The organism is Hallella faecis (genome assembly GCF_018789675.1).
Classification (GTDB): domain Bacteria; phylum Bacteroidota; class Bacteroidia; order Bacteroidales; family Bacteroidaceae; genus Prevotella; species Prevotella faecis.
The window spans coordinates 1-53,808 of the sequence record NZ_JAHKBE010000018.1 but is presented as its reverse complement, the minus strand read 5'-3'; the positions used below and the strand labels follow the sequence as shown (position 1 = coordinate 53,808).

At 53.6% G+C, this 53,808-nt stretch carries 40 protein-coding genes and 1 tRNA gene; 17 read left to right on the top strand and 24 right to left on the bottom strand.

Annotated features, from left to right (window positions below):
* Window positions 1-296 precede the first annotated feature (296 nt).
* The 4 genes from KM934_RS06130 to KM934_RS06115 all read right to left on the bottom strand — a co-directional run bounded on the left by KM934_RS06130 (window position 297) and on the right by KM934_RS06115 (window position 6,126).
* A complete protein-coding gene (locus KM934_RS06130; protein WP_252344916.1) occupies window positions 297-2,597 on the bottom strand; it encodes a GDSL-type esterase/lipase family protein in 2,301 nt (766 codons plus the stop codon).
* Window positions 2,598-2,797: 200 nt separating this feature from the next.
* The gene (locus KM934_RS06125) at window positions 2,798-4,075 is read right to left on the bottom strand and encodes a sialidase family protein (protein ID WP_215759741.1); all 1,278 of its coding nucleotides are present in this window, start codon (window positions 4,073-4,075) and stop codon (window positions 2,798-2,800) included.
* 44 nt (window positions 4,076-4,119) lie between these two features.
* Complete coding sequence (locus tag KM934_RS06120) at window positions 4,120-5,262, bottom strand: cyclically-permuted mutarotase family protein (protein WP_215759740.1); 1,143 nt, start codon at window positions 5,260-5,262, stop codon at window positions 4,120-4,122.
* 54 nt (window positions 5,263-5,316) lie between these two features.
* Complete coding sequence (locus tag KM934_RS06115) at window positions 5,317-6,126, bottom strand: glycosyltransferase family 2 protein (protein ID WP_252344914.1); 810 nt, start codon at window positions 6,124-6,126, stop codon at window positions 5,317-5,319.
* A gap of 174 nt (window positions 6,127-6,300) precedes the next feature.
* Between KM934_RS06115 and KM934_RS06110 the strand changes: the two genes are divergently transcribed.
* Window positions 6,301-6,477 (top strand): hypothetical protein, encoded by a 177-nt coding sequence (locus KM934_RS06110; protein ID WP_215759738.1) that lies wholly within the window; start codon window positions 6,301-6,303, stop codon window positions 6,475-6,477.
* Window positions 6,478-6,543: 66 nt separating this feature from the next.
* Window positions 6,544-7,554 (top strand): galactofuranosyltransferase, encoded by a 1,011-nt coding sequence (locus KM934_RS06105; protein ID WP_215759737.1) that lies wholly within the window; start codon window positions 6,544-6,546, stop codon window positions 7,552-7,554.
* 842 nt (window positions 7,555-8,396) lie between these two features.
* Here the strand turns inward: KM934_RS06105 and ispE are convergent.
* From ispE to KM934_RS06090, 3 genes are all read right to left on the bottom strand, one after another.
* The gene (gene ispE / locus KM934_RS06100) at window positions 8,397-9,236 is read right to left on the bottom strand and encodes a 4-(cytidine 5'-diphospho)-2-C-methyl-D-erythritol kinase (RefSeq protein WP_215759736.1); all 840 of its coding nucleotides are present in this window, start codon (window positions 9,234-9,236) and stop codon (window positions 8,397-8,399) included.
* A gap of 13 nt (window positions 9,237-9,249) precedes the next feature.
* On the bottom strand, window positions 9,250-10,224 hold the full coding sequence (locus tag KM934_RS06095; protein WP_215759735.1) for a DUF362 domain-containing protein: 975 nt from the start codon (window positions 10,222-10,224) through the stop codon (window positions 9,250-9,252).
* A 162-nt stretch (window positions 10,225-10,386) separates the two neighbouring features.
* On the bottom strand, window positions 10,387-14,616 hold the full coding sequence (locus KM934_RS06090) for a LamG-like jellyroll fold domain-containing protein (protein WP_252344913.1): 4,230 nt from the start codon (window positions 14,614-14,616) through the stop codon (window positions 10,387-10,389).
* Window positions 14,617-14,994: 378 nt separating this feature from the next.
* Here KM934_RS06090 and KM934_RS06085 point away from each other — a divergent pair, with 378 nt between their 5' ends.
* A complete protein-coding gene (locus tag KM934_RS06085; protein ID WP_215759734.1) occupies window positions 14,995-17,022 on the top strand; it encodes a M13 family metallopeptidase in 2,028 nt (675 codons plus the stop codon).
* Between the two features lie 164 nt (window positions 17,023-17,186).
* Here KM934_RS06085 and KM934_RS06080 read toward each other — a convergent pair whose 3' ends face one another.
* Entirely contained in the window at window positions 17,187-18,653 is a 1,467-nt protein-coding gene (locus KM934_RS06080) for an SLC13 family permease (protein WP_215759733.1), read from the bottom strand.
* Between the two features lie 271 nt (window positions 18,654-18,924).
* Window positions 18,925-19,314, bottom strand: a complete 390-nt coding sequence (locus tag KM934_RS06075) for a DUF1573 domain-containing protein (protein ID WP_215759732.1) — start codon at window positions 19,312-19,314, stop codon at window positions 18,925-18,927.
* Between the two features lie 300 nt (window positions 19,315-19,614).
* Between KM934_RS06075 and KM934_RS06070 the strand changes: the two genes are divergently transcribed.
* From KM934_RS06070 to KM934_RS06055, 4 genes are read left to right on the top strand one after another with little or no spacing between them, the layout of a single operon-like run.
* Window positions 19,615-20,799, top strand: a complete 1,185-nt coding sequence (locus KM934_RS06070; protein WP_215759731.1) for an FprA family A-type flavoprotein — start codon at window positions 19,615-19,617, stop codon at window positions 20,797-20,799.
* A gap of 23 nt (window positions 20,800-20,822) precedes the next feature.
* Window positions 20,823-21,761, top strand: a complete 939-nt coding sequence (locus KM934_RS06065) for a lysophospholipid acyltransferase family protein (protein ID WP_215759730.1) — start codon at window positions 20,823-20,825, stop codon at window positions 21,759-21,761.
* Window positions 21,758-22,516 (top strand): lipopolysaccharide kinase InaA family protein, encoded by a 759-nt coding sequence (locus KM934_RS06060; RefSeq protein ID WP_215759729.1) that lies wholly within the window; start codon window positions 21,758-21,760, stop codon window positions 22,514-22,516. Before KM934_RS06065 ends, KM934_RS06060 begins: the two co-directional genes overlap by 4 nt.
* Before the next feature lie 12 nt (window positions 22,517-22,528).
* Window positions 22,529-23,419, top strand: coding sequence for a glycosyltransferase (locus tag KM934_RS06055; protein ID WP_215759728.1), 891 nt, complete (start codon window positions 22,529-22,531; stop codon window positions 23,417-23,419).
* Between the two features lie 97 nt (window positions 23,420-23,516).
* Here KM934_RS06055 and KM934_RS06050 read toward each other — a convergent pair whose 3' ends face one another.
* Genes KM934_RS06050 through KM934_RS06040 form a run of 3 tightly spaced genes read right to left on the bottom strand, consistent with a single transcriptional unit; the run spans window position 23,517 to window position 25,206 of the window.
* On the bottom strand, window positions 23,517-24,110 hold the full coding sequence (locus KM934_RS06050) for a Maf-like protein (protein ID WP_215759727.1): 594 nt from the start codon (window positions 24,108-24,110) through the stop codon (window positions 23,517-23,519).
* Between the two features lie 18 nt (window positions 24,111-24,128).
* Window positions 24,129-24,647, bottom strand: coding sequence for a KdsC family phosphatase (locus tag KM934_RS06045; RefSeq protein WP_215759726.1), 519 nt, complete (start codon window positions 24,645-24,647; stop codon window positions 24,129-24,131).
* Between the two features lie 22 nt (window positions 24,648-24,669).
* Window positions 24,670-25,206 carry a nitroreductase family protein gene (locus KM934_RS06040; RefSeq protein ID WP_215759725.1) on the bottom strand — a complete coding sequence of 179 codons (537 nt, stop codon included), beginning with the start codon at window positions 25,204-25,206 and terminating at the stop codon, window positions 24,670-24,672.
* 134 nt (window positions 25,207-25,340) lie between these two features.
* On the opposite strand from KM934_RS06040, the gene KM934_RS06035 reads away from it, so the two are divergent.
* On the top strand, window positions 25,341-26,318 hold the full coding sequence (locus tag KM934_RS06035; protein ID WP_215759724.1) for a GNAT family N-acetyltransferase: 978 nt from the start codon (window positions 25,341-25,343) through the stop codon (window positions 26,316-26,318).
* 116 nt (window positions 26,319-26,434) lie between these two features.
* Here the strand turns inward: KM934_RS06035 and KM934_RS06030 are convergent, their stop codons facing one another.
* The 4 genes from KM934_RS06030 to KM934_RS06015 form a co-directional block, all read right to left on the bottom strand.
* Window positions 26,435-27,040 carry an HAD family hydrolase gene (locus KM934_RS06030; protein ID WP_215759723.1) on the bottom strand — a complete coding sequence of 202 codons (606 nt, stop codon included), beginning with the start codon at window positions 27,038-27,040 and terminating at the stop codon, window positions 26,435-26,437.
* A complete protein-coding gene (locus tag KM934_RS06025) occupies window positions 27,033-27,866 on the bottom strand; it encodes a LicD family protein (protein ID WP_215759722.1) in 834 nt (277 codons plus the stop codon). The genes KM934_RS06030 and KM934_RS06025 overlap by 8 nt, the downstream gene beginning before the upstream one ends.
* Window positions 27,867-28,076: 210 nt before the next feature.
* Window positions 28,077-31,868 (bottom strand): TIM-barrel domain-containing protein, encoded by a 3,792-nt coding sequence (locus KM934_RS06020; protein ID WP_215759721.1) that lies wholly within the window; start codon window positions 31,866-31,868, stop codon window positions 28,077-28,079.
* 121 nt (window positions 31,869-31,989) lie between these two features.
* Window positions 31,990-32,067, bottom strand: a tRNA-Val gene (locus KM934_RS06015).
* A gap of 1,154 nt (window positions 32,068-33,221) precedes the next feature.
* Here KM934_RS06015 and KM934_RS06010 point away from each other — a divergent pair.
* The 5 genes from KM934_RS06010 to KM934_RS05990 all read left to right on the top strand — a co-directional run bounded on the left by KM934_RS06010 (window position 33,222) and on the right by KM934_RS05990 (window position 42,250).
* Window positions 33,222-34,838 carry a CTP synthase gene (locus KM934_RS06010; RefSeq protein ID WP_215759720.1) on the top strand — a complete coding sequence of 539 codons (1,617 nt, stop codon included), beginning with the start codon at window positions 33,222-33,224 and terminating at the stop codon, window positions 34,836-34,838.
* A gap of 38 nt (window positions 34,839-34,876) precedes the next feature.
* A complete protein-coding gene (yidC, locus tag KM934_RS06005) occupies window positions 34,877-36,832 on the top strand; it encodes a membrane protein insertase YidC (RefSeq protein WP_215759719.1) in 1,956 nt (651 codons plus the stop codon).
* Between the two features lie 70 nt (window positions 36,833-36,902).
* Window positions 36,903-39,080: a S9 family peptidase gene (locus tag KM934_RS06000; RefSeq protein WP_215759718.1), complete on the top strand. Its 2,178-nt coding sequence runs from the start codon at window positions 36,903-36,905 to the stop codon at window positions 39,078-39,080.
* A gap of 93 nt (window positions 39,081-39,173) precedes the next feature.
* Complete coding sequence (locus KM934_RS05995; protein ID WP_215759717.1) at window positions 39,174-40,793, top strand: MFS transporter; 1,620 nt, start codon at window positions 39,174-39,176, stop codon at window positions 40,791-40,793.
* 32 nt (window positions 40,794-40,825) lie between these two features.
* Entirely contained in the window at window positions 40,826-42,250 is a 1,425-nt protein-coding gene (locus KM934_RS05990) for an MFS transporter (RefSeq protein WP_252344912.1), read from the top strand.
* Window positions 42,251-42,759: 509 nt separating this feature from the next.
* Here the strand turns inward: KM934_RS05990 and KM934_RS05985 are convergent.
* The 6 genes from KM934_RS05985 to rplU form a co-directional block, all read right to left on the bottom strand.
* The gene (locus KM934_RS05985) at window positions 42,760-43,641 is read right to left on the bottom strand and encodes a DMT family transporter (protein WP_215759716.1); all 882 of its coding nucleotides are present in this window, start codon (window positions 43,639-43,641) and stop codon (window positions 42,760-42,762) included.
* Between the two features lie 119 nt (window positions 43,642-43,760).
* Window positions 43,761-44,126 carry a DMT family protein gene (locus tag KM934_RS05980; RefSeq protein WP_215759715.1) on the bottom strand — a complete coding sequence of 122 codons (366 nt, stop codon included), beginning with the start codon at window positions 44,124-44,126 and terminating at the stop codon, window positions 43,761-43,763.
* Window positions 44,127-44,512: 386 nt separating this feature from the next.
* Window positions 44,513-46,870, bottom strand: a complete 2,358-nt coding sequence (locus tag KM934_RS05975; RefSeq protein ID WP_215759714.1) for a bifunctional dihydroorotate dehydrogenase B NAD binding subunit/NADPH-dependent glutamate synthase — start codon at window positions 46,868-46,870, stop codon at window positions 44,513-44,515.
* A gap of 79 nt (window positions 46,871-46,949) precedes the next feature.
* Window positions 46,950-48,245, bottom strand: coding sequence for a serine--tRNA ligase (gene serS / locus KM934_RS05970; RefSeq protein ID WP_215759713.1), 1,296 nt, complete (start codon window positions 48,243-48,245; stop codon window positions 46,950-46,952).
* Window positions 48,246-48,399: 154 nt separating this feature from the next.
* A complete protein-coding gene (gene rpmA, locus KM934_RS05965; protein WP_215759712.1) occupies window positions 48,400-48,684 on the bottom strand; it encodes a 50S ribosomal protein L27 in 285 nt (94 codons plus the stop codon).
* A gap of 17 nt (window positions 48,685-48,701) precedes the next feature.
* The gene (rplU, locus tag KM934_RS05960) at window positions 48,702-49,019 is read right to left on the bottom strand and encodes a 50S ribosomal protein L21 (RefSeq protein WP_215759711.1); all 318 of its coding nucleotides are present in this window, start codon (window positions 49,017-49,019) and stop codon (window positions 48,702-48,704) included.
* A 411-nt stretch (window positions 49,020-49,430) separates the two neighbouring features.
* Between rplU and KM934_RS05955 the strand changes: the two genes are divergently transcribed.
* The 3 genes from KM934_RS05955 to KM934_RS05945 all read left to right on the top strand — a co-directional run bounded on the left by KM934_RS05955 (window position 49,431) and on the right by KM934_RS05945 (window position 51,352).
* Entirely contained in the window at window positions 49,431-50,063 is a 633-nt protein-coding gene (locus KM934_RS05955; RefSeq protein WP_215759710.1) for an HD domain-containing protein, read from the top strand.
* 123 nt (window positions 50,064-50,186) lie between these two features.
* Entirely contained in the window at window positions 50,187-50,471 is a 285-nt protein-coding gene (locus KM934_RS05950) for an HU family DNA-binding protein (protein ID WP_215759709.1), read from the top strand.
* 95 nt (window positions 50,472-50,566) lie between these two features.
* The gene (locus KM934_RS05945) at window positions 50,567-51,352 is read left to right on the top strand and encodes a hypothetical protein (protein WP_215759708.1); all 786 of its coding nucleotides are present in this window, start codon (window positions 50,567-50,569) and stop codon (window positions 51,350-51,352) included.
* 3 nt (window positions 51,353-51,355) lie between these two features.
* On the opposite strand, the gene KM934_RS05940 is transcribed toward KM934_RS05945, so the two are convergent.
* The gene (locus KM934_RS05940; RefSeq protein ID WP_215759707.1) at window positions 51,356-51,493 is read right to left on the bottom strand and encodes a hypothetical protein; all 138 of its coding nucleotides are present in this window, start codon (window positions 51,491-51,493) and stop codon (window positions 51,356-51,358) included.
* 83 nt (window positions 51,494-51,576) lie between these two features.
* On the opposite strand from KM934_RS05940, the gene KM934_RS05935 reads away from it, so the two are divergent.
* The gene (locus tag KM934_RS05935) at window positions 51,577-52,602 is read left to right on the top strand and encodes a PrsW family glutamic-type intramembrane protease (RefSeq protein ID WP_215759706.1); all 1,026 of its coding nucleotides are present in this window, start codon (window positions 51,577-51,579) and stop codon (window positions 52,600-52,602) included.
* A 794-nt stretch (window positions 52,603-53,396) separates the two neighbouring features.
* Here the strand turns inward: KM934_RS05935 and KM934_RS05930 are convergent.
* Window positions 53,397-53,808, bottom strand: a 412-nt coding sequence (locus tag KM934_RS05930; RefSeq protein ID WP_215759705.1) for a transposase, incomplete at its 5' end; no start/stop codon positions are given.

The following is a 53,808-nucleotide window of genomic DNA, read 5'->3' as shown; positions in this document are numbered from 1 at the left end:
CTTTTGGACAATCATGTATCGTTTGGCAACATAGTTTTTGGGTTAGCATCTGCACAGCACTCCACAGGGTTTGTCGGGTGCGCCCATTAGCCCCGTCTTTTGTTGTCATACTTGCTGAACGTAATTGGCAAATGCCAGAAGGCGCGTTGCCAAACTGCCGAATGGCTGTTTTCATACCGTCGAAAGACCATTGTCAAGCTACCGAAAGACAGTTGTCGAAAGGTAGAAGGCCTTTGGTTGCAAGTTAGGAACGACATGGCATTATGATGCCCACAACGTTGGCTTATGGCATTTATTTAGTTGTGGTGATTACTTCTTGGCTTATGTTTTTGCCCCTTATGCTTGTTGTGCTTCTTAGCTTTGGCCTTGGCACGGAAGGTGGATGCAGGCAGGAGGTCGCTGTTTACGAGATTTGCCCGTGTGAACGGCTGCCATGCGTAGCGCACGTATCGTGGTGCCTTCACGCCCTCAGCGGTGAGCATTACCTTGTTGCCCTCGATGACAGCCTTGGCAGGGCGGAAGATCCCATCGTCGTGAGCGATCTCGAATGAGCGAGGATCCCGTCCGTCGGAGGTGGTGAGCCCATGTCCGTAACGGAAGCTTACCACGATCGTGTCGCCCTTGCTTCTCACCTGATTGACCAACGGACCCGATGGCGTCAGGCCGAAACCATAGTTGCGGGCCAACGCCCAGCGGGCCAAACGCTCGCCCACCGGTTGTTTGTGATGGTAGTGCACATCGAGCGAGTCGCCACAATCGGTGCTCACCACCATGCCCGTGTGCGGCAGGCGCATGAGCTTACGCTGCGAGTCGCGGAACCATGGCCATGACGGCCGGTTGAGACTCGAGAGTTGCACATAGTAGAAAGGCAGTTTCGGTTGATGCCAATACTGTCGCCAACTGCTGACGAGCAGGGGGAAGAGTTGCTCGTGCGCCTCGAAGTTGTGCGCATTGCTCTCGCCCTGATACCACACCACGCCCTTGATGGGATATTGCGCGAGCGGCAGGATTCCGGCCTCATAGCAATACACCGGCATAAAGGGGTGACGACGCAAGCGGCTTCCGTCGGCCCCGACATTTTGCTGGGCGCGTTCGCGAACCCATGGTTGGATGAAGTCGTTCCATCTGAAATTCTGCAAGATAGATGGGAAACGCGTTTCCAGGGTCTGCCGATCGATCCACGACTCAATGGGCGAACCGCCCACGGCGTTGCACACCAGACCTATGGGAACCTGCAAACTGTCGCGTAGCATGCGGCCAAAATAATAAGCCACGGCCGAGAACTGCGCAACGCTTTCGGGCGATGCCGGGGTCCAGGAGGTGGGCTTAAAATATTCCAAACAATCCACCGAGTCGAGCACTTCGATAGGCCATTGCTGGGCGTAGGTGTCCCATCGCCATTGCATGTTGTAGAGACGCAGGTCGTTGTCGGCGGCTTTGGGAATGTCGCTACTGCCCGTATCCGATTGGCGAAGCATGAACCCCATGTTCGACTGGCCAGAGCAGAGCCACACCTCGCCTACGGCCACATGGTTGAAAGTGAGCCTTGAGAGGGGCGCTCCCTTGCGCTTGATGGTCTCGGTGAGTCGCTTGACGACCGTGGGATGCGCCTGGTCGGACCACGAAGCCACGCCTGGCCAATAACGATTGTCGTTTACCTCATCGTGGTTGGTGCGGTTGGTTTTTGTGGCTTTCACGTCTTTACAGTCAACCGAAAGCACATATTTGGCCTTTGTGTCGGTCAGAGGCTTCAGCCTTACGGTCCAGTTGCCCCGGTTGTCGGTTACGCCAGTTGCCGTGCGCAGGGCGGTTGTGCCCTTGGCGTCCTTATCCTTGAGGGTCACGGTGATGATGGATCCCGCGTTGGCTGTGCCGTGGATGTCGAGTGTTTGGTTGCGTTGGAGCACCATGTGATCGGTGTAGAGCGGCGACATGCGTAGGCCGCCGTAGTTACCCGTAATGCCACTGTAGGCCGTCAGGGCCAGCAGACGCGCTCCGGCGGGGTTGGGATGGATTCCCTCCACGCTATAGTCGGGATGATGATAGAGCGGCGCATGGAAATCGATAAGTTCCACTCCTGCCACGCGAGCCACCGTTTCAATGGCCTCTTGTATCTCGTCGTGCCACAGTTTGGTGCCCGATGTGAAGCGATGGTGGTCGTGGCGGATGGGCGTGAGACGCGCTATGAGGATGCGCACCTGTGGGTTCACTTGTCGCAAGGTGTCGATGAGATGCAGATAATCGGTTACAAACTCATCGCGGTAATTGGGCCAGTTGCGTGGGTCGGTGTCGTTGATGCCGAGATGCACCACAGCGATATCGGCTGTGAACGCCTTCGCTGCGTTCCACTCAGCCTGTTGGAAATAAGGCATGTGGCCGTGTGCCAACAGTGTGGCCGACGGCCGCCCGAAGTTTCCCACCTCATAGGCGTCGCCCAGCATACGCTGCAACTGCGACGGATACGCGTCGTTTTCGCGGTCTTTGATGCCTGTTCCGTAGGTGATGCTGTTTCCCACGCACGCCACCTTCAGTTTTTTCTCCACCTTCGGTCGGGCGTCTACAGAAAGTGAGGTGAGCACAAGCGCAAAGGCCATCATGGCCTGCAGGGCGGTGGATATGGGATGGTTCAATAGGTTTTTCATTTTGAATGATAGTTCGATATTGAGGTGAGAAGCCACCCTGTTGCCATCGAACGTGAAAGGAAGGCAACGGGGCGACTGCTGGGTGATGGTTCTAATGGAAGGTTGTAGGCTACAACCCGTTGGGGCGATTGTGCCGAGTGGCATTGCCCCATTCGTTACTTGGCGGGCATCGCCTCATAGACGCCACCTGTGATCTGGCTCACCGAGAGACGCGAGAAGAGAATCTTGTAACCTGTGTTGTTGGCGTCGAGGTCGGCCTCATAGAGGATACCCACGGTGCCATCGTCGAACACCGACATGGTGGAATAGGCCGCCGTTCCCTCGTGGATCATCACACCGCGCTGCCAGTTGTCGGCCAAAACGGGTGCGAGGTCGGCCCCCCGACGTGGTATTTCGCGATAGTAGAAGCCCAGGTGGTCGCGCGTTTTGCTTTGCAGAAGCGACTGAATGGCGAGCCATGTCTTGCGACCGTCGATGGTGCGGCGCACCGGCACCACCACCACATCGCCGTTGCAACGGGTGCAGTTGGCCAGCGCCTTGGCATCCTTGGCCTCCGACCATGCGCCCTCAGCGCGCTTCTTATTCTTATATACGAACACATTGAAGCGACGACCGAGGCTGCTGAACTTGCGGCAACTGAGCAGCACGCTGCCGTCGGGAAGCTCCTCGACCTTCGACTCATCGCCATCGGGACCGGGAATGGTTGCCGCACCGCCGAGCACCTGCCATGTCTTTCCGAAGTCGTCGCTGTAGATGACGAATGTTCCCACGTGCAGCACAGGGTGGGCAATGTAGAGGCGGTAATATTTGTCCTTCTTGATGATGCGGCTTTGGGTAATCTTTCCCGACGTGAGGAAGAAGCCCTTCTCCTGCGTCAGTGGTTGCTCGTCGCGATAGAGGTTGTAGATGCTTGGAGCCACATCGTGCCCCTTGTCCCACGTCTTGCCGCCATCGGTGCTTCGGAAGAACATGGCATGCTGCGGATTCTTGGCCGTGGCGTGCACGTAAGGCACATTGCCGCTCACAGCCTGCATGAGGATGAGCCCTGCGCTGTCGCGGTCGGCCACCACACTGGGGTCGCCGTAGCCAAAGTCCTTGCGGCCCTCCACCACCGTGTTGATGGGGCTCCATGTGCGTCCGCCATCGTCGCTGCGTCGCATGAGGATGTCGAGTCGATAGGTGCCCCCTGAGTTCCAACCGATGTCGGAGAAGTTGTGGCGATAGTCTACCATGGCTATCACGCCGCCGTCGCGTGTGATGGTCATGGCTGGGATGCGAACGGGTATGCCCTGGTAAGGGTCTTCGAACACCGTTACAGGTGTAGGCAGGTTCGCCTTGGAGATGGCTGCGCCCGCCGTTTGTGCCTTTGTGCCAACGATGAACAGGAAGCTTACTAAGAGCATAAAGGCAAATCTAAGGATGGATTTGTTCATTTATCAGTGCGTTAATAATTGGTTATTGTATTAGGTGTGTTGGTTTATTCGAGTTCGATTCGTAGGATTTGCGGAGTCCTGACACCCGGTTTCAGTTCGCCTCCGATATAGAGGAATTGGTTGGCTGCAATGCCAATGAGCAGAGCGCCCGCCCTTGCCAGTCGGGCGTCGGGCGTTGTGGGTTTCAGCCATCGCAGCGTTTTGGCGTTGAAAACGAGCGGCGTGGCATTGAAGCGATACCACGCCACTGGTTGCTTGAGGTAATCGGCCTGGTCCACTAATTGGTATTTTCCACTGATGGCATCGGCGAAAATGGTCTTGTTCACACCTCCCAGGCACAGCAACAGGCCCGCGCCGTTGGTAGCGCCTGTGGCTCCGCTGAGTGTGAGCGACTCGCCCGCCGCATCACGAGGTTCGGCCAATTGTGCCCAACGGTTGCGCTTCACGTCGTAGGCGTAGCCATCTGTGGCCACCTTGCTCTTCGCTCCCTTGGCATAGAATCCGCCCCAGGCGAAAAGGCGTTGCCCATGTGCCACGCATACAGGCTGCACCCTTGGGTTTCCCGGCATGGCCTTCCGCGATTTCCATTGGCTTGTGGGGCGCGAGCAAGATAGGCTCCATAGGGCTTTCGACGGTTTGCCGTTTTGGTTGCCTCCAAACACAAACACATGTCCCTTGGCGTAGGCCGCCGCCCCGTTGTCGACCGTTACGGGCAGAGAGGGCAACCGCATGACGATGGCGTTGCCCCGTGGGTCGAGCTTGACGCTTACCACTTGGCGCAGGCTGTGCTCTTGGTTGTTGCCACCGATCAGCAGCAAACTGTCGCCCATGTCAACCGTTGCGCCGTAGGCCACCGGTTCGGGCAATGTGCCGATGCAGCGCCATTGTAGCGTGTCGGCTTGCCAACAGGCAGCGTAAATGCCCTTGTAATAGTGTTTTACGCCGCTGTTGTCTGGGAAGTTGCACCCTCCAGCCATGATGATGTGGTTGCCGATCGTTCCAGCAAAACAGGCCGACACTCCCATTGCGTAGCCCGCTTCGCTTTGTGGAAATCCACCTATTTCGCTGACACGCAGATGGTTTTGAGCCATTGTGGCATACCATGGCAGCAAACCAACCAGCAGCGCCACGAGCCACATCGGTGCGCTCTTGGGGTGAAGCCATGTGTAAGGATGAAGGTTGTTCATAAGGTAGAGATGCTAAAAGGATAGTAGGTTGTGGGCCCGTGTGGGCCATTGGGGTTAGGGTTGTTGCGTCATGCCGTGCTCGGTGCGTGTCAGCTTCAGCTTCTTTGTGTTTTTGCGGATGGCGTTGTTGAGTTGCCACGCCTCATCGTTGACGTAAGGCCGATTGTGGTCGAGGTGCAACACGATGGCGCTATAGCGAATCTGCTTGCCGCGAATACCCGCATTGGTGAGCCGCTCGCCCAGTTCGCGGTCTTCACCGCCATACTGCATGCGCTCATCGAAGCCGTTGGCCGACAGCAAGTCGGTTCGCCAGCCACTGCTGTTCATGCCGTTCCAGGTGGCGTGGGTGGGGGTGATGTGGTTCATCAGCCAGGCGAACAGTGGGTTGCCTACAAGTTTTGTGCACTTGAACGAGAGCTTCAATCCCTGCTGCATGAGCCATTGTAGGCTGAACGCGCGCCCCGACTGTATGTCCTCGTGCGAGAGCAGCCTGCTGATGCCCATGGGCAACTTGAAATAGCCGCCCGACAGGAACCTACCGCTACAGGCCATGCGCTCGTGGGTGGCAAGGAAGTCGTGGCGCGGCACGCAGTCTTGGTCGGTGAACACGAGGTAGTCGGCTGTTGCCATGGCGAGCGCCTTGTTGAGGATGATGGTCTTGCGGAAGCCGTTGTCCTCGTGCCACACGTGGCGCACGGGCAGCCGTTTTTCGAAACTCCTAATCAGTTCGGCTGTCTCGGGGCGTGAGCCATCGTCGGCGATGATAATCTCGTCGGCCGGTCGCGTCTGCACCGTGTAGCCCCACAAGGTCTTCTCCAACCATTGCGGGTTGTTGTATGTGGAAATGATTACGCCAATAGTCATGGGTTTAGGTTCGGGTTGCAATTTCATTTGCAAATTTACTTTATTTCCTCATGATAGGCAAAAAACTTGGTAAGATTTGACGGTTTGATAGGGCGAAAAAACGCAAAAGCGGATATTTGCAACGATTTTTTCGATAACCATATAATAATAAGGTGGTTGGAGCGTTATGGAAATATGGCAAGACGAAAAACCAATACAGGCATACCCGGACTGTCGTTCTCGTGGAAACGTGCGCTGGGAATCAGTCAGGCGCGGCAGAAGATAGCCCGCGCTACAGGCATCCCAACGACGCGCGCTGGCGTGGAGCGCAAGATAGGACAGCTCATCCTTAAGAAATTGTTTCACCTTTAATCCAATACGCTCCGCCATGGAGGTCCGTTGCCGGAAGGGCCACGGTGGATTCTTACAAATAGCAAAATGAACCATTTTATAGAGGTCATCACGGTCAGCAAGGCCAAGACCGACGTTGACAAGGTATTCAAGCAACTGGGCTACCACAACCTTACGCCCATGCACAAGAGCGTCAATCCCGTGTCGCGCTTCATCATCAAGTTGTGTGGTGTGGCGCGTATCCTGACGTCAGTTCATCGGGGCGACAACCTCTGCTTGCAGTATCCTATGAAGAAGTTTTACCACCTGGCATGCACGTTGGCCCATCTGAAGGGTGCCAAGGTTATCACCATTGTGCACGACCTCGACGCGTTCAGGCGCAAGAAGATTACCGCCGAGCGCGAGCGTTACCTGTTTAACAAGACCGACGCGCTCATCGTGCACAACCCCACGATGCTCGAGTATATGAAGGGCGAGCAGTTCCAAGGCCGCCTTTACAACCTCCAGATCTTCGATTTCATCACCGAGGCAGTGCCCAAGCAGTATGTGGCGCCCCATACGCCGTGGCGTGTGGTTTACACGAGCAACCTGCGTCGCTGGCGCAACGAGTTTATTTATCATCTCGACGAGGTGATGCACAACTGGAACATTGTGCTCTTTGGTCCCGGCTACGAGGACGCAGGGGCGCAGAAGCCGGGCGTGACCTACATGGGCAAGTTGCCCGAGGAGAAGCTCATCTGCAGCGTGGAGGGCGATTTCGGACTGGTTTGGGATGGCGATTCGTTCGACGAGTGTGCGGGCGATTGGGGCGAGTACCTCAAGATCAACAATCCCCACAAGACCTCGCTCTACCTGCGTGCCGGCATTCCCGTCATTGTGTGGAAGAAGGCTGCGCTGGCGCCCTTCATCACCGAGAACCAGTTGGGCATAGCCGTCGACTCCATTCGCGACCTCGACCAAGCGCTGGCCGACCTCACGCCCACGGCCTATGCGGCCATGAAGGCCAACGCCCTTGAGATGAGTGAGAAGTTGGGCGATGGCTTCTTCGAGAAGAAAGCTTTCACCACCGCTACGGCCGACTTGGAGAAAGCGCGCTAACTCGTTGGGAAGGAAACAACAAAACTAATGATTAAATAATGAAACTCGTTGCAAGGCCCCATGGGTTGCGCAACGAGTTTTTGTTGTCATCCAACATTTGGGGTGATTCGAGGGGCATATCACCTCTAATACTTCTGGCCCCGAGCGACCGCGTCTGAGCGAAAATGCTTATGTGCGTCCTACATCACTCCAAATACCGAATGAGCTTTTTGTACCCCTCAAAAAAAATCGCTCCAAATGTAGGATGAAACGATTTCGGTGGGGTTGATTGGTGTAGTAGGGGAGACGCATGGAGCGTTTGCCGCTCGTTATGGCGTGATGTGTGAGGCCTAACCCACAGAAATCGTTGAATGTTTTGGTAGAAAAGTACGTCGCGATTTTCGGACGAAATAGAGAGCGAAACATGCATTTTTGCGCATTTGAAGGTCGCCAAATGCGTTTGGAATTCCATTTTCGGAGCATCGTTGTTGCGAAAGATGCCTAACCGAGCTGCGAGAGACCATGTATCGAGCCACCGTTTGCCGTGTATCGAGCTGCGGTTAGGCATGTTTCGCATTGCGGTTAGGCATGTTTCATGGTGTGGAGTGTTAGACGAGGCGCGCTTAATGAAGTTGAATGATTGTAACGTATTGAACGTAAGGCTGTTATGAAAACGCGCTGAGAATGGCGTATTTGCGGCCAACCGACGGATCGTGGAAAAGAACAGTGTAGATGGATGTGTAGATTGTTGCGATTTATTTTGTGCAAACCAAAGCCCACCCCATGCGGTTATGCGCTGCAAGAGGTGGGCTTTTATGGTGTTTTCGCATCGGCAGGAGGCGAAAAAAAGTTGTCGATGGGGCTTAGAGCACGCTTTGGAACGTGAAGCAGTTGGTAAAGATGGTGGCCAGGTCCTTTGGCTCCTCGCGGAAGATTCCGAAGAGGGCCGATCCCGATCCACTCATGGCGGCATACACGGCGCCCATGTCGTAGAGTTTCTGCTTGATCTCTCCGAGCACTGGGTGCATGCGAAAGACAGGTTCCTCAAAGTCGTTCACCAGCTCGTGGCGCCACGTTTCGATGGGTTGCCTAACAATGTCGCGGCAGCATTTTGCGGGTTTCTTGGAAACGATCTGGCTGTAGGCGTCGCGTGTGGAAACAGCCACGTCGGGCTTCACGATGGCAATGTAATAGCCGTCGAGGTTGCCTTTCGGTCCGTCGGCAGGCTGCAGCACCTCACCGCGCCCCGTGGCAAACGACGGCTCGGCGGTGATGAAGAACGCACAGTCGGATCCCAACTGGGCGGCGTAGCGCTCCATCTCGGCATTGCCCATGTTGAGGCGGAATCGCTCGTCGAGCAGGCGAATCATGAAGGCGCAGTCGGACGAGCCACCGCCAAGACCAGCCTGCGAGGGGATGCGCTTATGCAGGTGGGCGTGGATGGGCGGCAGGGTGAAGTCGGCGGCCAACAGTTCGTAGGCGCGCACCACAAGGTTCTTGCGCTCATCGCAGTCGACCTGTGTGCCCGTCACCTTGAGGTCGCAGGGCGAGTCGTGTGGGAAGAGCGGATCCATCAGTTTTATCTCCAGCGCGTCGGTGAGTGGCACGGGATAGAAAACAGTCTCCAAATCGTGGTAACCATCGGGTCGGTCAGCGGTGATGTTGAGTCCGAGGTTAATCTTTGCACAAGGAAATGTGAGCATGGTAGTATGGTGTTTACTTGTCGATGTTGATTATCTTGTATTTCTTAGAGCCCAGTCCGATTTTCTCAGCCCAGTCGATGGTGTGTGTGCCGTGCTGCTTGTCGATGCGCTTCAGTAGGTCGGTGGGATCGCTCTCGGCCGTCACCTCGAGGTTGTTTACAATGTCAACGCAGGCCTGGTCGAGCGCCACGGGGTCGGCGGAGGCCAAGATGCCATAATCGTTGAGCTTCACCGGCGCCGGATGGTCCACACAGTCGCAGTCGACAGACATGTTGTTCATCACCGAGATATAGATCACGCCGTTCTCCCGTTCGAAGTAGTTGTGAACGGCTTGGGCAGCGGCGGCCATCGACTCGAGGAACCCATCTTGGTCGCCAATAAACTCGCGCGTCCACAATTTGCGCTCGTCGAGTTTGTTCATCTTGCCTGCCGAGTGGATGTAAGCCTTGCCATTCCTGCTGGCGCACCCTATGGAGAGGTTCTTCAGCGCCCCTCCGTAGCCACCCATGGGATGGCCCTTGAAATGGTTAAGGGCAATGAGGAAATCGTAGTTGGCGAGGTGTCCGCCCACGATGTCGTAGTTGAGATGGGTATGGTCGCGCACGGGGATGCGTATTTCGTCGTATTCGTCCATGATGTCGACGGAGAAATACCGGGTGAATCCGTGCCGGTCGATGACGCGCCAATGGTTCTCCGAGTTGTTGCGCACGTCGTTGGGGTCGCCCCCGTAGGCCGTGTTACACTCCACGATGGTGCCATCGACCTCATAGATCAGGTCTTTCACCAGTTCTGGTTTGAGGTAGTTGGGGTTCGAACCCTCGCCCGTCGACATCTTGACGGCCACGCGCCCACGGGCCTTTACCCCCAGCGCCTTATAGATTTTCAGCAGTGCTTCGGGAGTGATCTGGCGCGTGAGGTAGACCTTCGACTGGGCTGAGGCCGTAAGGGTCAGCAATGCGGTAAGAACCATTACAATCAATCGCTTCATGGGCATGGATGGTTTAAAAGATGAGACTATACAATTGCAAAAGTAATGTTTTTCGAACAAAATAGGCTTTCTTTCCTGATGGTTTTTCCTTTTGGGATCAAAAAAAGGGGGCATGCACATAGGCATACCCCTTTACGGTTGAGAGATTGTGTTATGAAATGATTATTTTACCAGGATCTTCTTTCCCTTATGGATGTAAATGCCATGCTTGGGATGGCTGACCTTGCGGCCGAGCAGATCGTAGTAAGCATCCGTCTGAACTACTGGCAACTCTGTGACTCCTTGGATTCCGGCTGCCACGGGACCATTGTATATGAGTTGGAAATGGTCCCAAACCAGCCATGTCGATCCTTCTGAAGGCTCGGCAATGCCATAGGTAAGCTTGCCGCCCACCACGTTGACGGTAACCGACAAGGCGGCATACTCCTTGTTGTCGGCCATTTTGTTGCGCTCAGCGTCGAAGTTGGAGCCTGAGCAAGATTGCTCCACCACAGCCTTCTCCGATGCGTTGGCCGATGTGGCGTAGAGATATCCAGTGTTGTTGCCTTCGCCATTCACCAACTGGCAACTGACGGTGTATGAACCATCGGGCAGGCCGCTAAGCGTTTGCGAGAAGTTGAAATTGGTGGAGTGCCATACCTCCACGGCGCCATTGTAACGTTGGTTGCCCCATTTTCCGCTCATGTCCCATCCATAGCCATTGCCCACAAAGTCGGGATTGACCATGAGAGGCGTAACATTGAATGGCTTGTCTTCTGTGGCCTGGGCGATGTAATCGGCATAGAATCGGCTTCGGTCGATGGCGAATATTTGTAGGTGGGCTATGTCGCCGCCTGTCTTGTTGCAAGCGATCTCCTCGCCATCCACAAAACCATGGGTTGGTGTCCACAGTCCCAGCCAGTTGCCAGGGTATTTCCCGTTCTCCACCGTCCATGCTCCATTGTCGAAAGCGAGCGACAGGCGCGACCACTCGCAGGCATAAGGCTGGTCGTGGGTGCGCAACTGGTCGGGGCGGTTCCATTCTGTTTGGAGTGTCAGGCCGTCGTAATCGATGTTTCGCAAATGGCAGAATCCATCCGTCAGTTCTATCGTGAAGACTTTCGATAGGTCGCCAACGGGATTGGTGGGCGACTCGAAGAACAAGGCTTTGTTGCCATTGTTGGGAGCGTCTTTCAGACCGATGAGCAAGTCGGCTACGTCGCTGGCCAGCACGAAGAAATGATCGTTGGCCAATTGCTCGAGCTCTGTCGTTGAAGTAACCAAGCTATATCCCTTGTCGGAAGTGAGCATCGAGTAATAGGTGTAGTCGCCCTTGATTTTCACCTGAACCGTGAATGTATAGTCGATACCCCCGTAGGTGGCAGTCAGGGAAACATCGCTTGTCACATCGTCCAATGTGCGGCTGCATCCCACAAGGCCGTCGCTCCACGTTACGTCGTTGGGGTTGGCGGCGGCAGGAATGTCCAAAGCCAACGTCACCGATGCGCCACTGAGCACCTGTGCCTCCGTGGCTTCTGAGCCATTGATGAGCTGGCGGGCCGGCACAACGGTCAGTACGAAATGACTTTCGCTCACGGCGCCACTCTGGTTGGCGTATTGGCAAGTGTAGGTGCGCGAACTCATCAACGAGGGGATCTCAACGCTGCTTTCTTTCTTTCCGTTGTCCCAGAGGTAGTCGTCGGTCCAACCGGTGGCGGGAGCAGTGTACAAAACAACTGTCGATCCTGCCAGCACCGTCTTCTCAGAAACGTTCTCTGTTATTCCATCGACCGTGATTGTTGGGGTCAAGGGGTCGGCATCGGCATCGCCACTTACAGCGATGGCAAATGCTTGCTGGCTTACCTTGCCATTGGCCGCGGTGTAAGCCACGCGGTAAATGTAGCTATGGTCGGCCTTGACCGTTATCTGTCGAGTGGTTTCGCCTGTGCTCCACTGCCAATTACCGCTATCTTCAGCACCTTCTGGAAGTTGCGGGACGAGCACGATGTCGCTGCCGTCGGCCGGAATACCCTTAGAGGGGCATACCTGATACTTATAGCCTATGCCTCCCAGGTTGGTTTGGTTCTTGAGCGTTTCACCTTTATAGATAATGTCGCCGTGCAGTGGTGTGATGGCCTGCTCGGTCGTTACCGAGGGTCGCCAGCTGGTCAGCGTAGAGAATCCAAGAGCGTCGAAGCCTCCTGAATTTTGGCTATAGTTGCCGCCTCCGCCATCGGGGCAGATTTGGGCACTGGCCTTTTCAGAATATTGCAGGGTTACGCCGCGTAAGCCTTCGTAGTATCCGATAAGACGATCCCAGTAGGGACGATGCTCGCCCTTGCCGCCCGTGTTGGGGGCTCCCTGTGCCCAGCCTGCGCCCATGGTGCCTCGGCAGTCGGCGTAGTTGTAGGTAATCCATGGCAAGGACGAAGCATCCACATCACCAAAGTTGAGGGCGGCAACATGCTCGGCTCCCGCAGCGATGCGGTCGTTCATATAGGCGAAGAGGTCATCGCCCTGCGTCAGTCCTACCTGACAGATGTCGACGGCCAGTCCCAATGCCATCAACGCATGGCCCTGGTCGCGGCCACTTTCCTGCATTTGGCCCAAGTAGCCAAGTGGCCCACGCTCGTCGGGCAGCACCACGGGCACAAGATTGCCAATAAACTCATTGCAACCGTCGTTCAATATGGCACTTTCCTTCGAACGGTCCTTATATGTTCCTACGAGGTCATATTTGTAGAAGCTCACTCCTTGGTTATACATGTGAACATCATCGCAGAGAATTCCGATGCTCATCACACATAGAGCGTTGCACAATCCCCAGTTGCTCCAATAGTGTCCGGGGCGCTCACCGAGCGATGAATAGCGGGCATTGAGCCACGTGTCGTGTCGGCGGCGCAGAAAATCGATCGAAGGATTGTAGAACACTTTGATAATCCATTGCTTGAATTTGGTGAAGTCTTCAGCCGACCAACCTTCGTAATCGCGCATCAGTTCGGCCGCATTGGCAAACTCATGACCATAGATTCCTGCGGCCAATGACATGTTGGTGTCGCCTCCGACACCCTTGCAGGCGTTTGCCCAGCTCATCAGAATACGTACAGCGGCGTCGGCATTTTCCTTAGTGCCGCCAATCTTCCATCTCAATGCGTTCTGATAGGCCATGGCCGCTCCTCGTGCACAGTTCATGTAGTTTTGCCCTGAGCCACCACCGCGAACGACGGTCTCTGTAGGCCATGTTTGCACATCGGCATGCGAATAGGCGTTGGCGCAAAGCTTTTCCCACGCCTGCTGCAACCGTGTGTCGCCGTCGGCGAGCAGTTGCTTGGCACGGTCTATATCCTCTTGCGACACAATGCCGCCTGGATGCTTGAAGCCGTGGTCGCTCGTATGGGTAAACATTTTCTTGGCTTGATAGCCCAAAGTGGCCTTCGTCTTGGCAAGTGTCGACTGCAAATTGGCAACATATTCGTTGATCAGGGCTTGCGAGGCGCGGTTGGCTTTCAGTTCCATCTGTGCCAAACTGATGGCGTCTTGCAGTTCGGCCAATGCCCCGGGAGCATAGCCGTTGGTAGCCGATGCCAGGAAGGATTGGCCTTCCTCGATGGCTGTGCGCAAGGGGGTGAAGTCGCCCCTGGTGCCATATTTGTAGTCGTACTCCATCTGGCTGGCCACTGATGCGAGTTGGGCCACGTCTTCATCGCTGAGGGCCACGTCGTAGAGACGGAAGTCGCTGACGAGGGTTTGCTTCAGGTAAATGTCGGTGGCGAATGGTGGACGGCCAATCCAGTTGAAGGCTGGCACATCCGTAAAGGCCTTGCTGGGAATGGGCATGCCGCTTGCCTGGGCCGCTTTCTTTCCATTGATAAACAACTCGCCTTGTTGCCCGGTTTGGCGATAGAGCATATGAATCCACTGACCTTTGGTGGAAGCGTTGCCCACTTGAGTACCTACCTCCGAGCCCCAACCACCGGTAGAGGTGGCCATGCGTTGGGCATTGAGGCGATAACCCATGTAGGGCGAGGCTGTCTGGGTATTGGCTTCCGACTGTGAGAAGCACCACAGAAAGTAGCCGGCGCCGGAGAGAGAGGCGTCTTTGTCAACACGGTAATACACGGATACGGTGAAATCGTTTAAGTTTTTGGCTATGGTGCCGGCTTCTTTCGTCATGTCGAGATAACCGGTTCCATTGCCAAGGTCCAACACATGGTATTTTCCGTAGTCCACCACCTTGGCTTGGTTCATCAGTTGAGCTGTGACACCAGAAATGGGATCAGTCACGCTTTGGCCCGACACATGCTCAAAGTTGAATTGCAACTTTAAATGCTGTTGGGCCATGGCGATGCTTGTAGAAAGAAGGAGCGCTAACATCGTTAGGGCATACCTTGCTAATTTCTGTTTGTTTGCCATTTGTTTTAGTTATTATTGTTAAGTTAGGTTCGTTGTGAAGGCATCCGCCAATGTCCTTTGGACATAGCCTGCATTCCGGTCTCCAGCTATGGCGCTTTGCCACAAGGATGATGGATGGAAAATGGCAGATGAAAGTTCCGCAAGAGGAGCCTTCTTAAGTGTTATACGGATGATGATGGAAGGCTACTTAAAAAAAACTCAAAAAAATCATCGGTCCTTAGAAACCTTATCATTTGGATAGGAAAATGAGGCTCGTTTTGATGGAATATGACGGTGGATTTTTTAATCTAACGGAATAAATGAAGTTAGCTATGGCAAAATGAAGGGGAAACGAAATAAAAACTGTATTTTTGCAATCGCAAATCAACATTTATCATCATGAAAAAGAAAATGCTATTCATGAGCCTGGCGCTGTGCGCTTCGAGCGCCTTCGCACAGACCGCCCCTTCGTCGGGCATCGACCCTAAGAACCTCGACACCAGTATTCGTCCCGGTAACGACTTCTACCATTATGCTGCCGGAGGATGGCTGAAGAGTCACCCGCTCGACTCTGAGCACACCAGCAACGGCGCGTTCACCGATCTCTTTGAACTCAATCAGAAACGCATACAGGACATCATTTTGCAATATGCTTCGGCCCAGCAGACGCAAGGTTCGCTCGGACAGAAGATAGGATCGCTCTACAACCTGATGATGGACTCTGCACGCATGAACCGCGAGGGGTACGCTCCCATCAAGCCCACGCTGGCCAAGATTGGTGCCATCAAGAACCGCAAGGAGTATCAACTGGTCATGGCGCAGCTCGACCGCAATGGTGAGGGTACCATGATGTTTGGCGTAGGCGTAGGCGCCGACCAGAAAAATGCGGAGTGGAACATCGTTGGAGTGAGTCAGGGCGGACTCGGATTGGACACCCGCGACTACTATCTTTCCGACGATGCGCAGAACAAGCGCATCCTGGAAGCTTACAAGGCTTATCTGAAGAAGCTCTTCCTCATGACGGGCAACGACGAGGCTGCTGCCGAGAAGAAGATGCAGGCCGTTATCAATATTGAGACGCGCATCGCCAAGGCCAGCTACGACCGCGTGAAGTTGCGCGACATTGAGGCCAACTACCATAAGATGACGTATGCCCAACTCATCAACGACTTCCCCGGAATTGACTGGGGCAATGTGTTCTTGGCCAGCGGATTCCCCGCCTTCGACTATGTGGACGTAGGACAGCCTGAGCCTATCCATGAGGTGGAGAAAATCCTGGCGGAGGCTTCGCTCGACGATCTTAAGAGTTACGCTGAGGCCAAGGTCATTGGCGGCGCTACGTCGGTGTTGGGCGATGAGTTCCGTAAGGTGTCGTTCGAACTGAGCAGCGTCATGACAGGTGTCAAGGAAGACCGTCCGCGTTGGAAACGTGCCGTGGGACTGGTGAGCGGCACGCTGGGCGAGGCCATCGGCAAGCTCTATGTGGAGAAGTATTTCCCCGAGTCGAGCAAGAAGCGCATGCTTGAGCTTGTGCACAACTTGCAGACGGCGCTCGGACAGCGTATCGACGGACTGGCTTGGATGAGCTCGACCACAAAGGCGCAGGCAAAGGATAAGCTGTCGAACTTTATCATTAAGATTGGATACCCTGATAAGTGGAAGGATTACAGTGGGTTGCAGGTGGTAGACAGCCTGTCGCTCTACGAAAACATGAGTCGCATCAGTCGCTGGATGACCGACGACTACATTGCGCGCACCGTGAACAAGCGTGTGGATAAGGCTGAGTGGGGAATGACTCCTCAGACCATCAACGCTTATTACAACCCCACGACCAACGAGATTTGCTTCCCTGCTGCCATCTTGCAGCCGCCGTTCTTCGACCCCAACGCCGACGACGCGGTGAACTATGGTGCCATCGGTGGCGTGATTGGTCACGAGATGAGCCATGGCTTCGACGACCAGGGCGCTCAGTTTGACAAGAGCGGCAACCAGCGCAACTGGTGGACGGCTGAGGATAAGAAGAATTTCGACCAGCGTACCAGTGTGCTCGCCAACTTCTTCTCACAGTTTGAGGTGCTTCCAGGCGCCAAGGTGAACGGCAAGATGACGCTTGGAGAGAATATCGGCGACAACGGTGGACTGAACATTGCCTACACGGCCCTGCAGAATTCGCTCAAACACACGCCGCTGGGTGTGAAGGATGGCTTTACGCCTGAGCAGCGCTTCTTCCTCGCTTGGGCTCGCGTTTGGGCTTCGAACGCCACCGATGAGTATGTGAAATACCTGTTGACCGTCGACGTTCACTCGCCCAACATGGCTCGCGTAAACGCCGCTCTGCCCCACATCGATGCATGGTACACGGCCTTCAACGTGAAGAAGGGCGATAAGTTGTTTATCCCCAAGAAGCAACGCGCACACATCTGGTAATGATAAACCTTCATAGGAACTTACGAAAAGCCCCCATCGCCATTTCGGCGATGGGGGCTTTCGTGTTTTTCGGTCGATACTTCTTGATGCTTGTTCGTATCGTTGCGCTTGTGGGTGAACGCCTAATCAGAGGCGGCATTCACCCATAAGTTAACTGAATGTCGTTAGAACAGACCCTGCTTGCCCAGCACGATGAGCAGCGAGAAGCCCAGGATGAGGGTAATGATACCCACCGACAGACCCGTCTTCGACATGTCCTTCTGCTCAATGAGACCTGTAGAGTAGGCAATGGCGTTAGGAGGTGTTGAGATGGGCAAGCACATGGCGGCCGAAGCTGCCACAGCAATGCCGATGAGAACCGTTGAGGTTCCACCGATGATGTTGAGCTTGTCGCCCATGCCCTCACAAACCACGGCGAGGATAGGAATCATCAAGGCGGCGGTGGCGGTGTTGCTGATGAAGTTAGAGAGGAAGAATGTTACCAAGCCTGAGATAACCAGGATGACGATCGGGCTCCACTCGCCAAATGGGATGGCGTCCATGGCGGTCTTGGCAAGGCCTGTTCCGTTCATGGCCAAACCGAGGGCGAAACCTCCGGCAACCATCCAAATGACGCCCCAGTCGATGTCCTGAAGGTCTTTGGCGGTGATGACACCCGTGAAGGCGAACACAGCGATGGGAAGCATGGCAACCATGTTGGCGTTGATGCCAATGGGCTTACCAAACACCCAGAGGATAATGGTCACGGCAAATGTAATGGCCACAACCACCGTGCGCCAGTTGTGCTGCATGTCGCCGTTGATTTCCAACTCGATGGTCTTCTGCTTGAATGGGAAGAACCACTTCAGCAACAGCCACGAGATAACAAGGAGCACCAGCACCAGGGGAACCATGAACATCATCCAGTCGCCGAAGCTGATGTCCATGTTCATGCCTGTGGGGTCGTTGAGAACCTTGTAGGCGAAAGCGTTAGGAGGTGTGCCGATAGGCGTTCCCATGCCACCAAGGTTGGCGCCGATAGGAATGGCCATGGTGAGGGCAATGCGGCCCTTGCCGTTGGCGGGAAGCGACTTGAAGACCGGCGTAAGGAACGTCAGCATCATGGCTGCAGTGGCGGTATTGGAGATGAACATGGAGAAAACACCCGTGATGAGCAAGAAACCCAGCAACACATTCTCGCTGCGCTTGCCAAATGGACGAATCAGGGCCTTGGCCATCCATACGTCGAGACCCGACTTGGTGGCCGCAATGGCGAGGATGAAACCGCCAAGGAACAGGATGATTGTGGGGTCGGCAAAGCAAGCCATGATACCCACAGAGTCGAGCAACTGGCCATACTGGCCCTCAGTGCCCTGCATGAACGAGAACGAGGAGTTGCTGACGAAGAACAGCAACACGAAAATGATGGTCACAGACGTGGCCCACGCTGGAATGGCCTCAGTGATCCAAAGCAACACTGCCATGACGAAGATGGCAATGACGCGCTGATGAACAACTGTCAGACCTTCAATTCCAAAACAACTGGAGGGTAGGTTCCACACGATGACAGTGAAGATGGCTGTGATGGCAAACCACAATGCCTTCTTCCAATGAAAGTCTCCTGTTAAGACTTTTTTTACCGTTTCTTGCATGTTATGAATGGTTTTTAGTTATTAGATTATCTCAAGGTGGGGCCTTCTAACGGCCGACTATTGCAAAGTTACACCAAATTTTCAACAAACCAAGGAAAAAACGGAAAAAGAATTTGAGAAAAATCAGAAATTGAAAATATACCCATAATATGAGTAAAATGGGCGCTAAAAATAGCGTTTGGGGGGCTCTCGCCCTACCGTTAGGACAATAAAAAACTGGCGTAGGATGTCCTGCGCCAGTCGATATGCTGTTGGGGGTGTATCCTTTGCTTTATTTCTTTTCAGCCTCTGTCATGGTTCCCTCAATGTAGAGGCGCAACATGGCGGGATCACCATTGGTGCGTACGGTGATGGTTTTCTTGAAATGGCCGGGGAAACGGCCACGACCGTTATAGGTAACGGTGAGGGTTCCCTTCTCGCCGGGCTTCACGGGGGTCTTGGTGTACTGAGGTACCGTGCATCCGCAACTGGCCACAGCCTGATTGATCACCAACGGCTTGTCGCCGGCATTGGTGAAGGTGAAAGTGCACTTTTGCACATTATTGGTCTCCGAGAACGAACCGAAATTGTGGGTTGTCTTGTCAAACTTGATTTGGGCTTGTGCTTGGGCGAAGGTGATGCCGCATACAAGCATCATCAGTGTGAACAGAATCTTTTTCATCTTATACCTTATTTATTGTTGCATACGCAACAGGTTCTTTTTTCTTTTTAATTGGGAGCGGAGAAGGTTGCACCACCCGCCTACAATGATTGTAACGAGACAAAAGTACAAAAAGTTTCTGAAGCCATATCGTTTTTACGCATTTTTAACAGGCTTTTGCCTTACATGCGGCCTTTGGATGGGCCAAATGTGAGCGGAAAAGGGTAACTATCGTCGGATTTGGTGTTATCTTACAAAAAAGCGTGAAATTGTTTTGCAGTCTCGGATAAAATGGCGAATTTTACAGAAAAATAGCAAACTATGATTCAAGAAGTATGCAAAAATATCAAGTTCGTGGGTTGTGACGATCCCGAGCTGCGCCTTTTTGAGGGGCAATATGTCACCCCGGAAGGCATGTGTTACAACTCTTATGTTATCCTTGACGACCAGATAGCCATCATGGATACCATCGATCCTCGTTGCCAGGAGGAGTGGGCCGCCAAGGTGGAGAAAGCTCTCGACGGCCGCCAGCCCGATTATTTGGTGGTCCATCACATGGAACCCGACCATGCGGGAAGCATAGCGCGCCTGCTCAACACCTATCCCAATGTGAAGGTGGTGTGCTCGGCTATGGCCCAGAAGATGCTGAAGCAGTTTAATGAGGACCTCGATCTCACCGACCGTGTGCAGGCCGTGAAGGAGGGCGACACCTTGTCGCTGGGCCATTGTACACTGCAGTTCATCGCTGCCCCGTCGGTTCACTGGCCCGAAGTGATGATGAGCTACGTGCCTGAGGAGCAAGTGCTTTTCTCTGCCGACGGCTTCGGTAAGTTCGGCGTGTACGACGCTGGCGCCGACGACTGGGCTTGCGAGGCTCGTCGCTACTACTTCAATATCTGCGGCAAGTATGGCGTGCAGGTCGCTAAGGCGCTTGGCAAGGTTGCTGCTCTAAGTGGAGTGAAAGCCATTTGCCCACTTCATGGCCCTGTGCTCAAAGACGAGGCCATGCAAGAGGCGCTTCGCCTTTATAACATTTGGGCTCACTATGAGGTGGAAACGCCGGGTGTGTTCATCGCTTACGCCTCTGCCCATGGTGGTACGGCTGCCGCTGCCGAGAAGATGCGCGATCTGTTGTTGGAGCGCGGCTGCCCCAAGGTAGCTATCGCCGACCTCTGCCGCACCGATATGGCCGAGAATGTGGAGGATGCTTTCCGCTACGGAACGCTGCTCTGTTGCGCCGCCAGTTACGACGCCGGCGTGTTCCCCGCCATGCACACATTCCTTTATAAGCTCTCCATTAAGGCTTATCAGAAGCGTCGTATAGCCCTGCTCGAGAACGGATCGTGGGCTCCTTGCGCCGCCCGCGCCATGAAGGGCCTCATCGAGAAGATGAAGGACATCACTCTCATTGAGCCTACCGTCACCATCATGAGCCGCATGCACCGTAGTGATCAGCCCCACATGGAGCAGTTGGCCGACAATATCATGGAGGCCTTTAAAGAGTAAAAATCACCAAGTGGGAACCCAACATGAGTAAGTTTGTCATCTGCCTTTTTCGTCTTGTCTCTCACCTGCCGTTCTGGATGTTCTTCATCCTGAGCGACCTGGAGTACCTGTTGGCCTACCATGTGCTGCGCTACCGTCGCACCATCGTAAGGCGCAACCTCACCAGTTCGTTCCCCGAGAAGTCGCTGAAGGAGATTGTGGCTATCGAAAAGGGGTTCTACCATTGGTTTTGCGATTATTTCTTCGAGACGCTGAAGATGCTCACCATGAGCCAAGAGGAGATGCTTCGCCACATCGAATACCATGGTGTGGAAGCCGTAGAGGACTGTTTCGACCGCGGGCAAGACTGTGCGGCCATCCTCGGCCATTACGGCAACTGGGAGTATCTTTCAGCCACCCCGCTGGCTCTGAAGCGCCATCCCGACGCCCCGGTGGGTCTCATTTATCACCCTCTCTACAACAAGACATTTGACCAGCTCTTCATTGATATTAGGCAAAGCAAGAAGGGCGTGTGCATCCCCAAGCAGCAGATACTACGATTCCTTGTCACTTATCGCCGCGAAAAGCGTAACTCTCTGTTTGGTTACATTGCCGACCAAGGTCCGAAGTGGGAGAACATCCACCTTTGGCTTCCGTTCCTTGGTCATGAAACACCTGTTTTCACGGGCGCTGAGCGCATCATGCGCAAGATGCACAATGCCGTTTTCTACATCGACATGGAGCGATTGGCGCGCGGTCGCTACCGTTGCACCTTCAAACCCATCAGCGACGACGCAGCCAATGAGGAGCCCTTTGCCATCACCCGACGCTTTTTCGCCTTGCTTGAGCTGTCCATCCGCCGTGACCCGCAGTGCTATCTGTGGACCCACAACCGATGGAAGCGTACGCGTGAGGAGTTTGAACGTCGCTTCGAAATCAAGGACGGAAAGGTCGTTCCAAGAAAAACCACAACCCCTGCATGAGCACAACCATCATCATCAACCCCAAGTACGCGTCGATTAGCGAGTTCCTGCATAGCATACCCAGTGTGTTTGAGCATGAAGGCCGCGAGATTTACAACGACCGAAACATCATCAAGGTGATTGAGGCTCCCGACGGAACGGAGCTGAACGTCAAACGTTACTGTGTGCCAAAAGGCCCCAATCGCTTTGTCTACTCATCGGGAATCCGCAAGCCAAAAGGCCTGCGCGCCTTCCGGTACCCTCTTCGCATGCGCGCCTTGGGCATTGAGACGCCAGAGCCCATCGCCTATATCGAGGAGCGATCCTTTGGCATCCTTGGCCTGAGTTACTTCATCAGCCAGCAGTGTGGCTATGAGCACACGCTGAAGGATGTGGGCGACGCAGAGCCGGGAACTTACGAGGAATTGGCCGAATCGCTCGGAAGGTTCACGGCAGAGATGCACGACAAGCGCGTCCTACACCGCGATTTCTCGCCCGGCAACGTGCTCTACCACATGGACGAGGATGGCGATTACCACTTTTCATTGGTCGACATCAACCGCATGCACTTCGGTCCCGTCGGTGAGAAGCAGGGCTGCCTCAATTTCATACGCCTGTGGGGGCCAAAACATTTCATAGAGTTGTTAGTCAGGTCGTATGCCGACGCACGCGGCTTCGATTCCGCCAAATGTGTGGCTTTCACATTGGCGGCAAGGCGACACTTTTGGTTGAGCTACCGCAAGAAGCACCGAGTTTTATTCAAATTGGAATTATAGTACACAAATATCATGGAGAACCAACAACCCAAGTTCAAGCATTTCATCATAACTCTCTTCAATCTGAAGATATGGAAGGAGGACAAGACGCACCGCGCCACACAGACCGCCGACTGGCTTGCGCAGCGTTTCGACCTGTTTGAACGGTTCTGTCTGCCCTCTGTGGCTCATCAAACGAACAAGAATTTCACATGGCTCTGCCTCTTTGATAAGGACACTCCCACCGACATGCGCCAGCGCATTGAGCGTTGCCAAGCGCAGGTGCCGCAACTGAAAGCCTGCTTTTTCACGGCCGATGAGGCTGTTGAGTTCCTCTCCCATGAGGAAGCGGTCAACTGTCGCTTTATCCGTCGCACCGTAAGAACCCTGCTCAGCGAGGACGACGCGTTCGTTATTACGAGCAACCTCGACAACGACGATGCCCTGAGCAACGACTATGTGGAATGTGTGCAGCGGCAGTTTGTGGCCGACCAGCGCCACATGCTTTATAGCTTTGTGTGCGGAATGCAGTATTTCGTGCGCCTCAACGCCATCGTTCGCATGCACTATCCTCATAACCATTTCCTCACTTTGGTGGAGGATGCGCGCGGCGACTTCCATACGGTGCAGTATTATGGTCATGCCGGTGCGCGCAAAGTGCTGCCCAACACCGACATTGCCGAGAAGCCTTATTGGCTCGAGAACGTCCACGGACATAACGTTAGCAATGAACTGCGCATTACAAGCCGAGTGAGATATGCGCCTTGCCTCGCTCCCGTCGACCTCCGCCAGTTTGGTATCGACAAGCAGTTCTCTTGGGCTCTCAACCTCAAGAACTTCTTGGTAACGTTGCCCGCTTACTTTGTGAAGATTGCTATTTGGCGACTGAAAAGGAAAATCAATAAGAAGAAAAAGCAGGGATAATCGCTTTTGAACAGTTGATTCATCCTGTGGATCGAATGCAACAAGCATATAAATGATGGCCACCGCTATTCCATAATGATAGCGATGGCCATTGTTGTTAGTCGCACATCAGCTGCAATTCCTGCCAAATGCGCTGCACGGGAAGGCCCATGACGTTGAAGTAACTGCCGTTGATGCCCGTCACTCCGATATAGCCTATCCATTCTTGGATGCCATAGGCTCCCGCCTTGTCGAACGGACGGTAGTTGGAGATGTAATAATCGATTTCGTCGTCGGTCAGTTTTCGGAACGTCACCTCGGTGGTGACGCCAAACTGTCGTTGGTCATTGTGGGTGGTGAGGCACACGCCTGTGATGACACGATGCGTCTTGCCGCTTATTGCGTGCAGCATGTGGCGCGCCTCGTTGGTATCGTGGGGCTTTCCCAATACCACGCTGCCTTGGTTCGCGTCGTCGACCACCACCACGGTGTCGGCGGTGATGACGAGCTCGTTGGGCTTCACCTCGTAAGCCGATGCTTTCTCGCGGGCAATGAACTGAGGAATCTCTTCCACGGGCAGATCGTTGGGGTACGCCTCGCTGATGCCCTTGATGACGTGCACCTCAAAGTCGAGTCCGAGTCCGGCCAATAGCTCGCGGCGTCGTGGCGAGTTGCTGGCCAGGATGATTTTATAGGGAATGGGTTTAAGCATGTCTTTTCTGTTGTGTTGTTACCAGCCAAAGGCGTGAGCGTTGCTCAGCCATTTTCCTTGTGCCCTGAGCACCTGCTCAATGACGTCGCGGGCACATCCGTAGCCGCCTTTTGCGTCGCTTACATAAACCGAAACGGCTTTCACCTCAGGACAAGCGTCGGCCGGGCAACACGGACAACCCACACGTTGCATCACCTGCAAGTCGGGAATGTCGTCGCCCATGTAGATGATTTCGTCATCGCAGAGTCCATAGAGCGCTATAAACTGCTCGTAGGTTTGAATCTTCACGGCACATTTCTGATAGATGTCTGTCACGCCGAGGTAGTTGTAACGCTTGCCAATGGCTTCGGCGTTGCCGCCTGTCATGATGGCGCAGCGCAGTCCTTCCTTCTGCGCCAGTTGTATGGCGTATCCGTCTTTGATGTTGATGGTTCGCATGGGCATTCCCTCATCGTCCATGCCGATGGTGGATGCCGACAACACGCCGTCGACATCGAAGATGATGGCGCGTATTTTCTTTAAGTCGTAATTGATCATATTAGGTAGCGGTAAGGATGGTTTACAGAGTCAAGTCGGATTTGTTGATAACGTTTTCCCATTTCAGGCGCGCCTCGTCTTGCGGCTTTCGCTCGTCGGCAGCGTGGCCCACGGCGATGACGGCGAGCACCTCCTGTTCCTCGGGCAGGCCCATGATGCTGTGTATGGCCTTGTTGGCCGGTGTGCCATCTTTCTGTTTTCGGTCGCGCATCTGCACCCAACAGGTACCCAATCCGAGATCTTCGGCCTGCAGTTGCATCATGATGGCCGCAATGGCTCCATCCTCAATCCAGCAGTCGTTGGTGCTGGGGTCTCCCATTACCACGATGGCCAATGGTGCGCCCTTGAGAAACTGGCCGCCTGCATCCTTGGCTTCTGCCAAGCGAGCGAGGGTCTGGGGATCATCGGTCACGGCGAACCGCCATGCGCGTTGGCTCTTGCTGGTGGGCGACATGAGTGCTGAGCGGAGTATGAGACGCAACTCCTCGGCTGTCACCCTCTCATCGGTGAACTTGCGATGGCTACGTCGTGTTTGTACCAAAGTCTTGAAATCTTTCATAGAAGCTTGTTTTGTCGTTTCCTCGCAAAGTTACAAAAAATCGTTTGAGAAAAGCCTCTTGGATGTTATAAAGTTATTAAAAAACGTAGGGTAAACGCTTTCTTGTCATTTCTTTTTTTACTAATTTTGCCAACGTGAATCCTATACGTGTGACCATTTATTCGCGTGGCGGAACATTGCCCCACCTTTGTGGCAGCAATTTCTTCCATAGCGCCGAGCTTTTCCACATCATTGAGAAGTCGCCCGGCCAGCGTCCTTTTATGGCTGTGGCTACCGATGCGAGCGGCCGCGAGCTTGGTCACATGTTGGCTTTTGTGTATTCGCATGGCATGTGGCTTCCCCCGTTTCGTTATTGGCAGGGGCGCGTGTATGGCGAAGGCGACTATGTGGATGATGCGCGTCGTGAGGAAGTGTTTGGTGAGTTGCTGAAGGCCGTGACGCGAAAGTTGCGCCGCCGCCTGTGCTTCAGCATCGAGTTTAGCGACCTTTCGAAGAAGATGTTCGGTTATCGGCTGTTTCGCGAGAATGGCTATTTCCCCATCGGATGGATGGAAGTGTATAATTCGCTTCATTCCATGGCGCCGCGCGACCGCCTGACTTCCAAGATGTTGCATCGCATAGATCGAGTGGCCAAGTTGGGGGTGGAGACCCGTGAAGTGGAGACCGATGCCGACTTGCACCAGTTCTACAAACTGCTCAATGGCTTTTATCGGTTCAAGATGCGCCGCGTTATTCCCTCCGAGTTGCAGATTAGCCATTTCGACAAGAGCGACAAGGCGCGCGTTTTCATCACCACCTATAAGGGACGCGTCATTGGTGGCAGTCTCTGCCTTTTTTCCGAGGGCAACGCTTACCTGTGGTATTTGGCCTCACGCCGCAAGAGTTACCCCCATCTCCATCCGAACATGATGACCATTTGGCATGCCATCAACTGGGCGTGGGAACACAATTACGCCCATATATTCTTCTTGGATGTGGGGCTTCCCGTTCCACATAGTCCGTTCCGCGACTTCATTCTCTCCTTCGGCGGCAAGCCGGTAAGCACCTATCGCTGGTTCAACCTCATGCCCAGTTGGCTCAATGCCATTGCTTCCAGGATTTACCGGGAGTGAAGTGGCTTAGTCTCCAGACATTATACCTGGTGCGACCGATTGGAGCTAAAAACGCGACTAGGCGTCACGTATGTTGTCGTGACGCCTTGTCGTATAAGTGTTCTTTTACTGTCGGTTTATAGGATGCCCTCGTTTTTCAGCGTCTCCCGCAATTGGTCGGTGTTGGTAAACACCACACCGTGGAGGCCCGCCCGCTCGGCCCCGGCAATGTTCTCAGGCTTGTCGTCGATAAACAAGCACTCGTTGGGCTTCACGCCGAAGCGTTGGCAGAACGCGTTGAAAATGGCCACGTCGGGCTTGAGCAAATGCACCTCGTGCGAGATGAGGCTTCCCTCCAGTTGGGCGAAAGGCTTGGGGTATTTCCGTATGACGTCGAACACCTTTGTCGACCAGTTGGACAGTCCCAGTACGCGGTATCCCTTGGCTTTCAGCTGCTCCATCAATGGTGTGATGCCCGGCACCTCCCCCGTGAAGATGTCGGCGTAATGCTTGTCCAAGGCGTCGATGGCGTTGACATAATCGGGCCACTGGCGTTTCCAGTCGGCTATATATTCGCCAAACGGCTTGTCTTCCTTGTCGATGAGGTTGTTGTTTTCCTCGTTCAGGATATGCTGCATAAACCACTCGGCCTGCTCTTCGCTTCCCAGTTGTTTAGCGAAGAAAGCCTTGAAGTCGTACTGCACAAGCACGCCGCCGAAGTCAAAAACGATATTCTTAATCATGGTGTTGTATTAGGGACGCTGGGGCATCCTTGTAAGAGTGTTCCAGGTCGAGGTAATAAAAATTGTGCTGAAACTCGGTTCCCTGCTTGGGTGGCGTCATGTAGTCGCCATACATCTTGGTGAGCAACCAGTGGCTGTCGGCAGCGCCACGAAGCGTCAGGCTCTCGAAGGTGTAGGGCTTGCCATCGCCATACACCTCGCGCGGCACGATGCTGCGGAAGTCGTCGTCGAAGCAGAGCACATAGCGCGATCGGTCGTAGTCGTACTTGTGGAGCAGACGACTGATGCTCTTTTGCAGGCCCTCTACGGTGAACAGCTTGCGACAGAGCAGCGGCAGCCACGAACTGGGGCCATGCCCATGGCGGTAAGGGTCGCGGTAGGTGAAGTACAACAGCTTGCAGAGGTGCTTGTAATGGCGCACGTGTAGCCACTGGCACAGGCGGTTGTTGGGCATGCCGTCGAGTGGGAACACATCCACATATACGCCTCCGAGATAGCGCAAGTGGGCGTGCTCGATGATGGTGGTGCGAGCGTCTTGCATCTTGGCGAAGGGTTGCGGGTAATGCTTGTCGTTCTCGGCGCATATCAGTTCGTAGCCTTCGGGCAACCATTCCTTGCTGTGTGCGATGAGTTGGTCGTAGTCGCTGTGGGGCATGCACACGTCAGCGTCGTCGTCCCAAGGAATGAATCCCTTGTGACGCACGGCCCCAAGCTGTGTTCCCGCCACAATGAAATAGCGGAGGTTATACTTTTTGCATGTCTCGTCGATGGCCTTCAGGATGCCCAGCATCACGTTGTGAAGGTCGTGGAGATTGTATTCTGCCATAAATCGTTGGTAAGTGTGGTTGTTGCAAAGATACTCATTTTCCACCACAAACCCCTCGTCTTTCTCCACAATTATACGATAATTCCCCGCAAAATCAAGCGACACGCCTTCATTGTTGGCAAAGCTTCCCGTTGCAAGAACATAAAAATCCCCCTTGCCTTCCGACAAGGGGGATGATTATAGATGCGTTAACCTTTTCGCGTTAGCGGCTTACTTCAGTTCCGTTTCAAGCAGGTTGTTGCTTACGAGCATGCCCTTGGCGCTGGCCTTGGGTGCGCGGAAAGCGCGAAGCGCCTTGAAGTGGATAACGAAGAGCGTGGCCGAACCCTCAATGGTGGGCTGCTGGCCGATGTTCACGAAGGTGGGATAGAGCACCTGTGAGCCATCGGTGTGGTGACGGTCGTAGGTCATGTTGCGCATGTCCTTCACGGCCACCGGATCGGTCTTCGTGTACTGCATGGTCTTGAGGTCGTACGGCATGACGAGGCTCAGGGCGTTCACGGCTTGCAAGCCTGTGCCCTTCACCGTCACGGTCACCTCGTCGCCAGCTTGGTAAGCGGCCTTGTTGTAGGTGTAAGTGATGGTTCCAGCCGGCTGGCGCATGTCCTTCTCGGTTACGCCACCCTCGAGCAGTGTGGCCACGTTCGAGATGTCGTATGCGTCGATAAGGCCGTTGCCGTTGATGTCACCGTTCGAGATGTAGCCGTCGAAGTCGGAGTCGCCCTTCTTCAAACCGGTGTAGTTCATGTAAGAAGTCAGGTCGTTCTCGTCGATCTTGCCGTCCTGGTTGACGTCTCCGGGGATGAGCACCTTGGTTCCGGGCTGACGGAACACGTAGAGCTCTGCTCCCGATCCGAAGTCGCCCAAAGCCTTCTTCACATCCATGCGGATGTAGCGGGCCTGCTGGTGGTCGGTGAACGTCACGTTCTTCTTGGCCGGTGTGCGCTCCCACTTCTGTGTGCCCACAGCCTGCCAGGTCTTTCCGTCCTTCGAGGTGAATATGTCAGCCTCCAGGATGGTGCCGTTTCCGGCGTCAGCGCGAGGCACATATTGCATCTTGTCGAGTGTGATGGTGGCGTGCAGGTCCATAGTGACGGTGAACGGAACCGCCTTCTCGCTATAGTGGGTATGCCAGATGTCGCCGCTCTCCTGGAAGTCGAAGAGACGATGGATGCCGAATCCAGGCATGTCCTTGGCCGTGTTGGTGGCTGTGATGCCGTGTACGGCAAACTCCAGCGGGTTCTTGTCGGTCTTGGCGTTGATGGTGGTCCACTCGCTGTGACCATCGGCGTTGACGGCGCGCAGTTCAAAGGTGTAGTCGGTTCCAGGCTGCAAATCCTCGAAGAGCAAGCTGTTGTTGCGGATGGTAGAGTAGATCATCGAGTTGAATCGAATCTCGTAATAGTCGGCGTTGTCCACGGCCTTCCAGGTCGGTGTGAGCGTGTAGGGAGCCACCTTGGTGTCGGTGGCCACCGGAGCGCTGAGTGTTCCGTGTTTGGTGAGCATGCGTGTTGCTGGCTTGTCGTAGACGAAGCCCTTGACCTCGATGGTCGTTTCGTCGGTCATGATGTCGCCCTTGGCGAGGTTGACCTCGATCACCGGGTTCTTCGTTACCTCCACCTTGGCCATGTCGGTGCCCTGTGTAGAGAACTGGTTGAGCTGCGGGCGCTCCACGTAACGCCATGTGTTGGCGCCCTCACCCTCGGTGAGCGTCACCTTCTTCTTTCCTATGATGGCGCGAACGCTCTTAGGACGTGCGGTGGTGTTGATGCGGACGAGGGTCGATTTCTCCTTCACCATGCCATCGTAGTTGCCCTCCGTGGGGCAGATGGTGATGGCGAGGTTGCCCTTGGCGTCGAGCTCCGATGTCACCTTTGTGGTGGCGTGCTCACCGCGCAGGTAAGCCTCGGTGTTTCCATCGTCGTCGTAGAGCGTAAACTCAGAGTGGCCTGCGGGCCAGATGTCGAAGATACGCTCGGCTGTGTTCACCTCATAGATGTTGTTGTTGGGGCGGTTCATCGGCACGATGGCTCCAGCCTTTACGAAGAGCGGAAGCTTCCAGATGGGAGCGTCGAAGTTGTTGAGGATGCGGCCACCCTCGTAAACGTCGCCCGTGAAATAGTCGATCCACTGACCCTCAGGCAGGTATATGCCGTTGCGGATGTCGTTGCCCTGTGCGTCGGCCTGTGTGGGCTGGTAGATGGGGGCCACGAGCATCGACGGACCGTACATGTACTGGTACTTGGTAGCGGCCGAATGGGTGAAGTCGCTCGGATAGTCGAGGAACATGGCGCGGATGAGCGGTTGGCCAGCAACGGCCTCGTAGGCGCACGAGTAGGTGTAAGGCAGCATGGCGGCCTTCAGCTTCAGGTAGTTGCGGTTGATGCTTGTGGCGGGCTCGCCCAGCGCCTGCGGGTATTTGGGGTTGGCTCCCCAACCATCCATGTTGAGCTGCATGGGGGTGAACGCCTTCCACTGGAAGTCGCGGATGTTGACCTCCATGTTCTTTCCACCGAAGATACCGTCCATGTCGGAGGTGATGTTGCTCATGCCCGAGAGTCCGGCGCCGATGTATGTAGGCACGTGGAAACGGATGTATTCCCATTCGCCGCCCTTCTGGTCGCCAGTCCACACACCTGCGTAACGCTGTGTGCCGGCCCATCCGTCGAGCGTGATAATGAACGGACGCGCGTCGGATCCATAGTAAGGCATGATCTGGCCCACATCGGCGATGCCGTTGAGGCCGAAGCTATAGCCGGCTCCCACCCAAGCCACGTCGGTCTTGAGCACACGCACACCTGCGTCGCGCACCTCTTTCACGATGTCGCGCTGCAGAAGGGCAGGGATGGAGTCGATGGGGTGGAGGTTCGATTGGGTCCAGAGACCAATCTCCACACCCTTCTTGCGGGCGTAGTCGCCAAAGCTCTTCAGGTTGGCGATGTTGCCGTCGAGCGTGCTGGTCTGTCCGTAGCCTGCGCCGTAACCATCGTTGGGCAGCACCCATCCGAGTGGCATGTCGGCGTTGAGATAGCGGTCGATGACGGCGCGAGCAGAGAACTGGTAGTTGTCCTTCTCTCCGTTGAGGCTCTCCTTGATGCCTCCGTTGTCTTTCTGGCTCTCGGTGTAGCGCTTGCCGTCCTCGAAGAGGATGCCGCGGTTGGTGTCGTCGGTTTCCTTCCAGTAGTCGCGGTTGTAAGCGTTGAGGTGACCCTCGTAGAAGGCGAACTTAGGCAGCAGCACAGGGTTGCCGGTGAGCTGGTAGTAGTCGTCGAGCAGTTGTACGGGACGCTCGTCTACCATGACAAACACGTCCATGTAAGGTGTGTCGTGGCTGATCGTCACCTCGCCCTTGCGCGTCTTGCCGAAGTCGTAGGCGCCCTGCTTGAAGGTGTGGCACATGACGGCGTAGCCGCCTGTCGACCAATAGAACGGGGCGGGCGAGCAAACGCCGCCGTCGGTCCATGAGTTGGTGTTCACAATGTCGATCTTCTCACCACGGTGAGAGAAGCGCCCGTTCTGCACGCCACCACCGTAGAACCACTCGTTGGGCTGCTGGCTGAGGGTGAGGGTCGTTTTGCCGCGCTCGAAGAGGGTGGGCTCGGTCTGGCTGACCACGGTGTGCTGGCGACGGAGGTCGGTCACGCTGACGAGCGCGCCCTTCTTGGCGAAGTCAACGCGCACGTTGGCCGTGCTGACGCTCACCTTCTGGTCGTCGCTGCTAACGGTCAGTTTGCCCACGTCGCGACGCGGGTTGTTGGTGAGGATTTTAGCCTCGGGCGATGCCTCGGGGTCGCGAACGATACCGCCACTGTTGTCCTGAAAAAGGCGGAAGATGCTTGGGCCGTAGAAATCAACGGTCAGCGTGTGGCCGTCAGACAGCATCACCTCAGCGGTGGTGTTGTTGATACGGCGGATGCCCGTTACGTCGTTAGCTGTGGCGGCCAGCGCGGGAGCGGCGGCTACCAAGGTGCCGAGCAACAGACGATTAAAATAGTTGTTCATGGTTATGAAGTTAGATGTACGTACTCAGTAATATGCATTTAGGCTTGCTTTGGCCCATGGCCATCGTTGGGGCGTAAAGAAAAAGGTGTGTCAAAGTTATCTCTGACACACCTTCTTTTGTTGGTAGGGACGCCCGGGCTCGAACCGGGGACCTCTGCAATGTGACTGCAGCGCTCTAAACCAACTGGGCTACGCCCCTGTTTACGGTGTGCAAAATTACGAAAGATTTTCGGTTCCTCCAAATTTTTCGCCAAGAATTTTCTGATAAAATGCATTTTTTGTTGATTTTGGGGCTTTTGGGTGGTTTGTTGCCGGGCGAACGGCATCCGTTAGTCCCCGCGGATGCCGCCATTCGGACGCGTTGGAGTGGGGCGACGAGCGGAACGAATGGTTGGATCGATAGGGCAAACGTGGTTTTGTGCAAGGACGCTTTGTAGGCGCCTTATTATATAAGGTGTGGAAAGCGTATGGGTGCGAAAGCGCCATTCTTCCAAGAGAGATTATTGGATGAAACTACTTGGTTGGTTGCTAATATTATTTACATCTTATAGGATGTTTATACTGCTTTTCGTAGACTGCAGTGTGTGAAGAATATGCTATTTGTCACGTATTTTGGCTAAAAAGTTTGTCTGTGATTTCGGATGAAATAGAGAAAAAGAAAGCCGTTTTTGCGCGGTTGTGACCTCTCGAGCGGCCGGTCAGACTACCGTTGGGCATCTATCGAGTTGCCGTTTGGCATGTTCCGCGGTGCGAAAGCTAAGGTTTCGAGCCCCGATTGGGCGTCTTTCGTTATGCGAAAAGGCATGTTTTGCAATGTAAAATGCGGGTTAAAGAAGGTTGCGCTTTGGTTTTAGATTATAAGATGCTGATTATAAGTCGAATACGTAAATGCGCTGAGAATCGCGTATTTGAGCCCAACTTTTCTCCCGTTCAAAAGAAGTGTGTAGATTGATGTATAGATTGTTGTCGATTTTCTGCGTGTCGCCAAGCTGCGGTTGCTTCCTGGAGGCCTCTCGTGCCGCTGTGGTTTTTCGCTTCTTCCTGCCTGATGGTTTCATGCAGTCCACGCCTAATCCGACCCAAAAGAATGGTTGAGTCGTTCGCTTTATGCAGTCAGGACAGTTCGGGTGTTCGGTTGTTGGTGAATAATGTTTACACACCCAACATCCCGTGAGGTCGTCCGCTTGGCCGTGCCAAGAAGTTCTTGCGCCGCGGTGTCGGGCTTGGGGCGGCGACCTTTCCACGTTCTTCTTTAAATATATTAGAAAGTTTCAATTTGATTTGTTGTCGCTTTCGCAAAAATATGCTATCTTTGCAACAAATTTTGAATTACCCATTTTAACATTTACTATTGTGGCAGAAACAAAGTATATCTTCGTCACGGGCGGTGTAGTGTCTTCGTTAGGTAAAGGCATCATCTCCTCGTCTATTGGCAAGCTTCTGCAGGCCAGAGGCTACAACGTCACCATTCAGAAATTTGATCCTTACATCAATATCGACCCGGGCACGCTCAACCCCTACGAGCACGGTGAGTGTTATGTAACTGTTGATGGCATGGAGACCGACCTCGACCTCGGACACTACGAGCGTTTCACAGGCATTCAGACCACCAAGGCCAACTCGTTGACCACGGGTCGTATCTATAAGGCCGTGATCGACAAGGAGCGCCGTGGCGATTATCTGGGCAAGACCATCCAGGTGGTGCCCCATATCACCGACGAGATCAAGCGTAACGTGAAGTACCTCGGTAAGAAGGAGCACTACGATTTCGTGATTACCGAGATCGGTGGAACCATTGGCGACATTGAGAGCGCTCCTTACATGGAGGCCATCCGCCAGTTGAAGTGGGAACTGGGACGCAACGCCGTCAACATTCACCTCACCTACGTGCCTTACCTCCACGCCGCTGGCGAGCTTAAGACCAAGCCCACGCAGCACAGTGTGAAGGAGTTGCAAAGCGTTGGTATTCAGCCCGATGTGCTCGTGCTGCGTACCGAGAAGCATCTCTCTGATCAGGTTCGCAAGAAGGTGGCTGCCTTCTGTAATGTCGACTTCGACTGCGTTATCCAGAGTGAGGACCTGCCCAGCATCTATGAGGTGCCTGTCAACATGCAGAACCAGGGTCTCGACACCGCCATCCTTCGCAAGGTGGGCATCGAGCCGGGCGAGAAGCCGGGCCTCGGTCCGTGGCGTGCGTTCCTCGAGCGCCGCAACAAGGCCACCAAGGAGGTGACCATCGGCCTCGTGGGCAAGTACGACCTGCAAGACGCTTACAAGAGTATCCGCGAAAGCCTCAGTCAGGCTGGCGTGTACAACGATCATAAGACCGTTCTGAAGTTCATCAACTCAGAGTATATCACCGAGGACAACGTGGCTGAGAAGCTCGCAGGTGTCGATGGTATCGTGGTTTGCCCGGGCTTCGGCCAGCGTGGTATCGAGGGCAAGATTGTGGCAGCCCATTACACCCGCACACACGACATCCCCACTTTCGGTATTTGCCTTGGCATGCAGATGATGGTGGTCGAGTTCGGACGCAACGTGCTCGGCTATGCCGACGCCAACAGTCGTGAGATGGACGAGAAGACTCCCCACAACGTCATCGACATCATGGAGGAGCAGAAGAACATCACCAACATGGGAGGCACCATGCGCCTCGGCGCCTACGAGTGTGTGCTCAGACAGGGCTCACGCGTGTTCGACATCTACAAGCAGGAGCATATCCAGGAGCGCCACCGCCACCGTTACGAGTTCAACAATGTCTTCGAGAAGGAGTATGAGCGCAACGGTATGCAGTGTGTGGGACGCAATCCCGAGAGCGACCTCGTGGAGATCGTGGAGATACCGTCGCTCAAGTGGTATATCGGAACACAGTTCCATCCTGAGTACCAGTCGACGGTGCTCAAGCCCCATCCCCTCTTCGTCGATTTCGTCAAGACGGCCATCGCCAACCAAAAGCATGTTGAGAAATAAACCTTTGGTCGTCATTATATAAGTATAATAAGGAAAGAATGAACAAAAACACACTGATTGGCTTCGTGCTCATCGCCGTGGTCCTCGTTGGTTTCAGCTGGTATTCGCAGCCGTCGCAAGAGGAGATGCGCGCTCAGTTCGTGAAGGACTCACTGGAGCAAGTGGCCAAGCAAAAGGCCGACCAAGCCGCCAAGATTGCCGCTTACAAGCAGCAGCAGGCCGCCAAGGAACAGGTGGCGGCCGACACCACAGCCCTCTTCTACAAGGCCCTCACGGGCAAGGCGCAGGACGTGGTGTTGCAAAACGCCAAGTTGGCCGTCACCCTCTCTACCAAGGGAGGTACTGTCACAAAGGCTTACATCAAGAACGAGAAGGGTAGCAGGCGCTATGTGGGTCACAACATTGCCGACAAGACCGGCAAGAGCGACGACCTCGGTGGTGTGACGCTCTTCAGCGGTAAGGACCAAAGCCTCAACTACACGCTCGTGGCCAAGGAGATGAACATCAGCACCGGCGACCTCTTTTTTGAGCCCACGGCAGTCACCGACAGCACCGTAACGCTCACCGCTGAGGCCGGACAGGGCAAGTCGCTCATCATCAACTACCGTCTGGGTAGCGATTACATGCTCCATGTGAGCCTGCGTACCGTTGGTATGGCCGGACTCTTCGACCCCAACACCACAACGCTCGGTGTGGATTGGCACGAGAAGGTGAAGGAGCAGGAACGTGGATTCACCTTCGAGAACCGTTACGCACGCCTCGATTGGAAAGAGAGCGAGGGCGGTACCGATTATATCAGTGAGGCCAAGACCAAGAAGGAAACAACCGAAGAGGAAATCGACTGGATCGCTTTCAAGAACCAGTTCTTCTCGGCTGTCATGATCTCGAAGGATAATTTCCAGAAGGGTGGACAGCTTGAGAGCACACTCTACGACAAGAAGGACCAGGAGGATCAGCCCGTGCGCTACCTCAAGGACCTTAAGGCGCAGGTGAGCACCAGCTTCGATCCCACAGGTGCCAAGCCGTCGGAGTTTGAGTTCTACTATGGTCCCAACGACTTCTACATCCTTAAGCAGGTGGAGAAGCAGAGCACCTTCGGTAAGGAGCTCGACATGCAGCGCATCGTGTACCTCGGTTGGCCGCTCTTCCGTTACATCAACCGTTGGTTCACATTGCCCGTCTTCACATGGCTCTCCGATTGGGGATTGCCCATGGGTATCGTGCTCATCCTCATCACCATCTTGCTGAAGGTCATCACCTTCCCCATGGTGAAGAAGAGCTATATGAGCTCGGCGAAGATGCGTGTGCTCAAACCGAAACTCGACGAGGCCACAAAGCAGTTTAACAAGCCTGAGGACCAGATGCAGAAGCAGCAGGCTATGATGGCCGAATATGCCAAGTATGGCGTCAGCCCTCTGTCGGGATGTCTGCCCATGCTCATACAGATGCCTATCTGGGTGGCAATGTTCAACTTCGTGCCTAACGCCATACAGTTCCGTGGCGAGAACTTCCTTTGGATGAGCGACCTCTCTACCTACGACCCGATCGTGGAGTGGAGCACCAACGTGATGCTCATCGGCGACCACCTCAGCCTTACTTGTGTGCTCTACACGGTGGCCATGGTGCTCTACACATGGATCACCATGCAGATGCAGAAGGATCAGATGGTGGGACAGCAGGCTGAGCAGATGAAGGTCATGCAATGGATGATGTTCCTCATGCCGCTGATGTTCTTCTTCATCTTCAACGACTATTCGTCAGGCCTGAACTTCTATTACTTCGTAACGTTGATTCTCTCGGCTGGCATCATGATGGTGCTGCGTCGCACAACCAACGACGCTAAGCTCCTCGCTATCCTTGAGGCACGCTATAAGGAGAACGCCAAGAATCCGCAGAAAATGAAGGGATTGGCGGCTCGTATGCAGGCGCTCCAGCAGATGCAGCAGCAACAGATGCAGCAACAGCAGGGACGCGACAATAATCGTAAACGATAAACCTTAACTTGCGGCAGGAAGGCGCATTGCCCCCAAGGCAACGCCTTTCTGCTGCATAACGCTAATACCTATGAACAAATTGATTGCTTTTGCACTTGGCGCACTTCTTTTCTGCGCCCCTGCAGCCGTTGCTCAGAACATGATTCAGAAAAACAACATTCAGCTCTCTTCAGACCTGATGACGCCTGAGGCGCTTTGGGCCATGGGACGATTGGGGGCAGCAGCACCCTCGCCCGATGGGAAACAAGTGGCTTATCAGGTCACTTACTACAGTGTAAAGGAGAACAAGGGCCACACCATGCTCTTCGTACAGTCGGCTAAGCCGGGTAAAACCATCGTGAAGCCCACAAGCCTCACCACAGATGCGGTGAGCGAGAGCAGTCCCGCTTGGATAGAGAATGGCACGAAGATTGCCTTCCTCCGTGAGGGACAACTGTGGAAAATGAACCCCGATGGAACGGGTCGCGTGAAGCTGACCAACTCGAAAATCGGTATCGAGGGATTCAGTTTCTCGCCCGATGGTAAGAAGGTCATATTGATCAAGAGCCTCCCTTATCATGGCTCTATTCAGAAGAACCCTGACGATCTGCCCAAGGCCACAGGCCGACTGGTGACGGATCTCAACTATCGCCACTGGGACCATTACGTGGAGTCGATGCCCCATCCCTTTGTGGCCACGGTCGATGGCGATAAGGTGAGCGATGGCGAGGATATGCTCGATGGCGAACCTTACGAGTGCCCGATGGCTCCGTTTGGTGGCATTGAGCAGTTGGCGTGGAGCGTCGACTCACGTCAGATTGCCTATACCTGCCGCAAGAAGGAGGGTGTGAAGTATGCCACTTCTACCGATTCCGACATCTATCTCTATGACCTTGCTACGAAGAAGGCGCGCAATCTCTGCAAGCCCGAGGGTTACAAGGCTCCCGAGGTGGACGTAACCAAGAGCCTGCGCAACCAGAAGGTGAACCATCAGGAGGGCGATATGCAGGTGGGCTACGACCAGAACCCGCAGTTCTCGCCCGACGGTAAGTACCTTACGTGGGTGAGCATGGAGCACGATGGCTATGAGAGCGACCTGAAGCGCCTCTGCCTCTACGAGTTGGCTACGGGCAAGAAGTCGTATGTGGTAAACAGCGACAACCTTGAGACGGATGTAAACGAGTATTGCTGGGCTCCCGATTCAAAGAGCATTTTCCTCACCGCTTGCTGGCATGCTACGGTTCGTATCTATCAGGTTGGACTCGATAGAGTGGTGAAGCAGGTTACCGATGATAGTTGGAACGACTATGGTTCGCTCGCTGTGCTCAACAACAAGCAGCTCTTGGCCTCTCGCCATTCTATGCTGAACGCCGACGATCTCTATGTCATCACATTGGCCAAGAAGGAGAAGAAGGCTGAGGTGGAGGCTATCACCGACGAGAACGGCCACATCTTCAGCCAACTGGCTACGCCTACCGTGCAGCAGCGTTGGGTGAAGACCACCGATGGCAAGCAGGAGTTGGTGTGGATTGTGCTGCCTCCTCATTTCGACGCCAACAAGAAATATCCCACCCTTCTGTTCTGTGAGGGTGGTCCGCAGAGCCCTGTTTCGCAGTTCTGGTCATACCGCTGGAACTTCTATATCATGGCCGCAAAGGGCTATGTGGTGGTGGCTCCTAACCGCCGTGGCCTGCCTGGATTTGGCAAGGCTTGGAACGAGGAGGTGAGCCGCGACTGGACTGGACAGTGCATGCGCGACTATCTCTCGGCTATCGACGACGCCGCAACGAACCTTCCGTTCGTTGATCGCGACCGTTTGGGTGCCGTGGGTGCCAGCTTTGGTGGCTTCTCGGTCTATTATCTGGCTGGCCATCACGACAAGCGCTTCAAGTGTTTCATCTCGCATGATGGCGCATTCAACCTCGAGTCGATGTATACTGACACAGAGGAGGCTTGGTTCAGCAACTGGGAGTACGACGACGCTTATTGGAACAAGGATAAGAGTGAGGCCGCTCGCCGCACCTATGAGAACAGCCCACACCGCTTCGTGGACAAGTGGGACACGCCGATCCTCTGCATACATGGCGAGAAGGACTATCGCATCAATGCCAATCAGGGCTTCGGCGCGTTCAACGCAGCACGCATGCGTGGCATACCTGCTGAGCTCCTCATCTATCCCGACGAGAACCACTGGGTGCTGAAACCGCAGAATGGCGTACTTTGGCAGCGTACCTATTTTAACTGGTTGGACCGCTGGTTGAAGAAATAACTAAGTTTTTGAATCAACAATGATGCCATGACGCGTGCCTTCAGCGGCCACGTCATGGTGTCGTTCATTCCCATAAATCACACATCTATTACAATGACTGAAGAAATAAGAAAAACTCTTCGCGACTCGGCTGCCATGCGCTGGACGGCTTTGTTGCTCTTGGCACTGGCCATGTTCTGTGCCTACATCTTTGTGGATATCCTGTCGCCCATCAAGGACTTGATGCTCACGCAGCGCGGTTGGGACTCTACGGCCTTTGGAACCATGCAGGGCTCGGAGACCTTCCTCAATGTGTTTGTGTTCTTCCTCATCTTCGCCGGTATCATTCTCGACAAGATGGGCGTGCGCTTCACAGCTGTGCTCTCTGGAGCAGTGATGTTGTTTGGAGCGCTGATCAAGTATTATGCTGTCAGCGAGAGTTTCATCGGCAGTGGCATGGAAGCTTGGTTTACTGCTCATCTCAACTATATTCCTGGCTTTGATGAGCTTGGTGTGAGTCCTTTCTATGAGGGCATGCCCGCATCGGCCAAGGTGGCTGCCATTGGATTCATGATCTTTGGTTGCGGAACAGAGATGGGGGGAATCACCGTCTCTCGTGGTATCGTGAAGTGGTTCAAGGGCCGCGAGATGGCTTTGGCCATGGGATCAGAGATGGCTTTGGCCCGTCTGGGTGTGGCCACCTGTATGATCTTCTCACCGTTCTTCGCCAAGCTCGGAGGCAGCATTGATGTGAGCCGCTCGGTGGCTTTCGGTGTTGTGTTGCTTTGCATTGCGCTGATCATGATCATTGTTTACTTCTTCATGGATAAGAAGCTCGACTCTCAGACGCATGAGGAGGAGGAGAAGGATGATCCCTTCAAGATTAGCGACTTGGGCAAGATCCTCAGCTCGCAGGGCTTCTGGTTGGTTAGCTTGCTCTGTGTTCTTTATTACAGCGCTATCTTCCCCTTCCAGAAATACGCTGTGAATATGCTTCAATGTAACCTCACCTTCACGGCGGTTCCCGAGGATAGCTTCTGGGCTTCCTCATCTGTCACCATCGTGCAGTATGTCATCATGATTATTGTGGCTGCCGGTGCTTTCGCCAGCAACTTCCAAAAGGACAAGGTGCGCCGCGTCCTCTTCACTGTGGCGTCTGTCGTTGCGCTGGTTGTTTATTGCTATATGGGCTACATGCGCCAGTCGGCTGAGTCTATCTTTGCCGTCTTCCCCTTGTTGGCTGTGGGCATCACGCCGATCCTTGGCAACTATGTCGACCATAAGGGTAAGGCTGCAACCATGCTCGTTCTGGGTTCACTGTTGCTTATTTTCTGCCATCTCACCTTCGCATTCATCCTGCCCCAATTCAAGGGCAGTGAGTTGGGCGGTGTCGTTGTGGCCTATGTCACCATTCTGGTGCTGGGTGCTTCGTTCTCGCTGGTGCCCGCAGCCCTGTGGCCTTCGGTGCCTAAGTTGGTGGAGCCGAAGATCATCGGTTCGGCCTATGCATTGATTTTCTGGATTCAGAACATCGGTTTGTGGCTGTTCCCACTGCTCATTGGTAAGGTGCTCGATAAGACTAACCCCAACGTTACCGATCCTACGCAGCTCAACTACACATGGCCTTTGGTCATGCTTGCTATGCTGGGTGTGGCCGCTTTCTTCATTGGCCTCTATCTGAAGGTTATCGATAAGCGTAAGGGTATTGGCTTGGAGGAACCTAATATCAAGTAAGTTGATTGTCAATAATGCTTTGTTTTAAGCAAATGAACGAACGACGGAAACGTTGGACAGTGCTTGTCCTCGTTTCCGTCGTTATGGCTATGGGCTATGTCTTTTGGGACATTGTGTCGCCCATATCCACCTCTTTGAAGGCTTCCCTGGAGGAGGGCGGCATGGGGTGGAGCGCCGCTGAGTATGGATTTTACGCGGGTAGTTACTCTATCTTCAACATCTTCTTGTTGATGTTGTTCTTTGGAGGCGTTATTCTCGACAAGTGTGGCATTCGCTTTACGGGCTTATTGGCAACGGGAGTGATGCTTTTGGGAGCTATTATCAACTATGCCGCATTGACGATGGTTAGTCCATTACTGGAGATCGACGTCCCTTTCACGCTCTTCGGACTCATTCCTGGGCACCTGAAGACTCAGGTGTTGGTGGCCTCTTTGGGCTTCGGCCTTTTTGGAATGGGCTGCGACATAACGGGCATTACCGTGTCGAAGATCATTACGAAGTGGTTTATCGGTCACGAATTGGCATCGGCTATGGGATTGCAAGTGGCCATGGCGCGGTTGGGAACGGCTTCGGCCTTGTCGTTTTCTCCGTTGATTGCCCAAGGCTTTGGACTGTCGGCGTCGTTGCTGGCTGGAGCTGGCGTGTTGCTGTTCGGCTTTGTACTCTTCGTGATTTATACGTTTTACGATCGCCATTTCGACCGAGAACAGGCCGTAAGGCGCACTGGCAGAATTGCTGGTTCTGCGGTATCGATTGATGCGAAGTCTGAAACAAAGGAGGACTCCTTCCGTCTTCGTGACATTTGCGTTATCCTTCGCAATCCGGGTTTCTGGCTTTTGGCTTTGTTGTGTGTGAGTTTTTATAGTTCCATTCGTCCGTTTATGAAGTTTGCCACCGACCTTATGATCAACACGTTTGGCGTTGCTGAGACCACGGCAGGCTGGTTGGTTGCGGCCATTCCTTATGGAACGATTGTGCTTACACCGCTTTTCGGTACGTTATACGACCGTTATGGCCACGGCGCCCGACTGCTGTTGGGGGGTAGTGTGTTGCTCTTGGTGGCCGATTTGCTGTTGGCTTTTCCATTGTCGCACAGTGCGGCGTATGCGCTGGTCATCATGTTGTTTGTGGGAATAGCCTTCTCTTTGGTTCCCTCAGCCTTTTGGCCGTCGGTTCCTAAGCTTGTTCCTTTGGCGCAATTGGGTACGGCTTACAGCATCATCTATTTCGTTCAGAATATCGGATTGATGCTTGTGCCTGTGTGGATTGGTGGAATCGTAGATCGCCATACGGTGAGATCAAATGACGGATTGTCGTCGCTGCATGTAGATTATACCATCCCAATGGTTGTGTTTGCGGCGATAAGCCTATTGGCTGTGGCTACATCCCTGACGCTTCTCCTGTCAGATGGTACGAAGAAAGATGGCTTGGAACAGGCCAACATGAGCCAACAGTAATTCCGATCTAACTGACAGGTGAGGCTCGTTGATTACGGCCTATAGCTTGAATGGTGATTGGTCGATGAAGCGTAGGATCGTTGTTGCGCTTGCGGATGTCCGCGTTATTGCAACGTTATTCGGCTGTTTCCTTCGGACATTCGGTTGATTCCCTCGGGACACTCGGCTGTTTCCTTTGGGCATTCGTGTGCTTCCTTCGATTGAACTTATACGAATATGTCTGCAACTTCAAAGTATTTGAGTTGCAGGCATATTCGTTTTTATTTTATAAATATGGCTTCTTGAATAACCATTTGGGTCTTTGCAAAAACGCTTTTCTATGTTCCTTCTGTAGGGCAACGCTTGTATCCTAACCCTTTTAGGGCCGATAGGTTGTGTATTGGCAGCGCATAACGGTATGAACGGGTCTGTAGTCGTAGCTCCGTTTTGACCTCACCCAGGCATGTAGGTGTAGGATAGCGTCTTTGTGAATGTAGGTGTCCTTGTTTTTGTTGGGACATTACATCGTTTTATTGCTTCTTTTTCTTGCTGTTGGCGCAGTACACTCCGAGGAGGATACATGCGCATCCCATTGCTGCCATGCATGTCATGGGCTCGTCTAACACAAGCGCACTGGCTATGGATGTGCTGATGGGATTGAGATAGATGTAGTTGCTCGCCTTGAGGGCGCCCAACTTTTTGCTGGTCAAACTCCACAGGGCAAAGCAGCCGAAGCTGGCTATGATGCTAAGAAAGATCAGGTTTCCTGCTACGATAGGTTTAGCCAAATCTTCCAATGGGAACGTCCAAGGACGGAAAAAGTAGACGGGCAGCACGGTGACAACGCCATAGAAGAACACCTTGCGCGTAACAAACGTGGCGCTGTAATGCGTTACATCTCGCAGGAGAATGCTGTAAATGGCCCAGCATAAGGCTGCGCTTATTGCCAAAGCATCGCCCAATGGGTTGAGCTGTAGTACGAAATGGCCATTGAATACCACCAATCCTACGCCGAAGGTGGCCAGCACCGATCCAATGATCAGTCGCCTGGTGGCTTTCACATCGCGTATGAAGATGAGGGCGATGATGGTCGTTAGAAGTGGGGCTGTGCAGACAATGAACGCCACGTTGGTAACATAGTCGATGGCGACCGCGATGTTCTCGGTGACGAAATACACCGAACCGCCTGTCAATCCGAGCAGTATCATGCGTAGTTCATCGCGCCAACTGTCTGCCCAAAGGCGTCTGGGCGATATCGTCCAAATGCAAATGTAAGCAATGAGAAAGCGTAAGGTGAATATCTCATGAGCCTGCATGCCCGCCATTAGCAATTGTTTGGAGTTGACAAACGTGACACCCCAAATGAGCACAATTACGGTTGCGAGAATGTGATAACCAATTTGCGACTTCATATCAGATGGTTTGACTGGTGGGATAACGGTTGGGTTGGAACACGCAATGTGCGTTGGTGAGATGGCAACAGTCCCCTTGCTGCTATGTATGTGGTAGCTCGGCGGGTAGGATAACGGGCTTATAGGAACACGAAATACACGGCTGCGATGAGGCAAACGAATGCTGCGATGTGGTTCCAATGCAGTCCTTGGCCTTGAAAAAGCATGTTGGCGATGACCGCAAACACAATGAGCGAGATGCATTCCTGTATCACCTTCAGTTGCACCAGTGAGTAAGGGCCTCCGTTACCCTCGTAACCAATGCGGTTGGCGGGCACCTGACAACAGTACTCGAAGAACGCAATCAACCACGAGAAGGCAATAACCCCAATAAGAGGCCAATGGGATGCCACGCCCGTTTGTTGCAAACGGAGATGCCCATACCACGCAAGCGTCATGAAGATGTTGCTGCAGAATAAAAGAAGAATGGTGTAAAGTCCTGACATATAACAACCTATGATGGAACGTCCATTGCTTGGACATCCCTGTTTTTGAAAGTAAGACCTCTGTTGTTTCCCATCGACGATTAGACCGAGACATACGGTTGGATTAACCGATTCTTGTTTGCCCCTGCGTCTCTCTCTGTTTCTTCCAGTCTTATAGTTCTGTCTGCGTTTCGCTAAAGACCCCTTTGCCTTCAACGTAGCCGCCTGAACCCGTCCGAAATAAGCATGAGCAAGCGTTGAAACCTAACGTCCGATATGGAATTGTTTATATTGAATGTGCATTTCAAAGATAAGAGGATGCGACCCCATGATACTTCCCTTGCTAACAAGTTGGTGATGAGTCGCATCCCCTTGGATGACTATTTCTTTAAGAATAGAGCCTTCGCTTATCCTTTTAGCAGTTGCTCTGCCATGTTGGTAGCGGCCCTTCGACCGTCGCCCATGGCCAGGATAACCGTTGCTCCACCGCGTACGATGTCGCCGCCAGCATAGATATCGCTTCTTGACGATTGCATCTGCTCGTTCACCGCGATGGTGTTCTTGCGTCCGAGCTCCAATCCCTCGATGGAGTTGGGCACCAGCGGGTTGGGTGAAACGCCCACGGCCACGATGACCTGATCGCACTCCATGGTGACGGTCTCGCCCGTCGACTCAGGACGTCTTCTGCCAGAAGCGTCGGGCTCGCCCAACTTCATCACGTCGAGCACGGCAGCCTTCACACGTCCATCCTCGTCGGCCAGATACTCCTTGGGGTTGTGGAGCGTCAGGAAGTTGACGCCTTCCTCCTTGGCGTGCTTCACCTCCTCCAGTCGCGCAGGCATCTCAGCCTCTGAACGACGATACACCAATGTAACGTCAGCGCCAAGGCGCTTGGCTGTGCGGCATGAGTCCATGGCGGTGTTTCCGCCACCCACCACGATGACCTTCTTGCCCAGAATGACCGGAGTGTCGGTCTTGGGGTTGGCTGCGTCCATGAGGTTGACACGTGTCAGATACTCGTTTGACGACATGATATTGATGAGGTTCTCGCCAGGAATGTCCATGAAGTTGGGCAATCCAGCACCCGAACCGACGAAGATACCCTTGAATCCCTTCTCTTCCAACTCCTTGACGGAGATGGTCTTGCCTATGATCGTGTCGGTCTGGAAATGCACACCAGCCTTTCTAAGGTTGTCTATTTCCACGTCGACGATGCTGTTAGGCAATCTAAACTCAGGGATACCGTATTTCAATACGCCGCCAATCTCATGCAGGGCCTCAAAGACATACACTTCGAATCCCTTCTTCACCATGTCGCCTGCGAAGCTCAGGCCCGAAGGTCCGGAACCCACTACGGCGACCTTGATGCCGTTAGAGGGTTCGATATGTGGCAGCGCTACCTGTCCGCTCTCACGCTCGTAGTCGGCAGCGAAGCGCTCCAGGTATCCGATGGCCACAGCCGGCTCGTTCATCTTCAAGTGGATGCATCGGCTTTCGCACTGTTTCTCCTGTGGGCAGACACGTCCACACACTGCGGGCAGCGCTGATGTTTGCTTCAATACCTTGGCGGCGTCGAGGAAATGCTCGCGCTCAATATTCTTGATGAATGCCGGAATGTTGATGTTGACGGGGCAACCCTCCACGCAGGCAGGTTTGGCACAGTCGAGGCAGCGATGCGCCTCGCGCACAGCCATTTCCTTTGTCAAGCCCTTGTTGACCTCCTCCAAGCGAGTCTTGGCACGATACTCGGGGTCGAGTTCGGGCATTATGACGCGCTCGATGGCCTTGCGCTCTTTGGCGTTCATGGCCTTGCGGAGCTCGGCGCGCCAAGGAGCGTTGCGGTCGGTTAAATCGTCCTCGGCGTTGCTCTCCGCCTTTGCGTCGGTCGATTGAGCCTCTGCTGCGCAGGCCTTAACGTCTTGCCCAGGTTGTGGAGTGGGGTAGACGTGCTCCTCATAGTGCTCCATTTCCTTACGCTCCACATTCTTGAATGTTCCCATGCGTTTGAACATCTCGTCCCAGTTGACCAAATCGCCGTCGAACTCGGGACCGTCGATGCACACGAACTTGGTCTTTCCGCCAATTGTCAGGCGGCAAGCTCCACACATGCCCGTGCCATCCACCATGATGGTGTTGAGCGATACATAGTTGGGAATGTTGTATTTCTTAGCCAAGAGCGATGTGAACTTCATCATCACCGGTGGTCCGATAGCCAGGATGCGGTCCACATGCTCGCTTTGGATAACCTTCTCCACGCCGGCTGTTACCACGCCCTTCTCGCCGTACGATCCGTCGTCGGTCATGATAATCACCTCGTCAGATCCTTTTCTCACGTCGTCCTCCATGATGATGAGGTTCTTAGTGCGTCCTGCCAGCACGGAGATTACCCTGTTCCCAGCGTCGTGAAGCGCTGTAAGGATGGGCAGGATGGCAGCGATACCGATGCCACCTCCGGCGCAAACCACTGTTCCAAACTTCTTGATTTCTGACGCATTACCCAACGGACCGACAATGTCTTGTACATAGTCGCCCTCGTTGAGGTTGCACAGTTTGGTTGAGGAGAGACCCACCTCTTGTACGACGAGGGTCAGTGTTTCCTTTTCATCGTCGGCCTTTGCGATGGTGTAGGGCACACGCTCGCTGTGTTTGTCGACGCGTAGGATGATGAATTGTCCTGCTTTGCAGCTGTGGGCAATCAAGGGAGCCTCCACTTCGAGGCAAAAGACTTTCTCGGAGAATTGGTCTTTCTTGATGATTTTGTTCATGTGGGTATTAGTTAAGGTGTGATGGAAAAAGTGGCAAGCCTCCCCGCGTAATCGGAAAAGCTTGCCACTTCACGATCTGTTACTCGCAAGCTTTGTCGTCGAGCATGTCGAAGCCACAGTAGGGAACGAGCACCTTTGGCACGCGGATTCCCTCCGGTGTTTGGTTGTTTTCGATGATTGTGGCTACGATGCGCGGCAGTGCCAATGCCGATCCATTGAGCGTATGGCACAGTTCGATCTTCTTGTTGTCGGCACGGCGATAGCGGCAGTGCAGGCGATTGGCCTGGTAGCTCTCGAAGTTTGATACCGACGATACTTCCAACCAGCGCTTCTGAGCGGCGCTGTAAGTCTCAAAGTCGTGGCAGATAGACGACGTGAAACTCATGTCGCCTCCGCAGAGACGAAGGATATGGTAAGGCAATTCCAACTTGATGAGGAGGTTCTCCACGTGGTCGAGCATCTCCTTGTACGACTCATACGAATGCTCGGGCGTATCGATGCGCACGATCTCCACCTTGTCGAACTGGTGGAGGCGGTTCAGGCCTCTCACGTCCTTGCCGTAGCTTCCTGCCTCACGACGGAAGCAAGCCGAGTAGGCGCAGCACTTGATAGGCAACTGGCTCTCCTCGATAATCTCGTCGCGGAAGAGGTTTGTTACCGGCACCTCGGCTGTGGGGATGAGGTACAGGTCGTCGAGGTTGGCGTGATACATCTGTCCCTCTTTGTCGGGCAGCTGTCCTGTTCCCAGGCCCGAAGCCTGATTGACCACGTATGGAGGCTGAATCTCGGTGTATCCGGCCTTGCGTGCCTCATCGAGGAAGAATGCCTCGAGTGCGCGCTGGAAGCGTGCCATCTTGCCGATGTACACAGGGAATCCGGCGCCCGTGATCTTCACACCGAGGTCGAAGTCGACCAGGTTGAATTTCTTCAGCAGGTCCCAGTGGCAGAGCACCTCATCCTCCGGATTGGGCATGTGTGTGAGATCCTCCTTGATCACGACGTTGCTGCTGGCGTCCTTGCCCTCAGGCACATCGTCGTTAGGTATGTTAGGTATGTCGAGCAGAACGTTGGTCATGTCGGCGTTAGCCTTGTCCATGATTTCTTGCAGTGCCTTGTCGGCAGCTTTCAGCTCGGCCACTTTCGTCTTGATATCGTTGGCCTCGTCCTTCTTACCCTCTTTCATCAGTGCGCCAATCTTCTTGGCGAGCTGGTTTTGCTCAGCCTTGTTGCTGTCGAGCTTTTGCTGGCTCTCGCGGCGCACCTTGTTGTATTCCAATACCTTCTCTACAGCCTCTCTGGCACCTTTGAATTGTTTCTTCTCCAGTCCTTTGATGACTCTTTCCGTTTCCTCACTGATGAGTTTAAGTGTAAGCATATCGCTATGTGTTTGATTTGTGTGTTCTTATATTTGGCAAAAGTACTAAATAAATGCTTAACGACCAAGGATTTTTGTAAAAAACGAGCGAAGCCTGATCCGCATGGACCAGGCTTCTATGTTTGTTTGGAATAAGTTGATTTTTGTGTTAAGCTTAGGCTTGCTTCAACTTCTCAGCATAAGCCTCGGGCGAGAGCACGCTAACAGTGCTCTTATCGCGCTTACCCTTGTGGAAATACACCACGCCATCGGCAAGAGCGAACAGAGTGTCGTCCTTACCCTGGCCGACGTTCTCGCCCGGGAAGTGCTTGTTACCGCGCTGGCGCACGATGATGTTACCTGCAGTGATCTGCTGACCACCCCAGATCTTCACGCCTAATCGTTGTGCATGAGACTCGCGGCCGTTCTTAGAACTGGTTTGACCTTTCTTATGTGCCATGATGAAAACCTCCTGATTTAAGCGATTACTTGTTTAACTTCAACTTCGGTGAACTGTGCACGATGACCGTTCTTCTTGCGATAGTCCTTGCGGCGCTTCATCTTGAAGACAATCACCTTGTCGCCCTTCACGAGCGGGTTCACAACTTCTACTACTACTTTTGCACCCTCAACGGCAGGTGCGCCGACAGTCACTGCTCCGTCCTTGTCAACGAGCAGCACCTTGTCGAATTCAACAGTCTGGCCGGCCTCGGTGTCCTTCATGTGGTGAACGAAGAGTTTCTTGCCCTCTTCGACCTTGAACTGCTGACCGTTAATTTCTACAATTGCGTACATTTTAATTATTTAAACGGGTTTTTCCGCAAGGCGAATGGTAGCATCAGCCATTGCTTTTTCATGCCTCCACGGACTAAATCGGCTGCAAAATTACTAAATATTTAGGTAATAGGTCTATTGGGAAAGGATTTTTCTTTTCGTTTTATAACTAATTAACACTGCGTTGACGTTATGTTCCCTACGGGCGATGGTGTAAGGCGTGTGGTCGCGGTTGGAGCGCGAGGTGTTGATGTTTTTTGGGCGTTGAAGGTCGATTTGTGCCTATTCGTCGAATTTTTTAGCCGTAATCTTCGTTTGTGCCATAATTAAATGGTAACTTTGCCACACCAAATCAGCTTAACCCGTATATATAAATAAGGTGAAGTTAGACTTCTCCTGCAGTATGGGCGGTTGTTAGAAACGACAAGTGACATGAATATCGACTGCAAGAAAAACCAAGAAGAGTTTGTTGAACTCCTTCGCTCCACCAAGCGCGAAGGCATCGAATATGTGATCGAAGACCTTGAGAAGGACGGCTTTTTCGAGGCTCCCGCGTCAGCCGGCCACCATCTTAATGTGGCTGGAGGTCTCTGCCTGCACAGCCTGAACGTGTGTAAGGCAGGTCTGATGGTGTGGGAAGGCTTGAAGACCCTCGACCCGGCTTCGGCCAATCAGGTGAAGCGCGAGAGTGTTATCCTCGCCACCCTGCTTCACGATGTGTGCAAGACCGACATCTACAAGCGTACGGTGAAGAAGCGTAAGAACAAGCTTGGACAGTGGGAAGACACCGAAGGCTACAGCGTCAACTACAAGAAGTTCCCGATGGGCCACGGCGAGAAGTCGGTCATCATGTTGCTCTTGAGCGGTTTGGAACTCCAAGATGATGAGATGTTGGCCATTCGTTGGCACATGGGAGCGTGGGGAATCAACATGAACTCCTACGAGGACCAGCGCTGTTACGACACGGCGCGCACGCTGAATCCGTTGTGCTGCATCGTGCAGAGTGCCGATGGCATTGCCGCAGCCATCCTGGAGACCACGAGCGAAGACATCGAGAACATCTAAGCGTCTTCGGCTTCGACCCTTCGGCGTGAGGCCCATCAGCCCGTTGGCAATGGGCGTAGCCCACATCATGCAATCATCATCGGGGCACCTGCTGGATTCCCCCTACTTAAAATATTAAACGAAATGAACAGAACACAACTTATTGCTGCAGTAGCAGAGCGTGCCGAGCTCTCCAAGAGCGACGCTGCCAAGTATGTCAATGCCGTGTTGGGCGCCATCGCCGACAACCTCACCGAGGGCGACCGTGAGTTGGCCATTCCCGATTTTGGCCGTTTCTCCGTGAAGCAAGTGGCTGAGCGTCAGGGTTTCAACCCTCAGACAGGCGAGAAAATCACCATTGAGGCCCGCGAGAAGATCGTTTTCAAGGCTTCAGAGAACATGAGCATTTTCTCTCGCAAGCACAGTTAAGCGATGATGCGTGTTGACGGAGCAAGCAATGCCATGGGCCACTGCGCAGAACAGAACGGGGCGCGTTTCGTCCCAGGCAAAGGGAGGGGTTGGTTGTGAGAAAACGCAACTTGATGCTTCTCCTGTTGCTCGGCGCAGTGGCGGCGTTGGCCTGTGGGCAGTTTGTGCCCGACCTGATGGCGCCTTGGGGTGGCGATGAGGAAATTGGCGGCGTAACACTTCGGCAGCAGCAACCCAGGTCTACACCGACGACACCGCAAAGTGGTGTGCTCGCCATCGATACGCTCGACAAGGTGGTGGTGTACACCCCCCACTTCTCGCGTATCGACTTGGTGTGTGCCACAGCACCTTCGGAAGACGACCCAGAGATCATCCTCGCTGCTGAGGCGGCCTTCACCGGAACGGTGTATGAGGGTGAGAATTTCAGCCATCAGAACATTGCCGGCGACCACGTGAGCGGCGGTACCTATTACCAAGGCCATGCTTGCGCCGACATCACGGGCGCATTTGTTTGGGAGAAAGAGGGTTGGCGGTTTGTGCAACACGATGCCAAGGTGTCGATGGCCGGAGCCGCCGACCATCAGGGAGCCGCCTTCTCGCAGGTGCTCTTTATCCATCGGGGCGAACGTGTGCATTGCAACATTGCCGCCACCCAGGTGTTTCGGGCGTTGTGTAAGCGCCACGGACAGTTGTCGGTCGTTGAGAGCCGGGGCAAGATGCGCTTCTTCGACTTTGTGCTTTACCTTCTTGCCCACGACGTAGACGAGGCGCTCTACCTCGATTCGGGCAAGGCTTTTGCCCACGACAACACAGGGTCGTTGTTGCGCTTGGCAACCAACTGCCGTTCGCATGCCACCAACTGGCTTGTGTTTTATCGTTGATCCCTACATCACATCCTCGTCCTCAAACGGTTGGCCGAGCGATTTCTTCAGGTCGCGATTGACGGTGATGATGCCCACGGCGGCTAAAATGGTGATCAGTACCGCTACAATGGCAGAGCCTTTCAGAATGTTTTTCCACATAATTGTACGCTTTCGCAGTTGATTCGTTATAGATAAAACGATTGGGCTTGTGGAATGTTGCACCGATTAAATATTTTTATGAAATGATTTACGTCATCAGAAACTCACACGAGTATGGCCCCTACGACGAGTCGGTGGTTGCCGGCTATGTGGAGCAGGGCATCTTGCTGGCCCACGACAAGGCGCGCGACGCCGTTACAGGCCGTGAGGCCACCGTAATGGAACTGCTCAAGGCGCGCGGTTACCATCCTCAAGTGAGCCATAAGGGATCGTTGGGCGAACAGTTGCGTGCCATTGGCTCTGAGTTTATCTTTCCCCGCGACGATATGGCGCGCCACCACTGGCTCGACGACAAGCGCCTGTTGATCTTGGCCGTTGTGGGCCTGTCGCTCTCGGTGCTCATGCTCCTTCCCATTGGCGGCTTGCTGGTGTTCTATGCCATCTCGCTCTATTTCGCCGTTGTCTGGGGATTGTTTTTCTATGTCTTCTTCCGCAGTCGACAAGTCAATGTCAAGACCACGGTGAGCGTGTTCTTCCTCACCCAGATAGCCGTATTCATCATTTTCTCGGGGCTCAGCCATCTCAATTTCTTTTATTTCTTCACCCAACTGGCCTTCCCGCTCAACATTGTGGGCTATGTGCTCGGCGTGGGCCTCACCGAGGAGTTTGTGAAGATGGTGCCCCTGCTGTTTCTCATTCGCCGTGCCCGCGAACCGTTGTTGCCACAAACGTTGGTTTATTACGGCCTGATGTCGGGCATCGCCTTCGGTGTGTTCGAAGGAGTGGAGTATCAAACCACCGTCAACGTGCAGGCCGATTACACCACGGCTTTCTTCCTTAACGTAGCCCGCCTCACCTCGTTGCCGTTTCTCCATGCCCTGTGGTGTGGCATTTGTGGTTACTTCGTAGGCTTCGCCCATCTCTATCCGCGCTATCGCAAGTCGCTCTACGCCTTGGCGCTCGCCCTTCCCGCTTTGCTCCATGGCCTCTACGACTCGTTTGCTGGCGTGGCCTATCTGGTGTCGCTCGGCGTGGCGTTTGTCAGTGTGCTTTTGCTGATGACTTATCTCAGCAAGAGCAACAGTTTCCGCGATAAGTTGCGCCGATAAGTCGGCTGACGTGTCGTTGCCGATGTGGCGAGAAACGATTTGTTGAAACTTTTGGTCAAAAAGTTTGCGCGCGATTTCGTGTGAACCAGAGAGCGAATCTTCCATTTTGATGCGCTCAGAATGGCGATTTTAACTTTCGCGTTTGCGATAGACCATCTTCCGCACCTCGGTTAGGCTTGTTTCGAGTTGCGAAAGACCATGTTTCGCGTTGCCGTCGGGCATGTTTCGTGGCTCGGTTAGGCATGTTTTATCATGTGGAGCGTTAAAAATGGAAGAGTTATTGAATGCAGTTTTTTATAAGAGGCTGATTGTTAGGCGCTTATGAAAAATCGCTGAGAATCGCGTGTTTGCAACCGAAGGCGAGATGGTTTCAAAAAACAGTGTAGATTTCAATGTAGTTTGTTGAGCGTTTTCCCATTCCTGCGCAACTTAGGTAGGATGTACTAAAAGATTGATTTCTTAACACCTTCAGAAGTGGTTTTAGGATATTCCTATTAACTTTGCACTTGCTTTTGGAATTCGCCGTTTCGATTTTTTAGTTAATAATGCGTAAATATTGGAGTTTATAAACGTTTTTTAATGTATTGAACCTTATCTTTGCTTATCGGAAATCATCTATAACCAAAGTAAAAGAAATAGAAAATGGCAAAGAGCAAAAAAGACTTTACGTTACTTCTCATTGCGCTCTTTTGCAGTTCTTTGGCTCATGCACAAAAGCAAGTTCCTGCAGAACGGAAAGATTCCATTGACAATGGAAGTAGTATTAGTACTGATGCGATAAAATCGCATGGTTATTAAAATTCATCAAATAAAGTGAGTTCTTTGACATCTTGTTTTTGAATGATTGAGTTCTTTGGCTTAGTTATGAGGTCTCTCAAATCCACCCTTTCGAGTGCGGAGATTCTTATTAACGTAGCCACCTCGGTGATTGAATACGGACTTTTGTAGTCAGCCTTGATTTTGGCGATTATCAGATATGCAATTATAGCAACCCATAAATGAGTACGTACTGCATTCTCTGAATATCCCCACAAGTTCTTCACTACGATATTCTGCTTTATCCACTTGAAGAAAACCTCAACATCCCATCTATGACGGTATAGATTGGCGACCTCAAGGGCACTGATCTCAAAGTTGTTGGTAATAAATTCCACATCATTACCTGTTACCGAGTCATGATAAGTAACCATCCTGATAGGTTCTGGA

What these genes read in the sequence shown, in the direction of transcription:
- KM934_RS06050 (WP_215759727.1), bottom strand. Translation starts at nt 24,110, where the DNA reads ATGCTTAAACCCATTCCCTATAAAATCATCCTGGCCAGCAACTCGCCA.
- serS (WP_215759713.1), bottom strand. Translation starts at nt 48,245, where the DNA reads ATGCTTACACTTAAACTCATCAGTGAGGAAACGGAAAGAGTCATCAAA.
- ispE (WP_215759736.1), bottom strand. Translation starts at nt 9,236, where the DNA reads ATGCTCACATTTCCTTGTGCAAAGATTAACCTCGGACTCAACATCACC.
- KM934_RS06095 (WP_215759735.1), bottom strand. Translation starts at nt 10,224, where the DNA reads ATGAAGCGATTGATTGTAATGGTTCTTACCGCATTGCTGACCCTTACG.
- KM934_RS06110 (WP_215759738.1), top strand. Translation starts at nt 6,301, where the DNA reads ATGGCAAGACGAAAAACCAATACAGGCATACCCGGACTGTCGTTCTCG.
- KM934_RS05950 (WP_215759709.1), top strand. Translation starts at nt 50,187, where the DNA reads ATGAACAGAACACAACTTATTGCTGCAGTAGCAGAGCGTGCCGAGCTC.
- KM934_RS05985 (WP_215759716.1), bottom strand. Translation starts at nt 43,641, where the DNA reads ATGAAGTCGCAAATTGGTTATCACATTCTCGCAACCGTAATTGTGCTC.
- KM934_RS06080 (WP_215759733.1), bottom strand. Translation starts at nt 18,653, where the DNA reads ATGCAAGAAACGGTAAAAAAAGTCTTAACAGGAGACTTTCATTGGAAG.
- KM934_RS06120 (WP_215759740.1), bottom strand. Translation starts at nt 5,262, where the DNA reads ATGAACAACCTTCATCCTTACACATGGCTTCACCCCAAGAGCGCACCG.
- KM934_RS06030 (WP_215759723.1), bottom strand. Translation starts at nt 27,040, where the DNA reads ATGATTAAGAATATCGTTTTTGACTTCGGCGGCGTGCTTGTGCAGTAC.
- yidC (WP_215759719.1), top strand. Translation starts at nt 34,877, where the DNA reads ATGAACAAAAACACACTGATTGGCTTCGTGCTCATCGCCGTGGTCCTC.
- KM934_RS05980 (WP_215759715.1), bottom strand. Translation starts at nt 44,126, where the DNA reads ATGTCAGGACTTTACACCATTCTTCTTTTATTCTGCAGCAACATCTTC.
- KM934_RS06045 (WP_215759726.1), bottom strand. Translation starts at nt 24,647, where the DNA reads ATGATCAATTACGACTTAAAGAAAATACGCGCCATCATCTTCGATGTC.
- KM934_RS06040 (WP_215759725.1), bottom strand. Translation starts at nt 25,206, where the DNA reads ATGAAAGATTTCAAGACTTTGGTACAAACACGACGTAGCCATCGCAAG.
- KM934_RS06105 (WP_215759737.1), top strand. Translation starts at nt 6,544, where the DNA reads ATGAACCATTTTATAGAGGTCATCACGGTCAGCAAGGCCAAGACCGAC.
- KM934_RS06025 (WP_215759722.1), bottom strand. Translation starts at nt 27,866, where the DNA reads ATGGCAGAATACAATCTCCACGACCTTCACAACGTGATGCTGGGCATC.
- KM934_RS06090 (WP_252344913.1), bottom strand. Translation starts at nt 14,616, where the DNA reads ATGGCAAACAAACAGAAATTAGCAAGGTATGCCCTAACGATGTTAGCG.
- KM934_RS06055 (WP_215759728.1), top strand. Translation starts at nt 22,529, where the DNA reads ATGGAGAACCAACAACCCAAGTTCAAGCATTTCATCATAACTCTCTTC.
- KM934_RS06020 (WP_215759721.1), bottom strand. Translation starts at nt 31,868, where the DNA reads ATGAACAACTATTTTAATCGTCTGTTGCTCGGCACCTTGGTAGCCGCC.
- KM934_RS05940 (WP_215759707.1), bottom strand. Translation starts at nt 51,493, where the DNA reads ATGTGGAAAAACATTCTGAAAGGCTCTGCCATTGTAGCGGTACTGATC.
- rplU (WP_215759711.1), bottom strand. Translation starts at nt 49,019, where the DNA reads ATGTACGCAATTGTAGAAATTAACGGTCAGCAGTTCAAGGTCGAAGAG.
- KM934_RS06130 (WP_252344916.1), bottom strand. Translation starts at nt 2,597, where the DNA reads ATGATGGCCTTTGCGCTTGTGCTCACCTCACTTTCTGTAGACGCCCGA.
- KM934_RS05935 (WP_215759706.1), top strand. Translation starts at nt 51,577, where the DNA reads ATGATTTACGTCATCAGAAACTCACACGAGTATGGCCCCTACGACGAG.
- KM934_RS05990 (WP_252344912.1), top strand. Translation starts at nt 40,826, where the DNA reads ATGAACGAACGACGGAAACGTTGGACAGTGCTTGTCCTCGTTTCCGTC.
- KM934_RS05955 (WP_215759710.1), top strand. Translation starts at nt 49,431, where the DNA reads ATGAATATCGACTGCAAGAAAAACCAAGAAGAGTTTGTTGAACTCCTT.
- KM934_RS06065 (WP_215759730.1), top strand. Translation starts at nt 20,823, where the DNA reads ATGAGTAAGTTTGTCATCTGCCTTTTTCGTCTTGTCTCTCACCTGCCG.
- KM934_RS06125 (WP_215759741.1), bottom strand. Translation starts at nt 4,075, where the DNA reads ATGAACAAATCCATCCTTAGATTTGCCTTTATGCTCTTAGTAAGCTTC.
- KM934_RS06000 (WP_215759718.1), top strand. Translation starts at nt 36,903, where the DNA reads ATGAACAAATTGATTGCTTTTGCACTTGGCGCACTTCTTTTCTGCGCC.
- KM934_RS06115 (WP_252344914.1), bottom strand. Translation starts at nt 6,126, where the DNA reads ATGACTATTGGCGTAATCATTTCCACATACAACAACCCGCAATGGTTG.
- KM934_RS06075 (WP_215759732.1), bottom strand. Translation starts at nt 19,314, where the DNA reads ATGAAAAAGATTCTGTTCACACTGATGATGCTTGTATGCGGCATCACC.
- KM934_RS05975 (WP_215759714.1), bottom strand. Translation starts at nt 46,870, where the DNA reads ATGAACAAAATCATCAAGAAAGACCAATTCTCCGAGAAAGTCTTTTGC.
- KM934_RS05995 (WP_215759717.1), top strand. Translation starts at nt 39,174, where the DNA reads ATGACTGAAGAAATAAGAAAAACTCTTCGCGACTCGGCTGCCATGCGC.
- rpmA (WP_215759712.1), bottom strand. Translation starts at nt 48,684, where the DNA reads ATGGCACATAAGAAAGGTCAAACCAGTTCTAAGAACGGCCGCGAGTCT.
- KM934_RS06060 (WP_215759729.1), top strand. Translation starts at nt 21,758, where the DNA reads ATGAGCACAACCATCATCATCAACCCCAAGTACGCGTCGATTAGCGAG.
- KM934_RS06070 (WP_215759731.1), top strand. Translation starts at nt 19,615, where the DNA reads ATGATTCAAGAAGTATGCAAAAATATCAAGTTCGTGGGTTGTGACGAT.
- KM934_RS06085 (WP_215759734.1), top strand. Translation starts at nt 14,995, where the DNA reads ATGAAAAAGAAAATGCTATTCATGAGCCTGGCGCTGTGCGCTTCGAGC.